The organism is Rhodoferax antarcticus ANT.BR, assembly GCF_001938565.1.
GTDB lineage: Bacteria > Pseudomonadota > Gammaproteobacteria > Burkholderiales > Burkholderiaceae_C > Rhodoferax > Rhodoferax antarcticus.
This window is the reverse complement of record NZ_MSYM01000020.1, coordinates 1-53,813: the sequence shown is the minus strand read 5'-3', so window position 1 is coordinate 53,813 and position 53,813 is coordinate 1. Positions and strand designations below refer to the sequence as shown.

Genomic DNA, 53,813 nt, shown 5'->3' with positions numbered 1-53,813 from the left:
CGAGCGTCTGATGGCGAAGTATGAAATTCAGGCCGAAGACATTGAGCTTTCCAGTGTTGTCGAATTGGATATTGACGCAAAAGGCGTTAATTTGTCCAGTATGGAAAAGCGCCTTGCATCAGTGGTAGGTGCAGCGTTTGGTGTTGGACTGATGGCCAGTAGTTGCATTCCGGTGAAAGGCAACAAAAGACCTAAAGGCAAGGTAGTTTTTGTGGGTGACTCCCGCCGTGTGGTGGGTGCAAAGTACATCTTCATCACCCTGCGTCGGCAACTGATCAAGGGCGTTCGAGAAACCTTCTCTGAAATCTTGGTGTCTGCTGGATTAGACAAGAAGGCATTGAGGCTCGACGCAAAGCGCCGTGACGCATATTGCGAAGGGTGGTGTGCGGCTGTGATGAAACAGATTGAAGACTTTGTGCCAGAAGTCTCACCTCACGTTGACACCTACATTCAGAACCGCACAAAAGGCGCTATAGCCAAAGCGCCGGTCAAAGCGAAGCTGGATGCCGAGGTCGATGCGCTTACCGTCTACATGACTCACAGAGGGGTGAAGGATGGCATGGAAGTTCGATTGCATCGTGGCGTGTCAAACAGTGGTTCGGCAACAGCATTGCCACGTTTGGAGTGATTAAGGAGAAACCTGATGAGTGAGACACTTGGCAGCAAAATCAAACAATTGGCCGACACATACTGCAACGTCAGTTTGCTTCGGGGTGCAAAAAGTGATGCGCGAAGCAGACTTCACGAGGCTGTGGATGATCTGGTGACGCTGGCCGGAACCGCCAATGAGCAACACGACATCGCAGGGAAAGCGCACCAAGAGTCGGTGCAGCGCGAGATCGCACTGGCCGAAGAAAATGAACGACTGCGACAGGTGATTGTCAACATCCAGACCTCGCTTGACGATGCCAATTGCACGCCCGGTGCCCAATCAGCGACACGATTTGGCAGGGGACAGAAGGAGCTAACAACAGTTGTTGATTAACTATTCAAATGTAGTTATACTATATCGTAATGAACAGCAATTACCGCATCAACGAATTCGCCAAGCGTGTCGGACGCTCGGTTCAGACCGTGCGTCGCTGGGAGAAAGAAGGAAAATTAACAGCCAAGCGCCTGCCCTCCGGTCATCGGTACTTCGATGAGTCTGATGTACGAGCGCTGTTGGGAGTCGCGCCTGAGAAGAAGGACATCGTTGTCTATTGCCGCGTAAGTAACGCAGGCCAGAAAGATGATCTTGCCTCTCAGGTTCGTGCGATGGAAGAATATTGCCGAGGTGCAGGCGTGCCGGTTGATGTCTGGATGCAAGAAGTTGGCGGCGGTATGAATTTCAAGCGCAAACACTTTTTACATCTCGTTGATCGCATTCAGCGCGGGGAAGTGCAAAAGCTACTCATCGCGCACAAAGACAGGTTGATGCGATTTGGCTTCGATCTATTCAGCCACATCGCCACAGAAAACGGTTGCGAGATTGTGGTGATGAACCAGGTGTCCCACTCACCTCAGCAAGAGATGGTTGAAGACCTGATGGCTATCGTTCATACCTTTAGCTGCCGCCTGTATGGCATGCGCAAGTACAAAAAGCAGATACAAGAGGATTTCGTTGAGTACAAAATTAGCGCCGTGAAGGATGAGCAGCTTCAATGAAAGTCACCTACGGCAACCAGCTTTGGCTTTCCCAGGATTTTGGTGAGGCAACGCCTGACTTTTGGATGCCCTTTCCGGTATTCCAACCCCAAAATTCAGAAGGCTAACCATGTACAGAATCTATCTGCGCGACGAACAAATGCAGGTTCACAACAAGACTGCCACTCACCACCGAGATGCCGCTGCTGTGGCGTTTGACGAGTTGGTGAATCGTTCTGACCTGGATGGATCGCACATGTTCGCGGTGATCAGCTATGACGGCGCTCCTGTGGCACATCATGACTTCAGACTGCGGCCAGATGGTTCACCCCATGATCCAAACAGGTACTGGCGCGGGAGACTAGATCAGATCGCCTGGAAAAAGACGTAAACAAGGATTCCTTGTGCCTGGACGCTTGGAATTACCCAATGAGAAGCCTGTTAAGCATGGCGGCAGTAGGGTGGGTGCTGGTAGGCCACAAAAACCAGCTACCAAACCGTATTCGATTCGCTTGACAGATGATCAGTACCACCACTATCAGCAATTGGGTGGTGCGGCGTGGATCAAACGATTGATAGATGCGTCATTAGCCGCTAGTGAGAAGGTTCTGGAAAAAAGACTGTTTGACTAGCTCGTTCAGGTGTTCACTTCGCAGGAAAGGTCAAGTTCTTTTCCGCGTCGGGTCCAGACGGTCAGCCTGCAAAGACGTTGCAGCATGGCTCGATCCACTTGTTGCTTATCGACCGCAACAAAAAAAGGCGCGTCGGAGCCATCGTTAAAAACAACGTCCCAGCACCGGCCCGGCTCATGCAGTGATGGCTCAATACTCACCGATCTACCCGTTTTCATTTCGGCCAACATCACTTCGCCCTCGGGCGGCACCAGCAATCTCCAAACGCCAGCGTTTGCGCTGAGATAACAAAACCCACATCTGGCGTGCTCTGAATCCCAATAGTTCGTATAGGTGATCTCGCTGCCGTTGTTTCCAATCTCAATCATTGCTTCTCCATTCCACTGAATTTGCTTGCGGCTTTTGCCTTTGATCGTCACAGAACCCAATCAAATTCGACAGTCTTTTTGTACTTTTTGAGAAGCCGTTTCACCGGCCCGGTGAATTGTGGAAGCCAATTCTGTGACCAGATGCGGCCATCGAGCACCCAAATGTGGCGATCCTTCACCTGGTCGCGTCGGATCAAGCGGCCCAACCCCTGTTTGAAGATCAACAGACCTTCTTTAGCGATGGCAGACGTGTTGGTCAACTCGATTCTTCTCTGCATGGTGGGCGATTGGTTTAACCCGATTGGGCAGCAAGCGATCACGAGGTTGGTGAGCAGTTTGTCCACTGATGCTTTGGCGTCGTTATCCGACAGATCCAATCCCGTCCATGCCGGGCCGAGGCTTAACAGAATTGGGTTTTTCCCTTCTCTGTGAGCTGCTTTGAAGGCATCAATTGATTTTGCAAATTTGGCATCGCGCTTTTGCACGATCAGCCTTGGAATCAAATCAGGGTGTTCCTCGCTGATGAGGGCTTCAATGGCTTGAATCTGGTTGTATGAGCTTGTTAAAACCAGCGTGCCGCCGCTGGCTTTTGTCACGATATGAGCAATAGACTTACCAATTGATTTCATCCATGCCATTTCCTCACCGTTAGCCTTTTCTTTGCTTTTGTGGGCTGGGCGTGACAGTGGTTCCAACATATTTTTTGCAGGTATGTGCAAGGTCGGGATGCTGTAGATGTGCTTGGATTCAATGGGGGGGAAGGTCGCCAAGCGGCTCAAAGGAATGGCCAGGTTTTTGACCACGTAATCGCATTTGCTGTTGCCGTAGCTGTCAGTGAGATACATCGTGGCAGAAGCCATTACCACACCACCTTCAGCGGCTTTCCAGATGGCTCCAGCTTCCAAACCAATGTGGTCAGCTCCCACGCTGATTGATGGGTATCGCTTGTCTGGCGAAAACTCCAAGTACGTTGATGTCCGATTTTGCTTTTTCTGCATTTCGCTGGCGGCGAGATTGAGTGTTGACGCAAGCTGTTTTTGAATTGATACATCCGATGCAAACGCAATGCTTGTCAGGAGTTTCCCAATTTCAATGAGTTGATTGCATATTTTTTGATGGCCGTCTGAGTTCTGCGTGATCTGCTGTCTATTTCCCTCTTCAAACATTGACTGGCAGTCCTTCATAAATAAACTTGCAGCTTCGAGGGTTTTGCGCGGAACAGATCCCTTTTTGGCTTTTTTGGATTTGCAAAACTTGGCAAGTTTGTATCGCAGTGCAAAGAGTGACATTTGGTGGCTGTTTATCCTGGACAGTGTTTCCTCAAACGAATGTGCCTCGTCAATGATGAGTGCTGCTGGTTTTGCGAGCGCAGCCCACTTTGTTATTTGCCCGATTGCAAGCATGGCATGTGTGCAAATAATGATGTCAGCTCCGGTGTGTGGGCCGGGTTTATCACCATTCTTTTCAGATTTTTTGTTTGCAGCTTGTCGCAGTGCAGAAAGCAATGATCGAGCTTGCGACCCTTTTGTTTTGTCAATACTGCTGGTTTTGAGGACAAAATCTTGAACCGGCATGTTTTCAGCGAGATTCATTAAGTCGCTTACAAGCCATCCGAGGGTGATTCCTTGTTCCAATGCCACTTGATAGATGGCGTCGTCTTTTGTGTGTGGGGCGTCGGCCTTTACCCATTCAAAGACCGCTTTATCAGCGACCTGGTGCTTTTCGTCTTCAAACCAGTCAATGAGTTTGATGTCATCAACAAAATCGGCAGCACCTGGCAGGATTGTGGCGTTGATGTTCTCGCCAAAGCCGTCTGATCGCAGTGTTTGAAGTTCACCCCAAAGTTGATTGACGATCAACACGGTGGGGGCGGCGACTACCACTGGTTTTTTGCCATCTAAGACGCTCTGAATGGCTGCAGCCATCAGCGCACGACCCTTGCCAACACCGGTCGAGGCTTCTGCAACAACAATTTTCGACTTTCCCATACCGTCCATGATGGATTTGAAGAACGTGGCCTGGTCGGGTCGGGACTTGAAGGGCACATCTGATGGTGTGGAATTGCTGTTTTGTGTGTTTTTTTGGTTGATTCGATCATGGCCAGCTTGGGCCAATCCCGCTGCTGTCTCAGAAAACGTCAGAGAACGCTTGTCGGCTTCTTCTTGCACGATTGCAGAGAGTGACGGTGGCAAAAAGAATGTGGATTTTGTAAGCACCGACAAGTCGATTTCGGTGTTGGGCTCCAGCTTTTGATTGATCGCATGGCGAATGAAGCTGCGGTATGCGTCTGCCATGTTTGCTCCCGCATGATCTTTGACGACATCGAGCACGGGGAGCAGGTAGTTGCGGGCAGTGGCGTTCATGGTTTTCGTCTTGTGTTGAAGAGGTTGAATTCTAAAGCCAAAATTATGACAAGTGCATTTGCATATTTTCAACAAATTTACACTTGCCTTAATTTTTATTGAGATTGTGCTACAGTGACTTAACTTCACTTCAAAAGGGCGACTGTGTACAACGAAATACTGTTCTTTCCTGAGTCACTGCGGGGTCAGCAGATCTACCCCGATGTGGCCCGCAAAATGCTTGCGGCAGCGTGCGATGGACTGGCAATTCATCCGGGGATATTCAACCGGGATGAAGCGGGTAAACTGATTACCAGTCATTACGGTCATCAGAATGACGGAGAAGGTTTTGGCGTTCCGCCGAAAATCGTCTTTGACGGTGGCACAGGATTTATCCGAATCTTTGGCCTTGGCAAATCCGGCGTTGATTTGCTCAACGACAACTCGCACATTTTGATGGCCGCTATGCGAAAACATTGTGGTGGGGCGTTTCGCATGGAAATGAAACACGGCGATATGACTTTGGCCGCGAGCGAACCCATCATGTACGGTATCCGTCGATTGGTGGTTGAAAAAAATGCCAAGGCTGCGGGTCATTACTTTCATGTCCAGGCAGTTGAGCGTGAAGAAGAAATCAAAAAAGTCATTCTGACCGGCTTGATTTCATGTGCCCGGTATCTCGATGACGAATCAAAGGGCGAATCCCACTTTGAGTCTCATATTCCAAGCGAGGACAGCTTGATCCTTGACATCTTGGAAGGCGATGCAACTCCCATCGACATCAAACCCGGCATCCGTGCTGCGGGCTTCAAAAACGTCACTTTCTGCACCAATCTCGATCTCAGTGGGCCTTGGTGTACGGGCAAGCTGCGTTCGCGGGGCTACGGGATCATTCGAAAAAGGATTGCATGATGAGCGGCACATCTATTTCTTCGTCTGTCATCGTGTCCAGTGGCCTGGGTTACAAGCCGGAAGGTGTGGCTTCAAAAGTGGAGGGTGTTTGCAGCTTCTGCGGCCTGCACATCGCCAAGGGTGATTTGGCAAGTCCTTTTTCTGTTTCATCGGCTTTCATGGACGACATCAGTTTGGCCGCACGCGGCAGCGGTTTGACGTGCGGCCACTGCGCTCCCTTGATGACAGCCACGGCATTGCGCGAGTCTGGCTACGGCGTTTTCACCAAAGGTGGCACACAGCCCTTCAGAAAGTGGGTTGACATCGCCAACGCCATCAGGAACCCGCCCAATGAGCCGTTTGTGATGGCTTATGCGACTGCAAATAATCAACACATGGGGTGGAGAGCCCCGGTTAACTTTTCGAGCGCTCTCTTCTATGTTCGCGTAGGGTTGAGGAATCTCAAAATTCGTCACAAGTACCTGATGGAAGCGGTTGATGTCTCTCAGGTGGTTGGGCTCGCTTTTGGCCGGGAATCGTCGGCAAAAACGTTGGCCCATCCGTTTGTTCGCCTTAGCTCTGACCTGAAAGAGATCGGTCACGCTGGTTTGATCGTCAATTACAAGCCAAAGGAGCTTGAAGACGAGGCATATCGAAAGCTTTTGGCAGAGCACCAAGACAATATTGATTTCTTGATGGATCTGACTCTCGGAGAAACCTGGGCGCTGAGATTTCTGCTTACGCCGGGTGCCGGTTCTCTTTGACTCTTTTCTTTGATCCTTTTTATTCTCTATTTTTACTGAAAGTTCGTATGAAAAAAACTGTTTCCATCCACGCCATCCTCACTACCTTGTCTCCCTTGCATATTGCATCGCCTGAATCGTTCCGCTATGACATTAACAATTCGACGGGCTACGGGCGTGTCAAGAACGGCACCAAAGGCGGTATCGCTTGTGCAGGTATTCAACGCCGACACTTCAGTGGTGTTGACGGTGTTCCTTTTGGTCTGCCAGTCATTGCCGCGAACAACGTTGCCGGTCGTCTTCGCCGCCAGGCCTCTAAAATTGTGCTTGATCTCCTGCGCAAAAAAAACCAACGCATCACGCTTGCCACTTACGCAGCACTGACTTGCGGCGCGATCACCGGTATTCCTGACTCGCGTGATTTGACTTTTGCGGAATACAAAGACAGCTCCAATCACCCGCTGATCGGTTTGCTCGGCGGCGGTCCACGCATGTTGCGTCGTCGGATGCAAGTTCTCGATGCATTGCCGGTGATGCAAGTCTTGCGCGAAGGTGGTTATTCGGTGGCACACCCCAATAGCACGGGCCGTGAAACCAATGCCAGCAACATAACCTACGGAACTGCATTCAAGAGGGGCGATGACATTTCGTCATTGCTTGATGTTGATCGCATGGCCGACACCGTTGAAGATTTCGAAAATGCATTTTTTGCTCGTCAAAAGCTGATCCTGGAAGACAAGGCTAAAAAGGATGCAGATGACGCGGCAAAGAAGGAGCCAAAGACTGTTGAGCCAGACGATAAAAACAAGGAATTGGAAGAAAAATCCAGTCGCTACAGCACAAAGGCTTGGTCAGCTTTCGAGTTTGTCGCGCCTGGTGTTGATTTTGATTTCACGATCAATCTGGTCGATGTGACAGACGCTCAGATTGGCTTGTTTTTGCTGGCATTGAATGGCCTGAGCAAAACACATTTGGGGGGTCAATCGCGCAATGGCTTGGGCCGGTTCAAGTTCAACGATGTGATCATTGTGGACAAAACCAATGGGGACAACAATGCATCGGAACCCATTTTCAACAACAACGATTTGATGTCAAACCATGAAGCGATTGCAGCCTACATTGCAGCGTGGAAAACTGCGACTGAAGGCATCACCGCGAGCAAGATGGACGAAATCATGCGGCCACCAGTGGGTGAGTCTGATGATGAAAAGAAAGCCAAGGCCGATGCAAAAGCGGCAAAGGCTGCTGAGAAAAAAGCTGGCAAGTCAACGGCAACGGCTTGAGGTTTGACATGCAAGCATTGAAGGTGACATTCAAACTCGCCTCTCCCATTTTTATTGACTCTGAGTACCCCATCCACCTGGATGCACTGCTGGCATACGCCTGCGCTCAAGAGCTTGAGAAATCGGGCGAGGATGACTGCTGGAACAAAATCGATGGTCACATGGCCTCGATTTTGGCAAAGACCGACGGCGATGATTGGGTGTGGAAGGCATCGAAGCTGTTTGTCAAAGCCAAAAGCGAACTGATGTTTTCGAACCAAATTCGCAAATCCGATCCTGATATGTACTTCGATGACATTCACACTGAAGATCAAAATGGTGTGTTTGTCACCGGGTTCATGAAGGACGGTTCAGCGCGAAAAATCAATCCAGAAACATTCAAAATCGATACGGCAAGCGGCCAGCAACGCGGCTACCAATGGCTGACTGCAAGCCGGTGGGTGAAGGACGTTACGGCCTACGCTGTTGGCGACCTGGATGCTGTTGACTACTATTTGCGCGAGCACATCCGGTTCATTGGCAAGGTCGGTCGAAATGGGTATGGACGGATCACCGCCATTGAGGTCAGCTCGCATGACTGCGAAGACGACTGGATGCAAAGGGTTTTGCCTTTGAATCACCCAGGAAAGTCCGGCTGTCAGTACGCGCCTGTGCAAGCCTGCATTCGGGCACCGTATTGGCGAAAAACCGATATGGTGCTGGCTAAAGAAATGGTTTGAGCGCCAAATCTCTTCTCTCGAACCCCATTCCGGTGTCAGACCGCATATCGATCCTGTATGCGGAGCATGGGGTTCTAGAGGTTGACGGCCATGCTGTTGTTTTAAGACAAGGCGAGTCAAAAACACACTTTCCCGTTGGTTCAACTACGGTTCTGTGTATTGAGCCTGGGACTGTCGTAACTCACGCAGCAATCAAAGCCTGTGCTGAATCAGGTTGCCTGTTAATTTGGACTGGAGAGGCTGGTGTGCGTTGTTAGCTCTATGCCCGCATAGGTAGTAAGGTGCGAGAGGCAGCACGATGCCTCGGAATCGCGTTAGCTCTATGCCCGCATAGGTAGTAAGGTGCGAGAGGCAGCACGATGCCTCGGAATCGCGTTAGCTCTATGCCCGCATAGGTAGTAAGGTGCGAGAGGCAGCACGATGCCTCGGAATCGCGTTAGCTCTATGCCCGCATAGGTAGTAAGCAATCATCCATTTGCGTTCATCAACCTGAATCGTTAGCACTATGCCCGTGCATAGGTAGCAAGAGTTCAGATGGAGTTTTTAAGTCGCGGTTCTAGTTAACCCTAAGCGGTTGCTATGATTGGTTACGGGTCAGTCCTATGCCAGCATAGGTAGCAAGATAATGAGGTATCAGATATGCCAATTTTGAGAGTTAGCCCTATGCACACATAGGTAACAAATGGGATCAAAAGCAACTTGGTGAGATCGCGGAGTTAGCCCTATGCCAACATAGGTAGTAAATATACTATTTCTTTGTGAATAAATGAAACTAGGTTAGCCCTATGCCAACATAGGTATCAGTGTAGTTGATTTTCAGTATAGTGGTGCGCCTGTAGCCCTATGCCAGCATAGGTATCAATTTGGAACGCAATGCGTACCAAATTGAACTGAAGTTATTTCTATATTTATCCGAATCCGGCGTAAATATCTTTAATCCCAACAAATCTAAACATCAAAACCAGCAACGCTACTGATAGCGGCCACACGCGAAGTCATGTCAGCCTTGGTGTATAGACCAGTTGTCCCAATGTCGGCATGCCCCAAAATCTGCTGCACGGCTGCAACATCACGATTTGATCCCTTCAGCGCCTGGTGAGCAAAAGTGTGTCTGAGCCAGTGGGTTGAAGCCTTCAAGAAGTCTACGTGGCCAGAAGATTCGACGTTCTTTTGGACTTCTTTAAAAAACAATTTCAAGATCATGTAGATCCTGGCGGAAGAAAGTGCGCCGTTGACATTGCCATCGCGGGGTGCGTCGGTCGGATTGTCGCTGCTGCCCGCCTTTCGTTCGGTCAATCGGTAGTCCAGAATACTCAGTACAGGAACATCCTCTTTTTTCATGTTTTGATACGGTAGAACACCTTGGGCCACAAGCGCCATGCGGTCATCGTAGTGATCCTGCAGCGCCTGCATCGTGCCTGCTTGCAATGGGACTATGCGTTGTTTGTTTCCTTTCCCAATGAATGTTGCGGCCCACATATCCGATATTTTGTTGTCCAGGCGCAATTGAGAAAGCTGTCCCCAGGTGAGGTTTGCGACTTCACTTCGGCGCATGCCGGTTGTTTGAAAGAGCAGAATGATTGCACGCAGGCGTGTGGCGCTGATTCTGCGCTTCAGCCTGTAGGCTTCCATGCGCTTTTTGTGTTCGATTGTCTGATCCTGGCCTGATTCCATATCTGCATTTCCCTCTGCGCTTATGGCTAAAAAGGTGCGCTTGATGACTGCCAGGTCGTCTTCTGAAAAACTTCGCATGACATCCATCTTTGTGACTGTGCGCTTGGGTGATCCACTGTCACCGGCAGCATTGGCGCTGATGTAGCCACATCTCATAAGAGCAATAAACATTGTTGACACAGCACTCATGGTGGCCTGGATGCTTGCGTCACCCATGGGGCCGCGCAGAGGTCGCCAATCGTCCGAAAACTTCATGGCCGGGAACTTTGAACACCAGTGAGCCGGTGGGTCGCGCAGAAATTTTCGGAAGGCAACAAAGTCATTGGTGGTAAGTGATGACAAACTGCAACCTCGCTCGACCACAGCCCACAATATCAACCGCTCGATAGAACGGCGGTAACTATCCTGAGTGGCCGGTGACATCTCACCAAGCGTTTTGAACCATTCGTGGATCGCCATGCGGTCGTTTTCCGCGCCGTAAGTGTTGGGATTGTGGTTGCGAAAGGTGCCGTCGTGCCCCAGCAAGGCGGGTGGCCACGCGAGAGATTCGATTGGAACAATGCCAAACACTTGGGCCTGGCCCGAATTCTGGCTGGAAGCAATGTCTATCAAACCCTTTTCTTGCCTGGTGGGTGTTTTGACTTCAGCATCGGTGATGGCCTGTTCGTCCAGCTTGTACTTTTCTTCCAGGCGAAATCGAATTTGATTGGAAAGACCTTTGGTGAACAGAGCTTCGTTTTGCAAGAAGAAGATCAAGATCCTTTTTGCTCTGTTATGACCGAGGCCGGGAACCTTTTCATACCAGCGTATGCCCGTCATATTGATCCAGGTGATGAGATCACCGAGCGTCAGAATGCCAATCGGCAGTTTTTTTACAATTTTCTGGTCGATCCACATACCAATTGGCTGATCTGACGATGGTGATGTTGACAGACGAAGGATGAGCCATTCAAGGGCATCCCTTTTCATTTTGATCGTCACAGAGGCTTGTGAAGACTCTGTTGTAGGAACTGATCCATATTCGTCCTGGTATAACTCGATCAATTCTTGTTCGGTGTACATGTCTTCTGGAAAACGACGACTGAATACGTCAAGCGTGGGTCCAAATGTCACAGTCGCAGTTTTGGCCATCAGAGAATCCATTTGCGCTTGTGCTTTGTCGCGTTCGTCAATGAGGGTGATGGCCCGTTGAATTCGACCTCTCAGCTCTCGCTCATAGACAACGGCAGTTCGTGGGTCGGTGATCCCAAGGTGGCCGAGATACCTTTTTGCGGCCTCACCGATGCCGATTTCCTCAATGCACGCTCGAAAGAAATAGAAGTCCGATGAGAGCAGCGGCTGTGGGTTGGTAGTCTGTCCCAGAGACTTTTTGGGACGACCGCGACCACGTTTTGGTTTGACTTCATTTATGACGGACTCAATTTTTGGTTCTAAGTCATTTGGCTCGTCAGCCTGGTCGTCATCAAAAACGACAACTTGGTGGTGCTTTGTGTTCAAGCTGTTGCTCCTAGATTTTCTGGCTGTAGGGTGAATTGATCTTGACACCAAGGCGCTGTCCAACGAATTTTTGGCTGGGTGGTTGTCTTGTCAACTCGCTGACGTGTCTTGCGGTTCCAAGAACCACCGCTTGTCTTTAGTTCGGGCACCCATCCTGCGGCTCGTAGAGTGGTGCCGGATTCGGATTCAAGAACGTAGGTGATGATTTTTTTGAAACCTCTTTGCCTGGCTTGTTTAGAGGCCCATCCATACAGGAGGGAGCAAGCATTCCAAACAAGTCCTTGCGGGATGTCATCACGCACACAAAGTCGATTGACTTCGAGAATTTCATTTTGGTTGAGTGTCCGTGCGACAGGCCGGCCAACCATGATCACGCCAATCAAGTTCCCATTGCCGTTTGAAACACCTGCACCAAAGCGCCAACCGGCTGGCGGTGGACAGTGCCTGTGGTGTCGCTTTACAAATTCCTTGGCCGTTCTTTGTTCAACAGGAACGAGGGTCAAATTCCAATCCAACATCAGGGAACCAAGACCATCATCAATCACTCGACGCAACTTGGGTTGCTGCATTTGAAGCAAGATTCCATCGGATAAACCCATTAACCATTTAGCAGCCGTTTTTGGGTCTTTGTTGAGAAAATCGACAACATCCTTATGGAAGGATTCACAACAGGTGTCCAACAGAAAGTCACGGTAGCCATAAACCTCGTGGATCTCAACGGATTCATCGTCGCCACAGTGAATGCATTTAGCCATTGGCCATCTCTTTGTCAGCATAGTGCAAATGCGACAGTGCGAACCGTGCTTGTTTTTGTTTTGGCCTGGTGCTTATGCTGTGGCCAGCGTCGGTGCTGTTCCAGGGGCAAGGGTAGGGCGACTTTTCAGTTTTGATGTGTGGCATTGGATTGAGTGTGCTTTCTACAAGCGTGGCAGGTTGGGTCGGCAGCGATGGTCTTTGCGTCTGTTGAGCAAGTCAGCAGAGTGGTGTTTTCGTGAACGGTCGTTGAACAAGAAGGGCATGCCCATGACAATCTGAGTGTGTTGTGACTTCGTTCAAGCGCGTAACCCAACTCAGCCACACCCATATCGCCGCAACGGTCTTCACAGCCAGGGCAATCGATACAGCTTTTACCGACGCTGTGCGACTGACCGTGTTGATCAAATTCACGCGAGCGAAGCACGTTGGTCGTGCAGCTCACGCGACGGTGGAAACTTGCAAAAAAGGCGGCGGCTGTCATGGTCTTGTTTTTTTCAATTTTGTTTATGATTTAGGCTCAACTCAACACTGAGTTGCTTGATTGCGCCTCGATGGGGACTCCCAGGGGGAACTTCCTACACCGTGCAGGCTGGCTGTAGCCAGAGCAAGCGTCGCAATCACCAAATCCACCAACATAGCTTGAAAACGATTCCTTTTAATTTATGCATCGGGTTTGCTACGCATCTTAACAATGATTAAGATGTGTGTCAATTAAATGCCTGAAGTCGCACCCCTCTGAAATCAATGGTATAGCAAACTATACATTGCACCACAAAGCGTGTATAGTGAGCGATACATCTCCCAATGAAAGTCGCTCATGGAAAAGTTAAGCAGTCACGTCTTCAGAAAGCGGCTTGGCGAGCGTTTGCGGGCGGAGCGACAGAAGCTCGGTGAAAACCAGACGCAATTCGCAGAGCGCCTTGGCGTGACCAAACTCTCTCTTTTGAAATACGAAGCCGGAGCCTGGTGCCCCACGACGGAGCAGCTTTATGGTCTGGAGGCCAAAGGGATTGACCCGGCCTACATTGCCTTTGGCGTGCCGCGAGGCGTGCAGCACTCATTGGCCAACCCGGTCAACAGAAAACGCTTCTCAACTGTCTTCGCCAAGGTCTACAAAGCCAGCCTGACGCTGGCCGCTGAAGCATCAGAAGCTGATTTGATCGACCTGACCTGGAATGTGTTTTCCAGTGAAGGTAATTTAAGTGACGAAATTTTGACGGCGAACGTGAATCGCGTATTGGATGAGTTGTCGAAGAAAAACTCTGATAATATGCAAAACTTTAAATCATAATACTAAAATTGGCACAAGTAAATATGGTGATATTATTCAATCAAATCAATGATTTACGGTGAGAGGTAGCCCTATGCCTGCATAGGTATCAAATGGTCGCAAGAGCCAAAATAACAACGGTTGGCGGTAGCCCTATGCCTGCATAGGTATCAATGGTTTCAAAACTCCATAACGCGCGTATGGCCGGGTAGCCCTATGCCTGCATAGGTATCAAATCGTTTCAAAGCTCCATAACGCGCGTATGGCCGGGTAGCCCTATGCCTGCATAGGTATCAAGTACGAAATTGGATGAGCGCAGGGAAATTCCCTGGTAGCCCTATGCCTGCATAGGTATCAAGAGTGATGACTGAGCTTGAAATCCGCCGTGATCGGTAGCCCTATGCCTGCATAGGTATCAAACACATGGCCGGGTAGGCATGGCCCGCAGCCCTGGTAGCCCTATGTGGACTTGCAATGTCTGTGGATCAGTTCATGACCGCGACGTGAACGCTGCAAGAAACATTCTCGCGCTCGGACATGAGCGTCTATTACGTTGATCCGACATCTCCAGACAGTCTCAGCATTTCGCTGAACACAACTGGAGATTATTTTGAAATCAAACCCTTCTCTTTCTGATTTCCCCGCCGCGATGGTTCTCGCCTGTGAAGCTGCAATCGCGGCGAAATTGTTTTACGAAGATGAGTTCAAGGCATTTGTCTTTAAGCACATGGGCGGCTTCGGTTGCGAGTCAGTTCTGATCGTGACTTTGACTCTCGACGAACAAGTCGCAGCAAAGGATCTTTGGCAATCAAACCGTGTCTTGTCCAAGCAGCTCGCGGCCAAGGTTGTTGCTTCTCCACGGGGACACTATGCCCTCGTTCGCATGATCTTGGAAGGCGGTCGCGTTTCCACCAAGGCTTATGTCTCTGATGGTTGCGGCGAAGGACTCGCCACGGGCGGCTCCTTTGATAGTCATGACAGCGATCCACTTGGCCAAAAGGTGCTTGAACGGATGATCGGTTACGAAATCTATCAGTGCCGAAAAGCTGTAGAAGCACGCAACTTCCAGGCGCTTTGTGTGGATGCAATTGACCGGTTCAAGCTGGCTGTTGGATTTGTTCACAAAGGCGCGTTTTCATGCGGCAGTGGCATCTTTAGCACCGTTGTAATCAGTGAGGTTTTTTCCGAAAGTGGCTCAGTCAAACTGCACATGACGAAAAGAGGTAGCGCCAAACGCTATGAATTAACGCTTGGCGCTCACGTTTTTGCTGAACGGGCCAACCTTTTTGCACCCGTGTAATCATCCCACCCAGAAAGCCCATCACACAATTTGTGGTGGGTTTTTTCTTTTGGTCGAGCCATTTTTTGTTGAGCGACATAACCAGTGCAGTGCTGTACCAATTCCGGTCAGACTTAACCAAGGATGAAAAATGAACGCTACTATTTTGATTGAAGCCGTGAAGACTTATGCATTGGCCAATTACACCCAAGGCTGGGATACTGTTGTGGAGTGCCTGGCTGACTCAGACATTGCAGAAATGGTTGAAGGGTGTCAAACACCGCAGGACGCGATTGAAGCGGTCGCCCGTGAGTTCAGTCTTGAGGCCAATCGTTTGACTGGCTACATCGTGACCACCCGTGACACCGATGGCACTGGTCGTCAGTCTTTTGCCACCAGCGACCTCGCTGTGGCCCATTTCACTGAGATGGCCGGCAAATCACCAACTCGTTGTACTGATGAGCTTCTTTTGTCTGGAAAGACGTTTGAAGCCGTTTCAGACTTCGGATCTGTAATTACGCTCGCATACGCGGCCTGATGATGTATCAATTTTTTTAATAGGTGCTTTTATGAATCTAATTTTTTCAAACTCTGAAGTTGAAGACAAGTCCCTCGCATCTCATGGGAAGCGGTTTCTTGGAGCCGCCGAGGATGAAAACGGTAATGAGGTTCACGTTTTTGAAAGTCATGCGCTCACGCCTCAGCATGGGTTGAACAATGATGATTTGCACACAACATTCAAGAAAATGAATGAAGACAGCAGCGCCTTTGCTTCAGGGTTGGCGGATTTGTGGTTCAAGGCCGATCTCGACAATCGCCGTCGCATTGAATCGGCTTTCCCGGCGATGATTGATGCGTTCAAACCTGATGTTCTTCCGTTCAAGTTTGGTGCTTAACCTGATCTGCCAGGCGACGACCCCTTTCCTGTTGAGTACACAGTAACCATGCGCGGCAAAACCACTTTCAAGACGGACACTTTGAAAGTCAAAATTTACCGAGGGCAAAGTATTGATGAGGTCGCGCCCCGTGTCGCTGAAAGTTACGGTGCTACGGTTGATTCTTGTGTACCTGTCGATCCGGTTATTGCGTTACTACGCGCACTACGGGAAACTATCGGGTTCCTTGAAGCTTGGAAGTGTCATTTAAGTGATTCGGGTTCTGATCGTGCTGCCGAAACTGTTTCGGGCGTTATGATTCATGTTCGCTCGGTTTACAACTCAATTGCACCTTCTGCTGCGGCACCAGAAAATTGAGTTAATCTTTTGCAACTTGCCTAACGGCAATTGATTACAACCATTGACCCCTAAGCCATCACTTTTATAGTGGTGGCTTTTTTTGGGTTATATAGTAGTATTCTTCATGCAGAAGTGATTGCTAAATTTAATATTTTTCGTATATGAATGACTTTTTATGTGTTTTATGAATTTAAAGTTGCAACGTCAACTGACCTGGATGATCCTGAATACAAGATTTTGTCGTTCCGAATTGGCGATGTTTGCACAATTCCCAATTGGCCTGAAAACAACCTCAGCGGGCTTTTTAAGGCACTTGAAATGTGGCAACTCGATCCACGTATGGATTACAGCAAAGACACTTGTGGTGATCCTGCTGATGAGTTTATAGCTCCATACCGCAGTCGCGCATGGTGTAGTGTGTATGGACGGTACAACGTCAAACTCGGAAAGACGATCTACTACGTTACCAAACCGATCTATGAAGCAGCGCCCGATGCAGTGCGCTTTTGTGGCAACTTTAAAGGCTATAGCTTTGGTTTTTGGCTTGATCCAATGACCCGGCATTGATTGCCAAATTGGATGCGGCGATTGAACGGAACAAGTTATTGTTCGCCTGAAATCGTTATTCAACCACCCTAAAACTCCATCGCCTCGCGCTTTGGAGTTTTTTTTATTTCAAAATTTCTTGTGTCTTGTTAGACAACCAACCTTTGGTTACAATCTTTGCAACATGAAAAGGAGTCAGCAACATGAATGAGCTGAAGTGTCCATACTGCTTTTCTGACATTGAATATTTTCCCGCTGAGAGGGTTTATAAACGCGCTGGGTATGGTTTTTTGTTTGTTTGCAAAGGCTATCCCGCATGTGACAGTTATGTCAGCGCCAGTGACGACGCGAAGCCGATGGGCACGCTTGCCAACCGCTATTTGAGGGAGCAACGTAAGCGCGTTGTTCATTTGATCAGCGAGATCAGTGATCGGAACAAAACACCCCGGCAGGAAGTGATGCGCTTGATCGGCAAGGTTCGCGGCGTGAAGCTGTTCCGGGTAGGCGATTTGCGGGAGCCACAGACCGAAGAAATTCTGGCAAACCCCAATGTTTTTGCCGCGAGTGTTGAAAAGCTTTTGGTGCCTGCCGTCAATCAGGAAACTCTCGTATTGAAATTGCCCTTGCGCTACCTGTACATCGAAAGCCATACGAGGCCAGCCGGTGCCCTGCCCTACCAGCAATATCGTGGCCATCTCAAGGTTCTCAATGAAGCCGCAAAAAACGGGCTTGTGAACAAGGTGACGAAGCGTGGAAGTCGGCAAATATTTTGGGTGCTCACCCAAGCTGGCAAGACGTTGATTGACTATGACACGAATCCACATCGCACCCTTTACAATGCCTAGTCTCAAGACGCGATTCAAACTTCTTTTGCTTAGTACCCTGCTGGTGATGGGGCATACGGCTCACGCAGGCCTGTTTGATGCCACCTATGGGCGATGGAATGGTGACATCAAGCTCACGGCCACAAATCGAGGCACGACCGGCAAAGACAGTGTGTTGTCCGGAACAACCTACGGGCAAGTTAACAGAGAGGGAGTGCTTCGGTTTTCATTGCCCAACGGATGCCAGCTCCACGGCACGTCACAACCGGACAACTTCAATGTGTCTCGATTTCCAGTTGCGGTGAAAGTCAGTGATTGCGACTCAAAGGTTTTCAATGACTCTTACAAAGGCGCAATTACGATGGATGGGCGCACCATGTCACTCACGATGACCACAACCAGAGTGTTCATGGTAGGGTCGGATGCTTTGTTGGTTACGTCGAAGATGTCGCGGTATTGACCAATGAAGCAACACCACCAAACCCTACTCGCGGCTACCATTCTTTTTTGCGGCATCGCAGCTCAGGCAGCACCAGGGCCTTTTGATGCCATTACGGGGAAGTGGACGAATGATGTGAAGATGTCAGCAACTCAAAGCAACACAGGTAAGGCAAATACCTTTTGGGTAGGACTGATGTACGGACAAATTAGTTCAACAGGAAAATTCGTTTTTCGGGTTGCAAACGGATGTCAGATTGAAGGAATTGTTGCCCCTTCTTCAAGCATATTTCAACACACTGGAAACATGACCGGCTGTGCTGATAAAGACTTGGAAGGTGTTTATAGCGGGTACCTTTCCCTCTCTGGAACGACGCTAAATTTCAGTGGAAGTTCTTCAAAAATATTTTCAGGTGCATCCACTAGCTACTCCATTTCTTCTACTTTGGTTAGGTATTAAACATGGGCGTCCAAGACCGGGATTAGTATTACGAGGCACAGCGCAAGCGCGAACAGATTGAATCAGCCAGAACGATGCATGCCGCGTACAGTGGGGAAGGTGCCGGTGGTGTGCTCCAACCACCCCAAAGGCGAGAGGCAGGCCTGCTGAAAATGCTGGCATTCTGGCTCGGTGTGATGGGTCTGGCCTATTGGGGCATGAAGACGTACATGGCTCCATGCCCAGCAACTCAAATAGCTGTTGGCCAGTGGTCAATTCCAAGGGACTTAGACAGTCACTTTTACGTCGAGGGTGCCGTGAATGGGGTTAGAACGGTATTTCTGGTGGACACCGGGGCGAGCCTAGTGGGAGTGAGTGAGTCTTTGGCTGCTAAGGCTGGCATCTTTGGCGGCAACGTGGTGACTTTTCAAACGGCGAATGGCAATGTGCCTGGTCGCTTGGTGCGCAATGTGATGGTTTCCATTGGGGACAACCTTGGCGTTCCTGTCACGGTTGGCACCGGCCTACAAATAAGCAGCATGCGTGCCAACGCTCTTTTGGGGCAGTCCTTTTTGTCCAAGTTCGACGTGACCATAACCAAAGACCAATTGGTCCTGAAATCGCGCTAGAGCGCCCTACCCTGCCCTGCTTTCTGTGCGCCGACGGCACAACGAGGTTTGACTGCGCCCGGCATCTCCATCACAAGTACCTTGCAATCCCGCAAGACTTCACATGGAGTTTTCATGACTACAAATTTCCCTGGCGAACCACCTTCGTCTGTTGCTTTGGTTCAGGCTGAACGTGATGCCTTCAAATGGGCTTACGGCTACCTTCAAGACCGGATGCGCTCAATTGCACGCTTTGGATGGGCACAAGATTGTGATAGCGAGATTGAGGCTCGCATTCAGCAGGCCACAGCACCAGCCAAGGCCGCAACGATGACCTTCAAAACGACCTTGTTTCAGGCTTTGTCTTCGGCTGGAACGGTCTTCTGTGATGGCTATCAAGTCACCACTCAAATTGACGGAGCATTGTTGGGAAAATCTAACCAGGTGATGCTTGAGTGCGATGACGAATTGACTGTCATTTTTTCTGATCAAGACATTGAGATTGATGAGGTTGGTGAAAACTTACCGAAAGTCGTTGTTTCGTTTTTGGTTACAGCTCCTTTGACTGAGGGGGCGATGCTAAAAATCTGATTTGTGAAAATTAAATTGAAGCTTAGAAATCTGACAACCTGATGACCTTGAGGTCGTCAAATCAGTGGTTTCCAAGACTTTTCACGAAGCTCACATCTCCAGTCTAAGTCCCTAGCAATTTCGCCGGATTTTTTGGAGATACACCATGCGCTCTACCTTTTTTGCTTCTTCTTCTGCTACTGTTTCTGCTTTTCCAGCTCAATTCATTTGCCAGCAATCTGGTCTTGAATTACTGAAAACCGTCAATGCTGATGTGATTGGCCCGCAAGGAATTAACTTCGATGGTGCCATCATTGCCCGTGGCGACACTGGCGTTTCTGTGCTTTGGTTTATCAAGGCGTCTCAAGAAATTGAGGTTTTTTGTGCCGAACCGCTTCAATGCAGTTCTCACGCTAAAGCGATTGTTGAAACTTATCTTCAATAATTATTGTCAAACCCTAAAGACCGTGAAGCACTGCTTCATGGTCTTTTTCATTATGTGTCAGTTGCAAACAATATTGGTATGTGTTAAATTTACATAAACACGGAACCCGAAGCGTGTATAAAGGTAGCATTTGAATAGAGGGCGGGATTAGAGCGATGACCCCGTTAGCGTCATTCTGGAGGCGTAACCAGCTTATTTTTTTAATCTGATCTAGCGTGTGTAGCTACACCTGAAAGCCTGCCCCTGTGCAGGCTTTTTTTTGGTATGACATTTCCATCTAGTGACACTGCAATCCCGCAGTCACATTGATGGAGAATTTTATGACTTTAAATGACATTGGCGTTTCATCGCTATTTTCTCTCTTGCAAGCAGCCTACAAATCCGCTTGCGTTTTTTTCCAAGATCGTATGCGGTTTCTTAGGCGGTATGGTTGGGCTGTTGCATTCGATCCTGAAGTTGAAGAATCAGGTGGTTTTATTGGTGATTTGTTGGAGTATTCTGATAAATCGATTAAAACAACGCTGTCGTCCGCATTGAAATCTGCTGGAACGGTGGTGGTTGATGGTTTTATGATTGACACTCAAATCGACGGCAACATGATCGGCAAACCCGGTCAAATCATGCTGACTTGCAGTGCGTTTTGCGGCGTTCATTACACGGTCATTTTGCACGATGAGGAAATCGAGATTGACGCCTTTGGCACTGCCATGGTTACGAGGCTTGCGAGTGAAGGTGATGGCGATGAGATACCAAAAGTTGCTGTAACTTTTATGAATCTTGACCAGCTTGAAGAATCGTTCTTTCTGCGGTCTGAAGGAGTGCCAGCATGAAAGAATTCAGCATCATCTACTCTAACCTGACCGGGCAACTGTTCGCATGGGAAGGTAATCGTGAATACCAGCGCAAGTATTTGGGCAACCGGGTCGTGCTTGGTGTCGTGACTGCTTGCAATGGTGATACCGCTCTTACGGCCTGGAAAGCCAGGAACCTGTGAGGCCGCTATGAAACTTACATCCTTGGACGTGAACGAGATCCGCGACTACATCAAGCGTGCCCCACCACGGCACAAGTTTGTTGACGGTCGTATTGTTTGGTACACAGCAGTTCGATTGGTGTGGTTGGCTGATCTTGCAAAAGGCAGCATTGATGATCGTATCAACCGTCGCTCTGGTGTCGTTGATGTGTATGAGCCTTGGAAACCCAGCCCGGTTTACAAGGCCTGTCAGCGTCACCGTGTGAACGAATGGCGAAAAGCTGGTGTGAGAGTGGTTAACCGCCGCCTCTAGCACCCTATCACATCCCCCCGAAAGGCCGCAGACTCGTTCTGTGGCCTTTTTTTTACGCCCGTGCCTCCCTACCCCTCGTCTTTGTGTTTGCCGCGTAGAAACTGACGCAGGCTCTTCTTGATGAATGGGTCTTTGTAGAGCTGATCCAGGCCGTCTTGCAATTGTTCTTGCATGGCCAAAGTCTCCATCTCATCCAATCCAGCGTTGACCCAATTGTGGAATTCCTCAACTTCACGCACCAAGCCTGCCAGATCTGTGTTGTCTGGATCTATTGGGGTGCAATCACGTAAAAGGGTCAGCCAGGCGGCAGAAGTCGCCTTGAAGTTGACTAGGTTATGGCCCCGTCGATTCATGATGTGAGTAAGCAGGCCTTCGTGAATTGGTGCTTTCATATCCAAAATATCCCGCCAAAGTTTCATGCAAGTACGCAGTGCTTGAGGGTCAAGATTGAGGTTCATGGATGAATTGTGATCCTTTTTTTTTCAGCGACATAACTACATCAGTCAAGGCAATCCTGCTTGTGACTTTTGGCTTAAAGGAGCTGTGATATGAAAAATAAAAACTATAAGGCGTTGGAAGTGCTGGGCGAATTCGTGGGACACATGCTCGTGGGAGCGGCCATGTTCGTATCTCTGGCATTAGTTGGCGGAGGTTTGAGTGTCTTTGTACACTGGTATGGAGGCATCGTAGGTACTGAGTTCGGTGATTTGCTAAAAGTCGTTGAAACTGGTATCCTTTATGCTGACATTGTGTTCTTAGCTTGGTGGGTTGTTTTTTCCACCTACAAGGCAATGAAGGATTTGTAAACAAATGAAGTCTTTTTTAACTGGCTTAATCAAAGGAGCAACTGATACACCAGTAGGATTTTTTGCGCCCGCAATTGTTCTGTGGAGAGTGCTCATTGATGGTTCGGGGGAATTGATCCAACATAAGAGTCGGTTTTAACCCCTCTCTAATTTTCAACCCAACCCTCGATTCGTCGAGGGTTTTCTTTATGGTGTTGTTGTTTTTTAATCAACAATTCTGCAATTTAAATAGATTATTCTTCATATTAATCTTTTTCTTTATTGTTTTTATACTAAAATTTCATCATCATCATCATCATCATCAACTTCTAACATGGATAACATGGAAAACGAAAACCTTCAGACCCTCAATGAAATCGAGTTGCAAATTGAAGCACTCAAAGAACGCGCCAATCAGATTCGTGCGACGGAACTGGCCTCGGTGATTTCCGATGTGAACCAGAAGATTGCGGCCTATGCGCTTCGTCCTGGTGATTTGAAATTCAAGTCTGACGCAATTCGGATCGAGTCGAACAAGGTTGGGAAGAAAGCCGAAGTGAAATACCGCGACAGCGAAGGCCAAACATGGTCGGGTCGTGGGTTGAAACCACGTTGGCTAACTGCTGCCATTGAAGGCGGCAAAGTTGTGGAAGACTTCTTGGTCTAACTCAGCCAATGCAAATCGGCCACCTATATGGTGGCTTTTTTTTATCTGAATCCAAGAACAATCCAGAGCCAAGCCAATCACAGGTGTTTTTGATTGAAAAAATGACCCACCAGGATCATCGTGGCTGCGTTATTTGGCTATTGCCCTGCCTAGCATATGCAAAACGGTTGAAAACGGCTCTGGAGTCGTCCTGGCGATGATTTTTTGGTGTTTGGGCGATAGAGATCGATGCCAGTGGCTAATTGCAGATAAATTTGCTGGGTCGCTGAATTGAATAGCTGATGAGATCATGGACGGGCCAAATTCTGGAAATCCAAGAGGGGATGCTGTTGTGTAAGTTTGGAGTCAGCGTAGATTAAGAGATCAGGCCAATCCAGATTCTTGGCTCATGTGCTGTGTGCGTAAACGTCGTCTGCGGTGCCAACAACCTTTTTCTGCCCGGTGAAATGCGCAAGACACTCACAAATTTGTTGCCGTGTGGTGTCTGAAATTTGTTTTCTTGAAGCTGGCATCTCTAACCAGTTTTCATAATCTCGTGAAGACGTTTATTTTTTAAGGACATTCAAAATGGATTCTCAACTGAAACTTCTGGAAAAAGACTTCGACAAGGTACTGGTGCCCGGTTCTATCAAGATTGCTATGAAGGACACCGGATCTGGTTCGCGTGATCTTTGGCAGGTACCAATCAACGAGATCCAAGTCATTGAAGATTTGAATCCCCGTGTCATGAACGATGCGTACAAGGCTCACATTCGCAGCCTGGCTGACTCAATTCTCTCTGAGGGATTTTTCCAAGAATGCCCTCTGGCTGGATACGTCAACAAAAACGATGATGGCACTCAGACAATTTTCATCTACTCAGGACACACCAGATTGGCTGCTGCAAAGATCGCCATTTTGGAAGGTGCCAAGTTGGAGAAGTTGCCTGTGGTTGTCAGTACCCATGGCTTGAACATGGACGACATCACGGTTTCATTGATCCGTGGCAATGGTGGTAAGTCGTTGTCTTACTACGAGAGCGCGATTGTCTGCAAGCGTTTGGTTCGCCTGGGTTGGGATCTCGATGTGATTTCAAAACGCACCGGCATCACAGTTCCGCTGATCAAGAATCGGCTTGACCTTATGGCAGCTCCAGCGAAGTTGCGCGAAATGGTGGCCATGTCTGAGATGTCGGCAACTTTGGCAATTGAACTCTTGAACACTCATGGCTCCAAAGTCATGGATGCGGTCCAGAATGCCGTTGATGTTGCGACTACTGAAGGTAAAACCAAGGTCAAAAAAGCACAGACGGTTTCAAAGCCTTTTGTGTTCAATCAGGCCAAGTTTGTCAAGCAGGCTGCACCGAAGCTCTATGAGGCCGCAACTCAGGTTCATAAAGATCCGGGTTTTGCAGGCTTGAGTCAGGATACCCGTGATCTGCTTGAAAAGCTGCTTACTGAGATCCAGAGCGGCGATGGCAAAGGTCAACCTGAAGTTGATCCTCGCCAAACTGATATTGAAGAAGGCCAAAGCTGATTTATTCATCCTGGTCTACTCCGTCACCCCGAACCCACTGCTTTTTGCGGTGGGTTTTTTTGGTGCGCCCAGCATGGGCGCTCTCCTGCGGGTGCAAGTCCCGCCGCAAGTTGATCACAACGAACGAAGCGCAAGCGCAACTGCATAAGGGTGACCGAATGTGGAAAGGAAGCGCGGAGCATAAATTGCGAGCCGATGAACAAGAACCGGATAGAAGGCGCTGCCAAGCAGGTGCGTGCTGCAGCGGGCGCAGGACAGAAGCCGACGAGCCATGAATCATCCGAGTGGATCGCACGCAAAGTAGGTTTGTACGAGGTCATGGTCGTACTGCTGTGATCGCAAGACGAGCGCCTGAAGCCCCGCTATGTGCGTCTTCATAACCCCGACGGGGATGGTTTGGTTTACGTTGCGGTACTGAACTCACCAAGCACCCAGGCTGATGGAATCGCCCTGCCCTGCCCTGGATTGACAGAATTCACGGGGCCGATGACAAGGATCGTGACCGGCTCTATTCCTGTTGCGTGGCGAAATGAGAAGGGCGAGATCGTGAAATTTCGGTCGATTTAATTTGCGCTAATTAAATACAATTAGCGCCAATTGTTTTACGACTATTTGGCTCTTCATTGTGGTGTGGCGGCTGATTTTGAACCAAAAAGAGGGTGGACTTATCCACCCTCTTGATTGAATCCGTGAAACTGAATCATTCTGCCGCGACCGCAGACCCCGCCGGCACTCAGGAAAGGAACTCTTTAATCAGCCTCTCAAGCTCCTGAATGCGGCTCTCGGGCACGCCGGACAGATTGATTTCAATGGCCTGCTTCTTTGGATTGAATAGGATTTGCCCGGCCTGGTTGTCCTTGCCGGTGATGGGGATGGGGGTCAATGGTGGGGTGATTGTCGAACAATCACCCGTCGTTGCAATCAATGTCTTGAAGACTTCGACTGCTTTTGGGCGAGGTGATTGTCCGACAATCACCCTAACCTTTTCCATTAAAGAATCCGGGTTTTGCTGAAACGTTTGAGTTAAAGGCCCACCCCACTTCTGTTGTACGTCCAATGGGGATTCGAACGCAAGCAGGACTTCTTTGGGTAAACGAGCCAATGCAGTGTATTGACTCGCGCTACTTTGAGGGATTCCTAAAGCGTCAGCCATCTTTCGCATTGAAGGAAACAGCCCGCCGTCCAACGCTTTGGCGTACATCACACCTTGTTCGTATGGCCGCAGATCAGCACGCAAGCGGTTCTCACGATCCATTTGCGAAAACAACTCTTGTTCAGAGAGGTCTTCAATCATGGCGAGCACCGGCAGGCCCAGCTCAAGGCAAGCCTGGTGGCGACGGTGGCCAAAGACAATTTGAAACTTGCCTTGTTCGCCAGCTAGAGGCCGAACCTTGATCGGCTGAACGTTGCCGCCCGCTCCGTCAATTTCAGCTTTGAGTTTCAGGAATTCCTTGTCGGCAAACGATTGTTCGTGCCGGTTGGCCCATTTGCTGCGGACGATGGATGCTGGGTCTAGCTTGCGAGTCAGATTGGCAGTCTTGTAGTCGTTAAGTTCGCTTCGAAGTTGTTGATTTTCGATGAACGTAGCTGATTCACGTTTCATGAATGCCATCATTGAACCTGGGCCAGTCACGGGCTTTTCCAGAGGGTTCATTTCACCGACTTGCGCATCGGTCAACTGCAACGGGACAAGCGGCATCATCGCCCGATCTTTCACGGCACTTTTCTTCATTTTAAATTTCCTTGTTTGTTAGAAATTGAATCGTTTGACCAAATGCCGATCATCTGCATTTCAATATAGTCAACAAACAGATCGTAGGCATCTCTTGCGCGAATCAAGGTTGACGACTTGGTGCTTGATGGATCAAGGTCATAGACCGTTCCGAATTCAGCCGATGCAGTTGCCGCAATCGAAGTCTTTGGTATTTCAATTGGTAACACGTTTCCACCATATGCGGCGATGATCCAATTACGCACTGCAGCACTTACAACATCTGCTTTATCCACACGCGAAAGCAAGATGTCGATAAAGTAATACTTTTTAGCGGCATCCTGGTCTTTGTACAACCCTTCAAAAAGTTCAGTGAACAGATTCCAGAATTGAGCGCTAGAGGCGAAGTCAAGGGCGTTAGGGGGAAGTGGCATAACCAGCCCATTCGCGGCCAGCAACGTATTGATGGTGATGTAGCTCAAACTTGGTGGTGAATCGATGATGATTGCGTCATAAATATCCAAGGCTTCCACCAATGAGTTTTCAAGCACCTTCCAAAATTCAAAACCCTTCTCTGTTTTCTGACGGCTTGGCAGAATAAATTCGGCGTTGTAAAGTGCTGGCCCAGCCGCAACGATGTCCACACCCGACCAATATGTTGTTTGCAACACATCAAGAATAGATGTCTTTTCACCAGTGAAAATAGGAAGTAGGGTTTGATCCTCAGTCACATCCGTAGGGTCAAGCCCCATCATTGTTGATATGGAGCCTTGCGCGTCTGCATCGATGATGAGAACTTTATGGCCTCGTAGGTTTAAGCCTTGAGCAAGAACTGCAGCGGTACTCGTCTTGCCGACGCCGCCTTTGAAATTCGCAACGGTGATGACAACTCCGGCGCTTGTCTTCGCATCACGCAATTTGTCAGCCCTAAATTTTTTGATCCACTGTTGAGCATCATCCAGACTAAATTCCAGTCGTGCACCATCTTTGGTTCCACCAGGAAGAGTCTGCTTCTTCAAGTGATAGGCCATCTTTGACTTTTCAATTCCACAGAGGCCGGCAAGTCGGGAACTTGTGAATAGTGGTGATGCTTTGTGAGAGTTAGGCGCAAACATGTTGGAGCGAACCTGGTTCACAATATCCAAAGCATTCGCCGCTGTTTTCATCAAAGAAGCGAGATTTATTGTTGGTTTCAGTGGAATAGTGGTTTTCATATAAAAGTTCTCCTTTTTCGTAATTTTATGCAAAAAACGAGTTGTAAAGTTTTTTCTGCAATGTTTTATGCTCATTACGGCTGTTTTGCTGCTTTGTCTGGTGTCTAAGTGGTGTCGATCTAACAAATCTAGGTCTTTAAGAAGGTTCTTTAGAGAAGTCATTTAATACACTTTAGCTTGTGGATAACTATAAATTATCTATATAAATCAAAGGGTTGTGAACTTGATGTGTCCGGTGCTTAGAAGCAACTGTCCATTATTTAGAAGCAACTGTCCGGTGTTTAGAAATAACTGTCCACCAGATAGAACTACGTCATCCCGTTATCCACAATTTCGTAAAAGTTTCTAAAAAGAGCGAAAAAGCGCTGAATTCCCACTGAGTCTCTATCGGTGTTCATTGGGGAAAAGTCCAAATGTCCACTACTTAGAAGTGACTGCAAGCGCGGCTAAAAGCCTTTACTGTCTCTGCTATATGAGATTGGAGACAGTTGGTGTACCATTGAAAAATTCCAAAAGGGAACACCCGATGACAATACCCGAAGAGCCGATGCCAACAACCTATCAGCCAAGTGCGCTAGAGTTACTGAAAAAACCAAACGATTTTTTGGTAATGATCCCTAAAGCCGGGAAGTTACCGATGCTTGCGCGAAAGATGTACAACTCTATGCTGCATTCGACGCAAATTCAAATTCTGGAAATTAGGAATAAATGTTTGAAATTGGATGCGGGTACTTTTTTTAGTGCTCGGCTAACTGATTTATCGGCATCAGTTACAGCCAATAAATCCAACACCATTGACCTCGTGAAAGATTACCTGAGCGATATGCGAAAACTGGAGGTTGACTGGCGTGCTCCAGATGCAAATTCTCCTGTGGTTTGGAAGTCGATGGGCATGTTGTCCGAGGTGGATCTTCTAAAGCGTGACGGCGCGTATTGGGTTTCATGGTCGTACCCGCCAACTTTATTTGAGGCAATTCTTGACATGAGGGTCTACACGCAGATTGATCAGACAGTTATTGCACAACTGACATCCTACGCGGCTATTGCGCTGTATGAAATTTGTGCAAGGTACAAACACAATCCAAGCGGTCTTACTGCAAAACAAAGTCCCGAATGGTGGGTGGATGCACTTACGGGAACTGCACCGAAAATTGATAAGAAGACAGGAGTGCCAATGAAGCGGCGTGAGTGGCGAAAATTTAAGGAGTCGTCATTGCCTGGCGCACGCGACGAAATAAATAGGGTTTCAGACATTGAAATTGAACTCATTGAAACTAAAACCGGGAAAGCTGTCACATCAGTCCAATTTCAAGTGACTTTTAAAAGGATAAAAACACAAAAAGCGGTGCGAAACATGAGTAGCGAAATTCTGGAGCAAGCGGGAAAATCTGATATACCGCTTTCAATGATCAGTTCTTTTTTAAACAATGGTCAAAGTGAAGAGGTAATGCTTTATGGACTTAGGGCACTGGAAAATCGCACCAATGCACCACACCTACCAACCATTGCAAACAAGGCGGCATATCTCAAAACCGTTCTTTTTGACGCAGACGCAAGAGTCAAACATGACGATCAAAACCAACCGTCGAACAAATTGGGTTTGCCAAAAGAAAAGCCGGTGAAGAGTTGGGAAGAGACACGCAGAGCTGAAGTCATTGAAGAGTTTTTGGCGCTAGCCAAGAATATTCAAAAACCGTATGTTTTAGGCGCAGTGGATCGATTGAGAGACAAGGGACTGCTGACACCATCGACTCAACGAAAACTTGACGAGGAAAGTTGGGAGCAAGGTCTATTGCTGCATGAGGCCGTAATATTTTACGCAATCTCAACCTATGGATCTAACTGGCTCAATGACGTAACTACGACCCACTAGCTTATCTCTGCAAGGTGTTGTCTGAATTCGGAAAGGCATAGCTTGTAGCGCCAGTTAGACGAGTGATCAGATCAGAAAAAAATTCTGGATCAAGCCTGGTGAACCCCGTAAGGGGCCGTGTTCAGGGAGGTGAAACGCGGAGCCTCGCGGCTGTTTGTAGTGTAGTGTTTACTTTACGAAATTCCGACATAACCAGTGCAGTGCTGATGTTTTATCAACACATAACTGAACTAAAAGGATTTTTTTACCATGACTACTACAACCATTCACACCATGATTGGTCAGCTTGCACTTCAATACTGCAAAAAACGCTTGCCACTGATGGTCATGCGTTCTGCTGCTGGCTACTACATAGGAACATGCAGCGACGAAGGCCCGTGTTCTCGTGAATCTACTGGTTATTACAGGCACCAGGCCGACGCTCAACACGCACTTGATGCTGGCGAATGGAACCAACGGGATCACCCGTGATTGGATGCGTCATGATTCAGGTAAACACAAATTGTTTGAATGCAGATGCCTTAAATTGGGCGGTGGCAAAAAGCATTGGTTTCTTACCAGCAAAGCTTGACAAATGGAAGATGGCCAACCCTGACAGTGCGATGAACCATTCAAAGCACTACGTTGATCAAAACGGTTATCACACAAGGTTTGATAAATTGAATTTTTTAGACTGGTCAATTGGTGGACCGCTTTGCGAGCGCCAGAAGATTTCAGCTTGTTTTGAGCCTCATTTTGATGAAACTGGCGTTGGCTTTAAACCGGGTGTCTGGAAAGCGACCATTCTTAAAAGTGACGGCGCTGTTTTGACCGCCATTGGTGCGACTGAGTTAGAGGCCAAATTGAGGTGTTTGGTTCTTTTTAATTTCGGAGATTTTGTTAGGGTTCCAAAAGAACTTGTTTGAGTGCTTCAACCAAGCTGTTTGTTCAATCCCCAAGCCCATTACGCTTTCCGCGTTTTGGGCTTTTTTCATGCTTTTCGTTCGGTCGGCATTACCAGTGCAGGTACAACATTTCGTTGGCCATTTCTGAAAGGATCGAATATGAAAACGCAATCTGTAAATCCCGCTGAAGCCTTCAACCTCGCTGAGGTTCTTTTTGCAAGCATGGTCGCCGGTGTCGCGCCTTGGCAAAAGACGTGGAAAGGTGGTGCAGCCCCAGGTCGTCCAGCCAACGTGATCACAGGTAAATCCTACCGCAGTGGAAACAGTCTGTATCTGCAAATGATCTCGATGAGGCAGGGCTGGTCAAATCGTTGGATTTCGTTTCTCGAATCCAGCAAGATGGGCGGCAATTTGGCTGGTGAACGCGGTGTAAAGATCGAAGTGCCTCTGATCAAAAAGGAACTTGACAAGAAAACCGGTGTAGAAAAGGAATTTCTAAAAGGATTTCGTGCGGCAACCGTCTTCAACATCGATCAGGTCAAGGGCATCAAACTTGATGGCAAAACACCGACGAATCCGATTGAGTCTGTTGATGCTGTGGAGCGAATGCTTGACGCTCTCAAGTCGCAAGGCTTGAGCTACGTTGAACCATCGCAAAACGGCGGCTGCTGGTATCTCCCGCCTGAAGACAAAATCGGCATGCCTCTACGCGGATCATTTGATGACACGTATGAGTTTTACAGCTCGCTTGTTCATGAAATGAGTCACGCGACCATGAAGGAAGGCCGTGTAGAACGTGAGCGCATCAGCTACAGCTACGAAGAAATTCGGGCTGAAATTGCAGCGACCATGATTTGCAGCTCGTTAAATTTGCCGCGCACACAGGCGCAAATTGACAACCATGCTGCCTACTTGCAGCCTTGGCTTGATGAGTTTTCCGACAAAAAGCCAACGCTTTTGAAAGCTGCGTCCGAAGCGCAGTTGATCAGTGACTACCTATTGCAACTCGCTGGGTAATCTATTATCAAATCCCTGAACCAGAATTCCGCATCTTGCGGTTTTCTGGTTTTTTCTTTTTTTGGGCATACCTACTTAGTGACCAACAATTTCGTTGGCGCAAACTGGAGATTATTTATGGAAAATGATTCAACCGTTGTGATCGCCATCAGCGATTTGTCTGGCCCATCACTGGAGGATGTTCAACATGGGATTGCATAAACATGGTGGCACAATGGATGGTGCATTGACTCCGATTTGTGAATCCTGTGGCGTAGCTCTGTGCTGGAACATCGAAGAAAGCCAAGGGCTTGCTGAAAAGGACTTTTGGGATCAGTGGATGTGCGAGGACTGCAATGATGGAGAGCGCATGTCGCTTGAAAAATGGCGTCTTGAACACACTAAACCGACGATCTAACTTTGACACCCTAAAGCTCCACTCATTGAGATGGGGCTTTTTTCATGGCGTTTTCGTAAAAGCCCCATTACCAGCTTAGTTGATGCCTTTTGCATTGACACAATTGGAGTTTTTATGAAACGATTTGATCTGAAAAACACGAAGACAATTGTTGAAACGTTCGAGGCATCACACTTTACAGAGGCTGTGATATTTGCCGAATTTGACTTGAAAATGGGTAATCTGGATTGTGCTTTTTCCAAGGCTGATGCTGACATTTGTGATGTCAATGTCAATTCTTTGATTGATGAATCGTTCGGTTTGACCGTTGATGCATCTCCGGTATCACCCGGTCCCTGGCAAATCGATGTTGGGTACATTGACGGTTGCGATCATATCGCTGTCTGCTGCAATCCCAATAATTCTGAAATCGTTGCCGTGCTTGGGCGTGTTGGTGCGGTTGATGAGGCTGTAAGTCTTGCGAACGCAAATTTGATATGTGCCTCAAAAGACCTCCTGCGAGCTGCAAAAATTGCTTTGCAATTGGTGAAAGACCATTGGCCCGAAGAACATGGACAACGGGACGTTGGTGTTGCTTGGGGCTCTCTGGAAGATGTAATTAAAAAAGCTGAAGGTGTTGCCAAGATTTCATCTTGCGTAATTTAGTGATTTTTTGAGTGTTCACGTCACTCCTTTGTGCTTCAATTGTTGGCTTTAGCTTGCATTGACGTTCTCTTTCCCCTAAGCCTGGCACCTTGTGTCAGGCTTTTTCTTTTTCAAGCATTTCAAACCAAGTCTCTTGCAATTTCGCAAGGTCTTTTCAGGAGTTTTTATGGATTTGCTTACTGCTTTTGATACGGTTAAATCGGATCAATTTTTTGGCCTTTCTGAATTGCAAAACGTCAGACCAATGACCGAAGATCCTGCTTTGGTTCATGCCTTTCGTTTTGATGACATGGCTATTTTTAAAGATGGTGATGGTAAGGACCGTTGGATGCTCATTTGTCCCGACATGTCGAACAACCAGCATTGGCGCACTCAATCGTTCGATTTGGATGGTTTCAGCGGTCACATGGTCTTCAATACCAAAGATGATGCGCTTGAGTCTGTGGTTCGTTGCGGGTTTTATGTGCGTGATGATCAGGCGCTTGACCGCTTGCATGACTTACCGAGCTTTTTGCTTGGCAATTATTGTTGTGATTTGATTTCCAAGGTAAATGACCGTGAAATCACATACAAGCAATATCTTCAACTTGTAAGTGAGTACAAGGTTCTTCACAGTTTGACCGACTCTTTAAGGTTGGTTGTTTAAAGATGATTTTGATTTAATTCGTCATCACCAGTTGCTCCAAGCAACCTTTGTCTCTCCCAAGCCCAGCACATTTCGTGTTTGGGCTTTTTTTTGTCTATTTTTTTGAATACAGCATTACTACTCAGTCTCGCAATTTCTGCGATACACAACTGGAGATCTTTATGTTTTCAAAATCGAATGAGTTGGCACCACAACAAGTAACGCTTGATGTGTTTGTCGAAAAATACTGCAAGACTGGCACCAATGATCGCACGATTCAAGATGTTCGTCACCGGGTTGCCAAAGCACTTGCAGTTGGTGATGTTGAATTGGAGTTGCGCTTCTACTCAGCAATGGATCAACTTGGGTTCATCCCGGCTGGTCGTATTCATTCCGCAGCAGGAACCGGGTTGCGCGCCACGTTGATGAACTGCTTTGTACAGCCTGTCGCTGATGCCATGAGTGGCGAGTTGAGTCCTGAAGATGGCCATGCTGGAATCATGACGGCGCTGACTCAAGCCGCTGAAACGATGCGTCGGGGCGGTGGTGTTGGCTACAACTTTTCACGGATTCGCCCCAAAGGTGCTCTCGTTAAAGGAACCATGTCAATGGCATCCGGGCCAGTGAGCTTTATGGCCGTGTTCGACTCAATGTGCAACACCGTAGAAAGCGCTGGTTCACGTCGTGGCGCTCAGATGGCAGTGCTCAACATTGAACATCCAGACATCGAAGAATTTATCACCGCCAAGCGCAAGCCTGGTGCCCTGACGAACTTCAACGTGAGTGTGGGTGTGACTGATGCCTTTATGCGCAAAGTGGAAAGCGATGGCTTTTGGGAACTTGCCCACATTTGCCAACCGTGTGACCTTCAGGTTGGTCAGTATCGCCGCCGTGATGGAATGTGGGTTTACCGAACGGTTCGGGCTCGCGCATTGTGGAACTTGATCATGCGGTCCACGTATGAGTTTGCAGAGCCGGGTGTACTGCAAATGGACACAATTAATCGTGAGAATAATTTGCGGTATTGTGAAGTCCTCGAATCCGTAAATCCTTGTGGTGAACAGCCACTTCCGGCCTACGGCGCATGCGATTTGGGATCAATCAACCTGACAGTTCATGTTCGTAATCCATTCGGACACCTGGCAGGAATAGATACGGGTTTCGGGTCTGACCTTGTTTTCGATTCGTATTTTGATTTTGAGTCGTTCAAAGAGGCGGTTCGATGCGGTGTGAGGATGCTTGACAGTGTGCTCGATGTCACCCAATGGCCGCTTGAGCAGCAACGTGAGTCAGCTCATTCGAAACGTCGTGTCGGCTTGGGTTTTCTTGGGCTGGGTGATGCTCTGGTGATGATGGGTTTGCGCTATGACAGTGAGGCCGGGCGAAAAATGGCGGCGATGATCTCTGAAGTGATGCGCGACACGGCTTACCTGGAGTCGGTTGAGCTTGCGAAAGAGAAGGGCGCTTTTCCGTTGTTCGATGCTGTGAAGTATCTTGACGAAGGTGGCGACTACATCAAGCGTTTGCCAGAGTCGATCCGGTCTGAGATCCGCAAGCACGGGATTCGCAACTCGCACCTGACATCGATTGCCCCCACGGGTACGATTTCATTGGCCTTTGCGGACAACGCCAGCAACGGCATCGAACCGGCGTTTGCGTGGTCTTACAACCGCAAAAAACGCATGCCCGATGGAAGTTCAAAAGATTACGTTGTCGAGGATCATGCTTATCGGGTGTTTGTTGCAATGGGTGGCAATACTGAAATGTTGCCAGAGTCGTTTGTGTCTGCTTTGTCGATGACGGCTACAGCGCATTGCGACATGGTTGCAGCAGTGGCCCCGTTCATTGACTCTGCCATCAGCAAGACGGTGAACGTCCCTGAAAATTACCCGTTTGAAGAGTTCCGCAATTTGTACATGCGCTCTTGGAAAGCTGGCTTGAAGGGAATCACGACGTACCGGCCTAGTGCTGCCCGTGGTGCCGTTCTGACTGTCAATCCGACTGTTGAACGTGTCGAGGTGAGTGAAGAGGTTGAAGCTGATGCCTACCAAGGCACTGGCGGGGATCTTTGCCCTGACTGCGGCCACCATTCCCTGCACTTGAGGGACGGCTGCACACATTGCGATCATTGTCATTACGTGGGTTCATGCTCCGTGTGACAACTGTTTATTCAAACCCCGAAAGGACTCAGGCATTTTGCTTGAGTCCTTTTTTTTATTTCATCATTACTAAGTCAGTTGCAACATTTCGTTGGAGCTTTACCTTTCTGGAGATTTTTATGAACTTTCAAAATTCTGATTTTGTGATTGCTGTTGTTGGACGCCCTGCGTTTGGAGAGCCTGGTCTTGTCCTGGTGCCAAAGTTGGAAAAGCAGGCAATGTGGTCGAACTTGGTGAAGCCTGGTTCGAGCCTCGTTGGATTCCGTACCCGTGACCTATTGGCAACCATTGTGTATTTTGAGGGGAATATGCACCACGCATCAAACCTGAAAACCTTTGAAGAACGGGCAGTGTGTGCTTATGGAAGGATGTCTACGTCGTACCCCACTGTCGCCATGTGTGCTGATCAGATTGACAGTCTGGAAGTCATCGGCACGCTCACGCAGCGAGGGATGACGATTGATGAAACCCCGGCGTTTAAAGCATGGGTTGCATTGGATAAGTCGTTACAAGGGGTTTGACGTGGCGCTGTTTATCTACAACATCTCAGGGGCTTTTGTTGCTCAGATTGTCAAGCAGTCCAAACTGGCTTTTGGTTATAGACCTCATGAGCCATGGCTACTTCTCTACAACAGCGGTCGAACCGAACGTTTTGCCCAGCAGAGTGAGGCTAAAACTGAAGCTCGTAAGAGTTGGAGCAAGTGCCGTTTTTCAAAACGTGTGGCAGTGATTGGCAATCCGATTGATGGGTTGACTTTTGCCGGACCTTTTGACTCTGTGGATGAGGTGGCGGTTTCACGGGGGAAATCTGGCGAGCCTTGGCATATTGCCCCATTGATTCCCCCTCACTGTGATGAGCAGCATATGGGAACGCTGGATCAACAGCCTGATCCAGAAATGAAACTTACTCAGATTGGCGTCATTGATAACGGGTGTGATGGCAGCGATGCTTACGCATTGGTCGAAAGGCTTGATGGTGAGTATCTGAGCGTGGAGGTTGCTGAAAAATTTGCTTTTGGTATTTTTGGGCGCTCATGTAAAGGGCCTGGATCTCGCTATTGCGATGTTGTGAGGGCATTCAAGGTGGGCTCGCAACTGGATGTCTGTCTGTGTGTCGCTGAAATACGCTACGACGTTTGATCTGATTCCCCCTAAGTCCACAACAGCAATGTTGTGGACTTTCCTATTTGTTGGCATTACCAAGTTAAGTGCAATCAGCAATTTCGCTGACACTTTTTTGGAGTTAATAATGACATTTACAAAATTGGTGAATTTTTCAAGTCTCGCCGTCTGTTCCGCTATTGAACCGTTTCTGAAGAAGGCCAGCATCAATGCGAAAATCCTTGACACGGCATTTGACGACTCGAACAGTGTTTACCTGGCCCGTTTGATTTCCGAAGAATATTGTGATGAGGGAAGCGAAGAAGCTATGCAGGTCACAACTTATCGAAAACGTTCTGAAGAAGACTATGCAGTTTACATCTCCCCACGTCGCAATTCAATTTTCAACGGTAGCACTGATGATGCGGTGGCTTTGTTCAAGGATGGTATGAAGGTTTACCCTGTTGAAGAATACCAACATGGCGACACAAATATCCGACTTGTTGGCGATGCTATCCGGTCAGCAAAGGCAATTCTTACGGGGTCTTTTCGTGAAGGTGTTAATTTGTCATGCCGTTGGGACAGCTCGTTTGCTTTCTTTGCCATTCCAAAATCATGGAAGAAACCTGGGACTCAATTCTTTGAAGAATTTTCGAATTGGCTCAACGGCGTTTCGTATTCTCTTGAAGTAGTCAAGGCAACGGCCAATGGTGTCAATGAAGACGGTAAAACTCGTTTTTCTATCGAACAACTTGAACAGTGTTATGGCTTTTACAGCACTGAATGTGCTGAATCCGACGCCATCATGACGCTCGAATCCATTTGCAAACAGGCTGAAACATCGCTCGCCTGATTTTTGTTCAACCCTAACCCGCCACATCACTGTGCGCGGGTTTTTTCACGCCCATGAAAAAGGCCACTCGCAAGGAGTGGCCTTTTGGGGAGACTAAAAATCACTCAAAAAGAGAGTGCTGCATTTCGATGTCGTCCTGCGGCTCGGGGCCGACAAGAAAACCACGGCGAAATTGCCGGAGTTACTGAGTTGTTATGTCAAAAACCTGAAAAGGCAAAGGTACTTTTTAAATTCCCGGCATTCCTAATCAGTTCATGCAATTTTGCTGAACCCAACTGGAGTACCCAATGGAATATGAAAACGTGATTCGCAAAATGGTGGAGAAATGTGCATTGGAGGGCGCTAAAAAGGCCAGTGGCTGCAGTTTGATGGGTGTTTTGATGCCCATGTACCTGTACTACAAAGAATCGACCGCGCAAGAGCACGGCGAGTTGAAGTTGATGAACGAGCTGGATATGCCTGTTCCTGCTGAATTTATTTTGGCTTGCAAAGAAGCTTTGCAATTGGATGTGCCTTACACAAGCTATTTCTGCTGGGTGAAATCTCGCGTCGGTCGCTTGCCGGTGCTTTGCAATAAATTGCTATGCGCTGTCTAAAGTTCAACTGTTTTGACTTGGGTGTTTGTGCTGAGATCAACCTGAGCCACGATGGTGGTCATTACGTTGTTACAGGTGATGGCGAAGAAGTTGATTTGTGTGACACGCTTGAAGATGCAAGGCGAGTGGTCAAAGAATGGTTCGAAGAGCTGATGACTTAGCCACATACCTGGCTCTTCTTTTTACAGTTTTAACCGACTGATTTTCAATCTACCCTAAGCCTTCATTCAACACTTTTTATGTTGATTGAAGGCTTGTTCTCGTTTCATAGGCTCCTTTTCCGCTTTTGAGCATTTCAAAGCCAGGTTTGGACAATTTTGCCCAACCATTTTTGGAGGTTTTATGAAAGCTGTGAAATGTCTATATTGCGGTGCTGCCGCTGAATTGAAGGATGCATTTGTGATTTATCGTCGCCTTGGCCTGGGTCATGTTTACATGTGCTCGGGTGATTGTGATGCGTATGTGGGTGTTCATGAAGGTACAACCAAGCCAAAAGGCTCTTTGGCAAACCGTGAGCTTCGTGAGCTTCGTCAACGGGTGCATGCTGTCTTTGATCCAATTTGGAAACAGGGCGGTTATGAACGATCTGAGCTTTACGAAGCCGCAGCAAAGGCTTTGGGAATCGCTGAGTTTCATGTTGGGGAAATGCGTGAGTCAGAAGCGAAATTGTTTCTTAGCCATGGTGATGCCCTGGTGAAAAACATGATGGCACAGGTTGATGCGAGTCGTGAAGCTGCTATCGCTTCAACTGCTGGAACCAACATTGTGAATGTGCTTCGGTATTTGTTTGTGACCTCTCAGCGCATGCCAGTGAAGGTGCTTTCGTACTCTCGCTACCGTGGCCATGCTGACACTTTTAGGTGTGCCTGTGCCGCTGGATTCATCAGGCGGTTTAAGGCCAAAGAAACCAATCGTGAATTTGTTGCACTGACCCCTTTGGGTGAGGTTGCATTGGACCTGCGTTCGGCTGTTCGGTGAGAGCTTGATTATGCTGAAGAGCCTTGATGACATTGCCCGTGCATTGATGGGCAAATCTGACCGTCGCTGTCGCATTGGCTGGATTGATTGGTCGAGTGGAAGTTGGGATTGGCGTCTTCACGAGGCTAGAGCTTGGCGCATCGTTTTAAGGCGAAGTGGCCAGCGGATCTCTCTTGCGTATGCCTTGCGCGGCAATTTTTAGCCGGGTCTTTTGACTTGATTTTTTCACCCCAAGCCAATCTCTCTGAGGTTGGCTTTTCTGTTTCCAAAAAATTGGCATAACCAGGTAGTGAGCGCAATTCCGCACTTGCTTTATTGGAGAACTATATGTCAGATGGAATTTTGAATGTCGCTGAGACATGCACCCTGTACTGCACCGAAGGAGCCTCGGACAAGGTGTATCAAGCATCACTTCGGGCGAGCGGTGATCTTTGGTTGGTGGATTTTGCATATGGCAAGCGAGGTACAGCCTTAAAAACTGGCACCAAGACGAATGCACCTGTCGATTTCAAGTCTGCAAAAACTGTTTTTGACAAGTTGGTCAAGTCAAAGATGTCCGGTGGTTATGTTCCAGTACAAGGGAATGTGGCCTACACCAGTGCAGAAGGTGCGCTTGAGTCCTCGGGCTACTTGCCAATGTTGCCGATTGCATTGGAAGAAGATGAAGTTGACTCTTACTTGCAAGATGATTCATGGTGGCTTCAGGAGAAAAAGGACGGCCAGAACAGAATGCTACTTATTCGTTCTGGTGTTGTTCGTGGCATTAACCGGAAAGGTCAATTTGTTAATGTTCCACAGGATTGGGCTGATTATTTGTCGATCTTGCCAGATTGTCTTATTGCCGGTGAAGCTGTTGGCAATGTGTTTTTTGCATTCGATATGCTTGAGATCAACCAAGATGACTTGCGAGGCTCAAACTACAGCTCTCGGTATTCGGCCCTGGTGCGTTTGGTTGGCCTGACTTTCAAGTGGTTTGTTGAAGAAAACAGTGCTTCTAAAAATCGTTGTGAGACTGAAAAGCGATTTCGTATCATTGAAATTCACACAAGGACGGAAACTAAGCGCCAAATTTTTGAGAGTATCAAACTTCATGGTGGCGAAGGCGTTGTTTTTAAATCCTGGTTATCGGTATTCGAGTCTGGAAAGACCAATGTAATTCGCAAGTCTAAATTTGTTGAATCAGCAACTTGCGTTGTGATCGCGGTTAATTCTCAGCGATCTGTGCAGATTGGTTGTTTTGCAAATTCTGGCCTTCTGGTGAACCTTGGCAATGTAACCATCCCAGCGAATCACAGCATTCCTGATGTAGATGAACTTGTGGAAATCCGGTATCTCTACCGTTTTTCCGATGGTTGTCTGGAGCAGCCTGTGTACCTTGGGGTCCGCACGGATCTTGAACTCAGTGACGCAGTGATCTCGCAGATCACTCGAATTAAGCGAAAGACAACTTCGGTTGCTTGAGCAATTTCACCCCTAAAGGCCTATTGCATTCTGCATGGGCCTTTTTTTATGGGTGAGAGCGCTTTTATTTTTTGATGGCATTTCTAGCCAGTCTCGCAATTTCTGCGAAACACAACAGAAGGAGCTTTTATGGAAATCAAAACTGTCTACACAGTGACAATTCGTGCTGAAGTGGTCAAACAAATCAGTGTTTTGGCAGTGAATCATCGTGATGCTGAACGTTTGGCACACGGCATGTTCATGTTGGACGATTGTGACTCCAAAAGTGTGCAACAAGAAACTTTGGGATCAATTGTTGCTTGTCACGACTTGTCTTCACGCAAGACTGCGGCGAAACCCTGGGTTGTTGTTGATAACCCAGGAGAAGATGATGAGAAGGTCGCTGCTGAGTTTGCTACCTTTGAACTGGCGCTCAAGTGCAAGTCAAAACGACGTGGTTCTGACATCATGAAGCGCAGCAATTTCAATTCATTAACTACTATGTACTGAAAGGTGGTGTGAAATGAGTGAATTGATTACGGGTAGTATTTTGTTGAACTGCAGTCTGGGAAATAGTGACAAGGACTATAGATTCGAGACATACCGCGAGCTTGGTGGATTGGATGTTTCTATAGAAAAAATGCGTGTTTTGTACGGTCGAGCCGGTCGTTCTCTGCAAAAGAAGGATTACGGCATTTTCTCCGTTGCTGCTGCCAGAAAACTGCTTGAAGGTAAAGTTGCCAAAGGGTATGAAATTCAGACCGTTAATGATAAACCGTTTAACTCAAATGACTTGTCTGATGCCCTGAGAGTAATTGCACTAGGTAATGGCTGGCAGGCGACCTCGACATCTCAGCCTGAGCGCAAAATTAAAGCCGTGGAAGTCACGGTAACGTTCGATCCAAGCAGTGCTTTTGCCCCTGTTTGGTGATTTTTGTGCAACCCGAACGACCTTTCATTTATTGAGGGTTCGTTTTTTTTCTTGGTTTTTGGTACAATCTTCGCAACATCGCTATTAGGAAACAATCATGGACAGCACTACTGAAGAACCAAACATTGAACCCACCGATATAAAGCCGATAAAACGGCCTTTTATCTCCGTATCGGCAAAAGACAATACGTTCTTGATGAAGGTTGGATCAGCCTTAGCTGGTGGTGTTGTTGTTGCTTTGTTGGTGGCTACAGGAGTGATGTGGTGGAAGGACAAAGTGGCCAAAGAAAATGTTCCGACAATGCCGCCTGTTGATGCGATTGTGCAGAAGATTGCGCCGCCTATTGCTGATGCCGTTGCGCTCCCAGCATTGGCTGCGGATGGCAAGAAGAATGTTGAGATTGGCGCATCTGGCGCAGCCTCTGCCGCGAGTGCACCTGAAACTGCAAGCTCAGATTCGCAGCCTGCCGTAGCTGCTGAAGTGGTTAATCCGATTGATCTTGGAGAGTTGAGCAAGCGCGTTGATGACATGCAGGCTCAATTTGAGGATGTGAACAAGACTATCGATGAACTTCAAAAACGTGTGAATTCTCAAGCTGTGCGCCTGCGTGCGGCAACGACTGAGAAGGCAACAAGTGGGACGGATATGAGGATTGTTCAAATTTCCCCAGCCAGTGTTGAAGTCATGGTTGGAGTAAAGAAATATATCGTCATGCCAGGTGGCCAACTGCCAGGTGGTGCAACTTACATCGGTTTCGATGCAGCTAAGTCAATGATGCGTACAGATCGAGGGGATTTCCAAATTAACTGAGTTTAATTTGTTACGGCATATCCAAAGGAAGTGAAGGCAATTTCGCCTTTCATTTTTTTTGGAGATCAAAATGAGTGTTGTTGATTTCGAGCGTGTTAAGAAAAAATACGGACTGATTCCATTTTTCGAAAACGAGATGGGTTCGGTTGCGAAGAAGGTGGCTGGTGAAGTTCGTTATTCGGTTTGTCCCGCTTGCGGTACATCAGGAAATCAGTCTGGCCGAGTAAGTATTCGTGGATTGCGCTGGCACTGTTTTTCTTGCAGTGACGGCGGCGATGTGATTGAGGCTGCTGCCCGGTTTTTCGGAAAATCATTAAGCGAGGCCGCTGACTACCTTTCAGGTGAGAGTGATAAGTTAGGACCAGTCGTTAGGCCGAAGCCAGTTGAGCCTATCAAGAAACGCAACATGGTTGCTGTGCGTGAAGTCATTGCCAAACTTTTGGCTTTGAACTTACCGATTGACAATGGTGTTGCAGCTTATCTTGAAGGTCGATGTATTAACCGTGAGTTGATACAGGAAGCCATTGATCGGAAAATTGTGGTGACTCTCCCAAGTGACCCCAACATTTGTTTGAGACTTCTTCTTGATGAACTAGGCCGTGATTTGTTGATTGAGTCAGGTGTCTGGAAAGAAGGATCTAAAGCACCTGCCATCATCTACCGACCGTTGCTGTTCATCAGTCATGATCAGTGTGGAATGGAGTTACGATTGATTGGCGAGTCAAAAATTGGTTCTCCGAAGGCCATACGCATCGGTGATCCATCGCCTGCACTGTGGAAGGGTAATGAGCATGTGATGATCACCGAGGGCTTTATAGATATGCTCTCGGCGGTTGTTATGGGAACGGAGAGGACCATTTTCGCCATCCCTGGTGCTGGCAACTGGAAGGCCAGTGATCAATGGCTGAAAGACTTGTCTGAAACGCACGTTTTGATCGCACTTGACAATGATGAGGGCAGTCGCCTGGCGAAACAGAATCTGCAGGGATTTCTTATTTCGGTGGGGGCTAAGCCGAAGATTTACGCGCCTCCAGAGGGCTTGAAAGATTTGAATGACCAGCTAAGGTCGTTTAATAGATAAACCCGAAATCCGTCTTAGATCAATGATCTTTGGCGGATTTTTTTTGTAGGATCAACAGTCAACGTTGCGCCGCGACAGTTAAGGCTTGGCACCTTTGCATGCACGCCGGTACTTCCAGGCATTTTGAATTTCCATGGGGTTGTCGATGCCGGGCCATGTGGCCTTGTTGAGTTCGAAAATTCGTTCCAACTTTTCTTCGAGGTGCGTGGCCAGCTCGGATTCCGTTTCGAACAGGCACGCGTCGATGTTCAGACCATTGAATTGGGTGAGTGCATTTTGTTGAAAATTGCTGGCCATTTTGGTGTTTGAACCAAGACTCTCCAATACAGCAGTCATCTTGGACGGGCTCTTGGCCCTGAGTTGGCAGTAACGCTGAAAATGCATTGTTGAAAAAAGCAGACCAAGAAGATCATGGTCAATAAAATCCCCGACAAGTTCAAAGATGTGTGTGCTGCCAATTGCAACATGAGCATGGAACATTAAATCGGCCATTGGATCAGTTTTTTCTACAAGCGCCATCTGTTCCGCTTCATCAAAAAGTTCCAGCATTTTCAACCCTTTCATCTTGTTGTTGCATCTTAGCGCATCGTCACCGGTTTGTCACAAAATGTTTTCTATTTGCAAAAATGTCACAAATAGAGCAATTTGTGTCAATCTGTTTTTATGCAACGTGGCACAATTCTTGTTGTTTTGCATTCCAAAAACTACCTCACAACAGCGACGATTCGCACATGACAAAAGACGCACAGGACTCAGGCTTTGGAGTGGAAAAAACAAAATCCGTTTTCGGTTTTGCAGAAGGCCTTAGCAGTGAGCTTGACCAGTTGGGTTTTCCAGATGGTTCAAAAAGAACGGCTGCTCTGGCTGCTGCTGCCAACTTGGATCGAACACAGGTTTACAGACTGTTTAAAGCAGAGGGTGGGCCATCACTGTCTACGTTGCTGTCACTGAGATCTGTTGGCGTTTCAATAGACCGGATACTTGATTCAATCCGGGGAACACATGGGGTCGGCATTCGATTGAATGTTGAAAATACAATTGTGAATGCCACTGTGCATGCCAGTCAAACACAAGATTGCCCGGTTGTACTGGTGCCTGACTTGTCTGGAAATTATGAGCTGAAGGCGCTTGACATTTGGGAGGTGCCCCCGCCAGAGTCTGTTTCTGTCAACTGCATTTCATTTCCCTTCTTAAAGAAAATTGCCATTGTTGACGACGACAAGGATGTGCTAGCTTTGTTGCGCGATGAGTTGTCAGGACATTTTCGGGTTGGCATATTTGATCAATCGAAGACGCTTTTGGGGATGGGCGAAAAGATCAAGTCATTCGATATTTTCATGATCGACTGGCGACTTCCCGACATAGAAGGGGAGTCGTTCATTACTGCGATTCGTGAAAGGAGTGCTGCCCCAATTTTCATTTTTACGGGCGACACCAGTGCAAGTGATTCGATAGCAAGATCGCTTGATCTGCCAGATGTGCACCATGTATCCAAACCCGCAAGCATATCAATTCTGATTAAAAGACTCAATCAATCAATGGCACGCAAATCATCCCTGAATTAAGGGTTTTATTGCGAGTTGGCGTTCGACAAGAATACTATGATTCTAAATTCGCCATGTCGATAACATCTAAAATTTGATTTAGTCTTACTGGTTTGTAAAGAACGGCATCGAATTTGAATTGTTTTTGATCCAAATTTGTAGTATGCCCGGTCATGGCTACTATAAATATATTTGGCAAAATATCCTTTGCCAACTTGCCTAATTGAAATCCGTTCATTTTCGGCATTTCAATGTCCGTTATCAGCATTCGGCAATTCTCAGCCTTTATCGTACTGATAACGAGATCGACATCTTTTGTTGCCAAAACACCAAATCCGGCATCAATGAGAACCGCTGACATCGACTCGATGATGCTTTCATCGTCGTCAACCAAGATGATTTCTACATTTTTGTCGCCGGTTTTAGGCGGCTTTAATGAGATTTTCGATGGTATTTTTGCGCTCTCTACTTCGTTATTTTCGCATAGTTGCTTAAAACGCACTGGAATATCAATTTTAAATGTACTGCCTACGTTAACTTTCGAATCAACAATTTTGACCGTTCCGCCCATCTCGTTAACAATGTGCTTGACAATGGACAGGCCTAATCCTTTGCCTTGCTTTCTGGCCACTGTAGTAGCGCGTTCAAATGGGTCAAAGATTCTTTCGTAGTCTTCTTGCGCAATACCAATACCCGTATCCGCCACCGTAATCGTCAATAGCTGGTGGTCATAATCATTTTTGATTGGATTAATATTAATTTTTAGTGAAATGCTTCCGTTTTCTGTGTACCTGAACGAATTATCAAGCATATTGGTTATGCATTGAGTAAGCATACTTTCGTCAACTTCGATTTGCATAGGCTGAACATTAACTAAAGATTTAAATTTCAGTTTGCTATTTTGGTCTATTTTTATTTTATAGCTTTGGACGTACAAGGAAAACCATTTTTCTGCATTGACGTATTTTTGCACCAGAGAGATCTCTTCGTATCTGACAACCATAAGCATGTCGTTAACTAAACGTGACAAGTTAAGCAGGGCTGAACTAATCATGCTACCGTACCTCACCTTGTCATTTGTGATTGTGCTTTTTGTAAGCATGTGACTGGCACTCTCAAGTGTTTGTAATGGCCCTCGTAAGTCATGACCTATCGAGGCCACCAACCACTCAAATCTTTTAAAACGCCGCTGCTGTCCACGCCATAGAGCTGCAACACCAAAAGCAAAAGAGATGATTGCCACCAAACACATAAAAAACAGAACAACAACACGAGTAGCAACAACAGCAATCACATCCTGGAATGTCTTAACCGTATTTGCAATTTGATCTATTGTTGTAAATTCAATTTGAACGGCATCTCCTTTTAACAATACAAGAGAATCGATAGCACCTTCCCCTGCATAATATACTTTATCTATTGTTGTTCTGTTGTTCTCGAAACTAATTACTTTCTCAATAAATATATTGGTTGCTTCAATCCCATCGCGGTAAGATTCAATTTCCTCCAAAGATTTTGCAAGCTTGGTTTCGCCTTTAAAGGCATTAAGCATGCTTGCTGTAACCATTCTGTGGTTCTCTAGGTCGTCAACGTCAATAATTTTTCTCTCGTAGAGAAAGCAGATTGTTTGCAGGCGATGAATTGCAAAGACTAAATCATAAATATCAAGCGCTCGACTGTTTAGACGATCCTTCAGCCAGTTATTTATTGAAGAACTCTGACCAAGTGTCTTTGAATAATTCGACCAAGCGCTGTAAAACTGTGTAGCCAATAAAACAAGTATCAAAACCATTGTCACTATTGAAACAATGGCAAGAATAAACCTTTTGGGGGCTTGTTTTTTTGAACTGTTGCGAGGTGTGCTTGGTATATTTTCCACGTATTGATGTTCACATTGAATGCGTTTTATTTAACGTCAATAGAAACTAACGCCCAAACCATTTTTGATGATGTCGTTACATCATTGAGTTCAGCTTTATATTTATCAATTGGATAGATTGTCCAGAAAGGGCCTTTTGTGTCAATTGTCATAGGCACACCACCTGCTGTATCAGCAATAATGACTTCGTATTTCTGAAAATCGGACATTGGTGCTCGTATTTTATAACCATCAAGTCCGGTAATGATAATATATTTGCTGTTTTTATCGGCTTCTACCAATTTCAATATATCACTCATTAATGGGCCGGTGTAGCTTGTGTCTTTGCTGTAGTCTGTGGTCGCTTTAATAGTTTGACGTGGAAGTTTTTTAAATTCAGCCTGTGTGATTACGTATGACTTTTTATCCGGTGTGTTTGTTTTATTGATTTTTCCTGTTATTGTTAACAATGGCTGCTTAGCTGCTTGTGCAAAACCGGCTGGTTGAAAAACTAAGGAGATTGCGATCATCGTGAACATAGAAATAGTTTTCAGCATAAAATATCCTACTTTCGTTTGCCTGTACTGGACATTTGCATTTTACTCGATGAAGTGATTTGCTTGGTACTTTATGTAACAAATCAACCTAAAGCTCGCCTATGGTTAAGTTAACGAGGCAATCATTATGGCTTTTGGGCTTTGGATGTCAAAAATATGGATGATGCAATTATTGTTGGAGGTGGGCCGGCTGGAGCTTCTGCAGCAACATGGCTCAAGCAACTTGGGTTCAGCCCTGTGCTGGTGGAAAAGCAAGCCAGTTGCGGCGGGTTGCAGCTCTCAAACCCAACACAAACACATGGGTAGTCACATCTCCAAATTCAACAGGCGCTGATGTCGCTTTAGCGATCCATCAAAGCGTACTTAATCACAATATCAAGCTGCACCTGGGGGTGACTGCGTTAAACGCAGATGTTGGAGCTTCTGGAGTCACGGTGCATTTGAGCGACGGACTGGTATTGCGGGCTAGATTTCTTGTGCTCGCAGGCGGGGTAACGCCTAAAAGTGGTGGTTTTGCAACTCGGCTCGGCATGATTGTTGGGCCTGGGCCGTCGGTAGCGAGAAGTGACTTTGCAGGCAAGAAAGTGGCAATTCTCGGTGGTGGAGATTCCGCTGTAGAAAATTTCACAATGGCGTGCGACCGAGGGGCCGCAGATGTTCGCATCTTTGCCCGATCAATCAAGGCTCGCGCTGACATGATTTCAACAGTTGCGCCTGAGAAAGTCGTGTTGGGTAGCTACACCGTGGATGAAAAATCAAATTCAGTTAACGGAGAGGTGTTCGATCAAATTTTGGTTCTTTATGGTTATGAGGCAAGTTCAGAGTCCTTATTGGGGCTTGACCTGGCGATGCGTCCTGATGGATTTGTTATGACCGACACTGATTGCCTGACTAGCAAAAACAACGTGTACGCCATTGGCGAATTGGCGCGTCGTGGGCACCCTTGTTGTGTCACATCAATGGCTGATGGTGTCGCTGTTGCCAAGGCGATACAACGAAGAATTGAAAGCACCGCGATCTCGCGTTTTGCGGGTCTGACTAAACGCGCCATTGGACTAGGATTGGCCGTCCTGAAATGAAAGGCGGGGCGAGTCGTATCGGTCGAGAAATTTGCCTGGCGCTGTCATCTCAACATTACTCAGTCTTAATCCACTACCGAAGTGGTGCTGATCAGGCAGAGCGAACAAAGACAGATTGCCTGGGCGCTGGTGCTTCAATGGCAGAAACAATTTGCTGTGATTTCGATGTCCCCGGAGAGCGGGCTGGCTTCATTGGATCTGCAGCTTCTGTGTTTGGCCGGGTTGATTTGCTGGTCAACAATGCATCCACATTCAATTACGACGATGTACGGACATTCACTGAGGGTAAATGCTTTGGCACCGGGAATCACGCTTGCCAGTGCCACCGATGAAACATTTGCCAGTGCCCACAAGAGGTCGGCCTTGGACGCATCAAGCACCCCTCAAGATATTGCGTCTGCTGTCATCATGCTCGATCTGGCTTCTGCGATCACGGGTCAAACAATAGCCGTGGATGGTGGCCAGCATCTTGTTCCTCGCGCCCGCGATGTCGCTTTTGGAGATTGAATTGGAAAAATGGATTTGCCTAGATGGGTTGCACTTGAATGTTTCGATTGGAATTCATGATTTCGAACGCGCAGGGCCACAACCCTACAGCTTGGAAATCGCATTGCAGCTACAGAATGACTATCACACACTACGCGACGAGATCGCGGAAACGGTGGATTACGACAAGCTCAGAAACAACGTGATTGCACACCTTGCAAGCAAGCACTTCAACTTGCAGGAGACTTTGGTTCAAGATGTCATTTCATTGTGTTTTGCGCTTGATGATCGCGTCATAAAAGTTGACATCCACACGGCAAAGACATCGGTTTACGCTGACTGCAACGCAGTGGGTCTGCACTACATCGTAGAGCGCCACCAGTGGCCGGTTGCTACGCAGTAGGTGTTTAGCCTGGCTGGTGTTAAAAAAACCCGCCATGCGCCGTCCTGGTGCATCCAGAGTGGTGTTCGGTGATGTGCTTGGGCAACCTTCATCCCCTAGACCCAGGCCTGAAGGCCGGGTGCGCTCGCCAGTTGCTCATTTGCGAATTCCTTGGCAAGCACGCCGGTATTTCCAGGCGTTTTCAATTTCGTCGGTGACTTGGATTTCGTCAACAACTAAACCGTCATCAAAAAATTGTTTTAGCCGTTCATCGAGGTGCTTGGCCAGTTCGTAACGAGAGAGTTTGTAGTCCGCGATGTGTAGTGCACTGAACTCGCGGATTGCGTCGTGCTGGAACCTAGTGGCGGACTCCTTGTTTGAGGCTATTTCTCGTAGTGTTGAGGCGTACTGGTCATCATTGATTATTGTGACTCTGATCCGGCAAAACCGCTGAAGATGTCCGGTTGAAAGAAGCATTCCCAAGAGGTCGTTGTCAAGGAGATCCCCGACGATTTGAAAAAGAAACGGGGTTGACGAGATTTGCGTTTGAGAATTTTCCATTTGAGTGTCCTTGCGTGTTTGAGTTGAATCGACTTTCCTGTTGTCAAGCATCTCCAAGCCAAGTGACCAGCAATTTCGCTGGACTTGTTTTTGGAGAATCAAATGAGAAATTTGCTAATCTTGGCGAAATGGCTTGCAGCACAGGCAAACATCAATGTGCTTCTCTACAACGGGAGCACGGCTTGTATTGGGTTGGAAGGCCCATCAAAGCGCAAGGTGATCAAAATTCCTCGTGCTTGGAACTACAGCTCAGACCCGCAAGCGGCTGAAATACTGGAAGGGGTCATCGATCATGAAGCTCTAGGTCATGGGAGATTCACTAACTTAGAAGCAAAAGTGACAGCGGAATCGGCTGGCATCATCAAATGGTGCAATTTCAGTCTCGGCATACACAGCATCATTGAAGATGTTTGGATAGAGCGCATGGCAATTGAGACTTACCCAGGAACGAAGGGGAATCTTGCAAAATTGGTTGAAATTTTGTTAGGCCGTGACTTTTTTGGTACGCCTGAGCTGTTTCAGAAAGCTGGACCATCAAACCTTTTGATGGCTGGGCTTCTAAATGTTCTTCGAGGAACATTGATTCCTGGCCAAGAAACAATCTTGGCTAAGAATGTCGAGGCAATCAATGAGTTGATGCCGACCGTACTTGGAAAGGTGTGGATTGATGTTCTCGAAATTGCTCAAGAGGTTAAAACCTCAACATCAACTGAGTTCAACATCGCACTGACTGTACGCATTATGGCAGTTCTTGCAGCACATGCAGACAAAAAAACTCAGGATGAAAAACAAAGATACGTTCCAATTGATGAGCCTGATGGCCGTGAATCCGGTGAACCTGAAGCTGATAGTGAGCCTGGTGATACAGCCGGTGAAGGTCAAGCTGATCCAGACGGTTCGCAAGAACCAACTGATGAAGCTGATAGTGAGCCTGGTGATACAGCCGGTGAAGGTCAAGCTGATCCAGACGGTTCGCAAGAACCAACTGATGAAGCTGATAGTGAGCCTGGTGATACAGCCGGTGAAGGTCAAGCTGATCCAGACGGTTCGCAAGAACCAACTGATGAAGCTGATAGTGAGCCTGGTGATACAGCCGGTGAAGGTCAAGCTGATCCAGACGGTTCGCAAGAACCAACTGATGAAGCTGATAGTGAGCCTGGTGATACAGCCGGTGAAGGTCAAGCTGATCCAGACGGTTCGCAAGAACCAACTGATGAAGCTGATAGTGAGCCTGGTGATACAGCCGGTGAAGGTCAAGCTGATCCAGACGGTTCGCAAGAACCAACTGATGAAGCTGATAGTGAGCCTGGTGATACAGCCGGTGAAGGTCATGATGGCCAAACGACGCCTTCTTCCTGCAAAGGTGAACTAGGAGAGTCCTTTGAATTGCCCGACGATCACATCATGTCTGCAAGGCAAATTATTGATGACATGCATGAGGAAACCATTGACACTGAATTGGGCGACATCATCTCTAAAGTGATGGAAATCATTGCAAGTTCAATTGGTGCTGCGGAATTGTCTGAATCAACGGCTCATACCGATATTTCAGACGAGGCCAAGGTCATTGCATCGAAGGTTAAGCGGATCAGTGATGACTTGCAGGAGGTTTTAGAAACTCAAACGAAATGTGCAAAACGGACGAAGTTGAGTGGCAAACGCCTTAACAATCGCGTTTTAAACAGAGTACCAGTGGGTAACGGTCGAGTGTTTAGTTCAAAGACTGAAGCACCTGGTGTTTCAACTGCGGTGAGCATCTTGTTTGACATTTCTGGCTCGATGAAGGACTCGTTGATTGACGGAGTTTCCCGAGATGACGCCGCGATGGGTCTGGCTCTTGGGCTTGGTGATGTTCTTGATGAGTATGACGTGCCTTTTGATGTCAGTGCGTACAGTGATCGTTTCGTCGCCTTAAAAGGGTTCGATGATGAATGGTCTGAGTTCAGAAAAGCTGATAAGGGGCCTTCAACGTTTGGCGGGACTCATACAGGTGCTGCCATGCAGCGCGTGCTTGAAGGTCTTGTTTGTCGTACCGAAGATCGTCGCTTGGTGATCGCTGTTACCGATGGAGATACCTCAGATACGGAAATTCTGTTTTCAACTTACGCTGAAGCGCAGGCGATGGGAATTGAGATCGCTAGTGTGATGATCGGGCCGCGAATCCCGGCAATTGAAGCCTTGGCGAACAGGTTTGGTTTTACTGCCAAACACTTCAATAAGAGTGAAGGTCTAGGACGTTTCGCTGTTGAGCGCATCCTGGAAGCCATATAAAGCCCTAAAGCCCTTGTCTCGCGTATTGCGATTCAGGGGCTTTTTCTTTGTAGTGGCATATCTAGACAGTTGGCGGCACTTTCGCTGCAACATAACCTTGAAGGATTTCGCTATGTTGAATATTTCTGAAATGAGCAACCGGGATTTGCTGGTAATGGTTTGCGGTGATGTAGGCAATCAACTTGATAACATGAAGTTAACTGAATTATTTGGGATGGAAAAGCATATTTATCCTGATTCTCTTTTTTCCGAGGATATTTTGCCATATTCAATTCATCCTAAGATGTCAGCAGCAAAGGAGTTGTATTTGCGAGCAATGCAGGAAGCAATGACGGTCAAGGATTGTTTATCAAGTGCTGATCATGTTAAGCATTTCCTGAGAGGAAAATTGGGGCATTTGGAACATGAGGTTTTTGTTTGCTTATTTTTAGATTCGCAAAACCGTATCATTAAATACGATGAAGTTGCAAATGGAACAGTTACTCAATGTTCAATTTTTCCACGCGAAGTGCTGAAAAGAGGTATTTCAGTCAATGCTTGTTCTGTGATTGTTTGCCACAATCATCCGAGTGGCATAACAAAACCATCAAGGGCTGATGAGCTACTGACCCAGACATTAAAGACAACGCTTGCACTTGTTGATATTCGTGTTTTGGATCATATTATTGTTTCCGGCCAATCATCCACTTCGATGGCTGAAATTGGTTTGCTTTAACTTATCTTTTTAAAGGTGAATATCATGAGTAATATTGAACACTACACTGGCTACATCATTGTTAAAGGTGTTCGTATCCAGGCTGATTTTGAGCTTCCCAAAGGCTCTACAAAGGAGCAGCAAGATTCTGCGTTTGTTGGTGCTTTGGCTCAGGAAATTGAGTTGAACTACCTTGTGCTTGGCGAATATGAGAAGGAGTAGTGATCATGGCTAAACTTCACTATCGCTATGCTTCAATGAACGCTGGCAAATCCACGCAGCTTCTTCAAGTGGCTTACAACTACACCGAAGGTGGTCACAAAGTTCGCCTGTTCACTGCGAAGATTGATGACCGGCTTGGCACTGGCGTGATTGGATCTCGACTTGGCGTTACACGCGAGGCCGAGGTTTATGATGAATCAACGGTCTTTGACAAGCTGCTTAAACGCGGTTCTGATTTGGCTTGTGTGTTGATCGATGAGGCGCAGTTTTTAACTCCGACACAGGTACATGAGCTTCATTTCTTGGTGCATGACCGGAATCTACCAATCATGTGTTTTGGCCTTCGAAGTGATTTCATGGGTATCCCCTTCCCTGGATCAATGCGATTGCTGTCACTGGCGGAAGACATTTCGGAACTGAAGGCGATATGTGCCTGTGGTCACAAATCGACGATGCAAATTCGTCTTGATGATGATGGTGTTCGAGTTCGCTCTGGCGACACCGTTCTTATTGGGGGAAACAACCGGTACCGTCAGGTATGTGCAGCGTGTTTCTATTCGACATAACCCTAAACCCAATACGTTCTACGTGTTGGGTTTTTCACTTTGGGAGAGGCGTTTTTTCTTCAGACATCTCAATGCTATGTGACTTTATAAAATTAAACAAGACCATCTCAACACGGATTTCACGGGAGTTCCATGGACATTAGTCAATCACTGACCGGGCTTAGCTTGGTCGCGCTTCTCAGTGCTTGCGGCGGAGGTGGGGGCAGTCCACCTACAACGACGCCACCTACAACAATTCAAGCGACAATTCTTGCGCTTGAATCATCCGGAAAGCTACCAACGTTAGATCGGTCAGCAAGTATCGCTGGGCCAGATGCAAACAATAATGGTGTCTGCGACGATGTTGATGCCTACATTGCCGGACAAGGTTACACCGCACCACAACTTAAATCAGTGCAACAGACAGCCAAAGCGCTGGCTGACATTTTGCGTGTTGATACCAGCAACCAGAATGCGCTGAGGGCATCTGATTTGAGTTTGCAGAAGTCACTCAATTGTGTGTTCTCGAAATTTCCAGACTCAAGTCAATCCGCAGCAGTAATAAAAAATATCGAGAAAATTAATGCAAATACTAAGGCGCGTGTAGAGGCTTACATTAAATATCAAATTGCAATGAATGGGAAAGTCTTGGCATCACCGCAGGGAGATACTTGTGAATAAAAACAAAATTAGGCAATGGGTTGCGTTGCTATTCTTCGCATGCTTTACGTCCTTTGTTAACGCTCAGAACGCTGGTGATCTTTGTGTATCCCAGGCGTTGTTGCTGGGTTCTATAACGGAGTTTGGAATACTACGAGTGATGCGGGCGTAGGTAAGAACGCGTTGGCGAGTGCCATAGG

General features: G+C 47.5%; 69 protein-coding genes, 1 pseudogene and 1 CRISPR repeat array (1 of these 71 running past the window's edge). Of the genes and pseudogenes, 59 read left to right on the top strand and 11 right to left on the bottom strand.

The genetic code is table 11. The annotated features are described in order from the left end of the window. The 5 genes from BLL52_RS18880 to BLL52_RS20550 all read left to right on the top strand — a co-directional run. A protein-coding gene (locus tag BLL52_RS18880; protein ID WP_139313480.1) for a DUF2786 domain-containing protein crosses the window boundary here: on the top strand, positions 1-628 show its 3' portion. The gene continues 119 nt to the left of window position 1, outside the view; 628 of the gene's 747 nt are visible here — the last part of the coding sequence; its start codon lies beyond the left edge, outside the window; its stop codon occupies positions 626-628. A 15-nt stretch (positions 629-643) separates the two neighbouring features. After that, positions 644-985 carry a hypothetical protein gene (locus BLL52_RS18875; protein ID WP_075588198.1) on the top strand — a complete coding sequence of 114 codons (342 nt, stop codon included), beginning with the start codon at positions 644-646 and terminating at the stop codon, positions 983-985. A 29-nt stretch (positions 986-1,014) separates the two neighbouring features. Beyond that, on the top strand, positions 1,015-1,647 hold the full coding sequence (locus tag BLL52_RS18870) for an IS607 family transposase (protein WP_075588197.1): 633 nt from the start codon (positions 1,015-1,017) through the stop codon (positions 1,645-1,647). A 109-nt stretch (positions 1,648-1,756) separates the two neighbouring features. Beyond that, on the top strand, positions 1,757-2,017 hold the full coding sequence (locus BLL52_RS18865; RefSeq protein WP_075588196.1) for a hypothetical protein: 261 nt from the start codon (positions 1,757-1,759) through the stop codon (positions 2,015-2,017). Positions 2,018-2,030: 13 nt separating this feature from the next. Next, complete coding sequence (locus BLL52_RS20550) at positions 2,031-2,258, top strand: hypothetical protein (RefSeq protein WP_139313479.1); 228 nt, start codon at positions 2,031-2,033, stop codon at positions 2,256-2,258. Positions 2,259-2,263: 5 nt separating this feature from the next. Here BLL52_RS20550 and BLL52_RS18860 read toward each other — a convergent pair whose 3' ends face one another. Next, positions 2,264-2,677 (bottom strand): hypothetical protein, encoded by a 414-nt coding sequence (locus BLL52_RS18860; RefSeq protein ID WP_075588195.1) that lies wholly within the window; start codon positions 2,675-2,677, stop codon positions 2,264-2,266. Beyond that, positions 2,674-4,989: a helicase C-terminal domain-containing protein gene (locus BLL52_RS18855; RefSeq protein WP_075588194.1), complete on the bottom strand. Its 2,316-nt coding sequence runs from the start codon at positions 4,987-4,989 to the stop codon at positions 2,674-2,676. Before BLL52_RS18855 ends, BLL52_RS18860 begins: the two co-directional genes overlap by 4 nt. A gap of 144 nt (positions 4,990-5,133) precedes the next feature. Between BLL52_RS18855 and BLL52_RS18850 the strand changes: the two genes are divergently transcribed. From BLL52_RS18850 to csf3, 4 genes are read left to right on the top strand one after another with little or no spacing between them, the layout of a single operon-like run. Further along, entirely contained in the window at positions 5,134-5,880 is a 747-nt protein-coding gene (locus BLL52_RS18850) for a hypothetical protein (protein ID WP_075588193.1), read from the top strand. Further along, positions 5,880-6,623 carry a type IV CRISPR-associated protein Csf1 gene (gene csf1, locus BLL52_RS18840; protein WP_139313478.1) on the top strand — a complete coding sequence of 248 codons (744 nt, stop codon included), beginning with the start codon at positions 5,880-5,882 and terminating at the stop codon, positions 6,621-6,623. Before BLL52_RS18850 ends, csf1 begins: the two co-directional genes overlap by 1 nt. 47 nt (positions 6,624-6,670) lie before the next feature. Further along, positions 6,671-7,885, top strand: a complete 1,215-nt coding sequence (gene csf2, locus BLL52_RS18835; RefSeq protein WP_075588190.1) for a type IV CRISPR-associated protein Csf2 — start codon at positions 6,671-6,673, stop codon at positions 7,883-7,885. Positions 7,886-7,893: 8 nt separating this feature from the next. Beyond that, positions 7,894-8,604 carry a type IV CRISPR-associated protein Csf3 gene (csf3, locus tag BLL52_RS18830; protein ID WP_075588189.1) on the top strand — a complete coding sequence of 237 codons (711 nt, stop codon included), beginning with the start codon at positions 7,894-7,896 and terminating at the stop codon, positions 8,602-8,604. A 948-nt stretch (positions 8,605-9,552) separates the two neighbouring features. Here the strand turns inward: csf3 and BLL52_RS18825 are convergent. Next, positions 9,553-11,775 carry a tyrosine-type recombinase/integrase gene (locus BLL52_RS18825; RefSeq protein WP_075588188.1) on the bottom strand — a complete coding sequence of 741 codons (2,223 nt, stop codon included), beginning with the start codon at positions 11,773-11,775 and terminating at the stop codon, positions 9,553-9,555. Further along, entirely contained in the window at positions 11,772-12,530 is a 759-nt protein-coding gene (locus tag BLL52_RS18820; protein ID WP_083634082.1) for an XF1762 family protein, read from the bottom strand. Before BLL52_RS18820 ends, BLL52_RS18825 begins: the two co-directional genes overlap by 4 nt. Positions 12,531-12,817: 287 nt before the next feature. On the opposite strand from BLL52_RS18820, the gene BLL52_RS20545 reads away from it, so the two are divergent. The 17 genes from BLL52_RS20545 to BLL52_RS18755 all read left to right on the top strand — a co-directional run bounded on the left by BLL52_RS20545 (position 12,818) and on the right by BLL52_RS18755 (position 21,471). Then, entirely contained in the window at positions 12,818-13,063 is a 246-nt protein-coding gene (locus tag BLL52_RS20545; RefSeq protein ID WP_139313477.1) for a hypothetical protein, read from the top strand. A 285-nt stretch (positions 13,064-13,348) separates the two neighbouring features. Then, entirely contained in the window at positions 13,349-13,822 is a 474-nt protein-coding gene (locus BLL52_RS18815; RefSeq protein ID WP_075588187.1) for a helix-turn-helix domain-containing protein, read from the top strand. Positions 13,823-13,886: 64 nt separating this feature from the next. Continuing rightward, positions 13,887-14,220: a CRISPR direct-repeat array (repeat unit 28 nt; unit sequence GGTAGCCCTATGCCTGCATAGGTATCAA). An 18-nt stretch (positions 14,221-14,238) separates the two neighbouring features. Further along, positions 14,239-14,358, top strand: a complete 120-nt coding sequence (locus tag BLL52_RS18810; protein ID WP_139313476.1) for a zinc ribbon domain-containing protein — start codon at positions 14,239-14,241, stop codon at positions 14,356-14,358. 53 nt (positions 14,359-14,411) lie between these two features. Continuing rightward, entirely contained in the window at positions 14,412-15,101 is a 690-nt protein-coding gene (locus BLL52_RS18805; protein WP_139313475.1) for a hypothetical protein, read from the top strand. A gap of 130 nt (positions 15,102-15,231) precedes the next feature. Continuing rightward, entirely contained in the window at positions 15,232-15,618 is a 387-nt protein-coding gene (locus tag BLL52_RS18800; protein WP_075588185.1) for a hypothetical protein, read from the top strand. A gap of 31 nt (positions 15,619-15,649) precedes the next feature. Further along, positions 15,650-15,976 (top strand): hypothetical protein, encoded by a 327-nt coding sequence (locus tag BLL52_RS20540; protein WP_139313474.1) that lies wholly within the window; start codon positions 15,650-15,652, stop codon positions 15,974-15,976. Positions 15,977-16,024: 48 nt separating this feature from the next. Then, positions 16,025-16,333: a hypothetical protein gene (locus BLL52_RS20535; RefSeq protein ID WP_139313473.1), complete on the top strand. Its 309-nt coding sequence runs from the start codon at positions 16,025-16,027 to the stop codon at positions 16,331-16,333. A 147-nt stretch (positions 16,334-16,480) separates the two neighbouring features. Next, positions 16,481-16,882: a hypothetical protein gene (locus BLL52_RS18790; RefSeq protein ID WP_075588183.1), complete on the top strand. Its 402-nt coding sequence runs from the start codon at positions 16,481-16,483 to the stop codon at positions 16,880-16,882. 182 nt (positions 16,883-17,064) lie between these two features. Beyond that, positions 17,065-17,706, top strand: coding sequence for a zinc-finger-containing protein (locus tag BLL52_RS18785; protein ID WP_075588182.1), 642 nt, complete (start codon positions 17,065-17,067; stop codon positions 17,704-17,706). Beyond that, positions 17,669-18,145, top strand: a complete 477-nt coding sequence (locus BLL52_RS21140; protein ID WP_139313472.1) for a hypothetical protein — start codon at positions 17,669-17,671, stop codon at positions 18,143-18,145. The genes BLL52_RS18785 and BLL52_RS21140 overlap by 38 nt, the downstream gene beginning before the upstream one ends. A gap of 3 nt (positions 18,146-18,148) precedes the next feature. After that, entirely contained in the window at positions 18,149-18,583 is a 435-nt protein-coding gene (locus BLL52_RS20530; RefSeq protein WP_139313471.1) for a hypothetical protein, read from the top strand. A gap of 152 nt (positions 18,584-18,735) precedes the next feature. Then, positions 18,736-19,191: a retropepsin-like aspartic protease family protein gene (locus tag BLL52_RS18775; RefSeq protein ID WP_158025712.1), complete on the top strand. Its 456-nt coding sequence runs from the start codon at positions 18,736-18,738 to the stop codon at positions 19,189-19,191. Positions 19,192-19,305: 114 nt separating this feature from the next. After that, positions 19,306-19,761 carry a hypothetical protein gene (locus BLL52_RS18770; RefSeq protein ID WP_139313470.1) on the top strand — a complete coding sequence of 152 codons (456 nt, stop codon included), beginning with the start codon at positions 19,306-19,308 and terminating at the stop codon, positions 19,759-19,761. A gap of 145 nt (positions 19,762-19,906) precedes the next feature. Continuing rightward, complete coding sequence (locus tag BLL52_RS18765; protein ID WP_075588179.1) at positions 19,907-20,185, top strand: hypothetical protein; 279 nt, start codon at positions 19,907-19,909, stop codon at positions 20,183-20,185. A gap of 320 nt (positions 20,186-20,505) precedes the next feature. After that, positions 20,506-21,015: a hypothetical protein gene (locus BLL52_RS18760; protein ID WP_139313469.1), complete on the top strand. Its 510-nt coding sequence runs from the start codon at positions 20,506-20,508 to the stop codon at positions 21,013-21,015. Further along, positions 21,012-21,179 carry a hypothetical protein gene (locus BLL52_RS20855; protein WP_158025711.1) on the top strand — a complete coding sequence of 56 codons (168 nt, stop codon included), beginning with the start codon at positions 21,012-21,014 and terminating at the stop codon, positions 21,177-21,179. The genes BLL52_RS18760 and BLL52_RS20855 overlap by 4 nt, the downstream gene beginning before the upstream one ends. Before the next feature lie 28 nt (positions 21,180-21,207). After that, positions 21,208-21,471 (top strand): hypothetical protein, encoded by a 264-nt coding sequence (locus BLL52_RS18755; protein WP_139313468.1) that lies wholly within the window; start codon positions 21,208-21,210, stop codon positions 21,469-21,471. A 68-nt stretch (positions 21,472-21,539) separates the two neighbouring features. Here the strand turns inward: BLL52_RS18755 and BLL52_RS18750 are convergent, their stop codons facing one another. After that, a complete protein-coding gene (locus tag BLL52_RS18750; RefSeq protein WP_075588176.1) occupies positions 21,540-21,929 on the bottom strand; it encodes a hypothetical protein in 390 nt (129 codons plus the stop codon). Between the two features lie 90 nt (positions 21,930-22,019). Here BLL52_RS18750 and BLL52_RS18745 point away from each other — a divergent pair, with 90 nt between their 5' ends. The 4 genes from BLL52_RS18745 to BLL52_RS21650 all read left to right on the top strand — a co-directional run bounded on the left by BLL52_RS18745 (position 22,020) and on the right by BLL52_RS21650 (position 24,774). Continuing rightward, positions 22,020-22,277: a hypothetical protein gene (locus tag BLL52_RS18745; RefSeq protein ID WP_075588175.1), complete on the top strand. Its 258-nt coding sequence runs from the start codon at positions 22,020-22,022 to the stop codon at positions 22,275-22,277. Positions 22,278-22,599: 322 nt separating this feature from the next. Continuing rightward, the gene (locus BLL52_RS18740) at positions 22,600-22,923 is read left to right on the top strand and encodes an H-NS histone family protein (RefSeq protein WP_075588347.1); all 324 of its coding nucleotides are present in this window, start codon (positions 22,600-22,602) and stop codon (positions 22,921-22,923) included. A gap of 567 nt (positions 22,924-23,490) precedes the next feature. Further along, positions 23,491-24,438, top strand: coding sequence for a ParB/RepB/Spo0J family partition protein (locus tag BLL52_RS18735; RefSeq protein WP_075588174.1), 948 nt, complete (start codon positions 23,491-23,493; stop codon positions 24,436-24,438). Positions 24,439-24,633: 195 nt separating this feature from the next. Beyond that, a complete protein-coding gene (locus BLL52_RS21650) occupies positions 24,634-24,774 on the top strand; it encodes a hypothetical protein (RefSeq protein WP_241839290.1) in 141 nt (46 codons plus the stop codon). A 397-nt stretch (positions 24,775-25,171) separates the two neighbouring features. Here the strand turns inward: BLL52_RS21650 and BLL52_RS18725 are convergent, their stop codons facing one another. Continuing rightward, positions 25,172-26,170, bottom strand: coding sequence for a ParB/RepB/Spo0J family partition protein (locus BLL52_RS18725; protein ID WP_083634079.1), 999 nt, complete (start codon positions 26,168-26,170; stop codon positions 25,172-25,174). Continuing rightward, complete coding sequence (locus BLL52_RS18720) at positions 26,167-27,363, bottom strand: ParA family protein (protein ID WP_075588172.1); 1,197 nt, start codon at positions 27,361-27,363, stop codon at positions 26,167-26,169. Before BLL52_RS18720 ends, BLL52_RS18725 begins: the two co-directional genes overlap by 4 nt. A gap of 526 nt (positions 27,364-27,889) precedes the next feature. On the opposite strand from BLL52_RS18720, the gene BLL52_RS18715 reads away from it, so the two are divergent. The 18 genes and pseudogenes from BLL52_RS18715 to BLL52_RS18630 all read left to right on the top strand — a co-directional run bounded on the left by BLL52_RS18715 (position 27,890) and on the right by BLL52_RS18630 (position 42,754). After that, complete coding sequence (locus BLL52_RS18715; protein ID WP_158025710.1) at positions 27,890-29,236, top strand: replication initiation protein; 1,347 nt, start codon at positions 27,890-27,892, stop codon at positions 29,234-29,236. A gap of 249 nt (positions 29,237-29,485) precedes the next feature. After that, on the top strand, positions 29,486-29,707 hold the full coding sequence (locus BLL52_RS18710) for a hypothetical protein (RefSeq protein ID WP_075588170.1): 222 nt from the start codon (positions 29,486-29,488) through the stop codon (positions 29,705-29,707). An 11-nt stretch (positions 29,708-29,718) separates the two neighbouring features. Then, positions 29,719-30,141 carry a phage protein NinX family protein gene (locus tag BLL52_RS18705; RefSeq protein WP_158025709.1) on the top strand — a complete coding sequence of 141 codons (423 nt, stop codon included), beginning with the start codon at positions 29,719-29,721 and terminating at the stop codon, positions 30,139-30,141. 138 nt (positions 30,142-30,279) lie between these two features. Then, complete coding sequence (locus BLL52_RS18700; protein WP_075588168.1) at positions 30,280-31,137, top strand: zincin-like metallopeptidase domain-containing protein; 858 nt, start codon at positions 30,280-30,282, stop codon at positions 31,135-31,137. Between the two features lie 187 nt (positions 31,138-31,324). Next, a complete protein-coding gene (locus BLL52_RS18695) occupies positions 31,325-31,534 on the top strand; it encodes a hypothetical protein (RefSeq protein ID WP_139313467.1) in 210 nt (69 codons plus the stop codon). A gap of 114 nt (positions 31,535-31,648) precedes the next feature. Beyond that, entirely contained in the window at positions 31,649-32,179 is a 531-nt protein-coding gene (locus BLL52_RS18690; RefSeq protein ID WP_075588166.1) for a hypothetical protein, read from the top strand. 166 nt (positions 32,180-32,345) lie between these two features. Continuing rightward, the gene (locus BLL52_RS18685) at positions 32,346-32,825 is read left to right on the top strand and encodes a hypothetical protein (RefSeq protein WP_139313466.1); all 480 of its coding nucleotides are present in this window, start codon (positions 32,346-32,348) and stop codon (positions 32,823-32,825) included. A 161-nt stretch (positions 32,826-32,986) separates the two neighbouring features. Then, positions 32,987-34,801: pseudogene (locus BLL52_RS18680) on the top strand (adenosylcobalamin-dependent ribonucleoside-diphosphate reductase); the annotation flags it as partial. A 281-nt stretch (positions 34,802-35,082) separates the two neighbouring features. Next, on the top strand, positions 35,083-35,484 hold the full coding sequence (locus BLL52_RS18675; RefSeq protein WP_158025708.1) for a hypothetical protein: 402 nt from the start codon (positions 35,083-35,085) through the stop codon (positions 35,482-35,484). Between the two features lies 1 nt (position 35,485). Continuing rightward, complete coding sequence (locus BLL52_RS18670) at positions 35,486-36,103, top strand: hypothetical protein (RefSeq protein ID WP_075588162.1); 618 nt, start codon at positions 35,486-35,488, stop codon at positions 36,101-36,103. 109 nt (positions 36,104-36,212) lie between these two features. After that, a complete protein-coding gene (locus BLL52_RS18665) occupies positions 36,213-36,917 on the top strand; it encodes a hypothetical protein (RefSeq protein ID WP_139313464.1) in 705 nt (234 codons plus the stop codon). A gap of 287 nt (positions 36,918-37,204) precedes the next feature. Then, the gene (locus BLL52_RS21645; RefSeq protein WP_075588160.1) at positions 37,205-37,513 is read left to right on the top strand and encodes a hypothetical protein; all 309 of its coding nucleotides are present in this window, start codon (positions 37,205-37,207) and stop codon (positions 37,511-37,513) included. A gap of 342 nt (positions 37,514-37,855) precedes the next feature. After that, entirely contained in the window at positions 37,856-38,491 is a 636-nt protein-coding gene (locus tag BLL52_RS18655) for a zinc-finger-containing protein (protein WP_075588159.1), read from the top strand. 327 nt (positions 38,492-38,818) lie between these two features. Continuing rightward, positions 38,819-39,952, top strand: a complete 1,134-nt coding sequence (locus BLL52_RS18650) for a hypothetical protein (protein WP_075588158.1) — start codon at positions 38,819-38,821, stop codon at positions 39,950-39,952. 129 nt (positions 39,953-40,081) lie between these two features. Further along, positions 40,082-40,441 (top strand): hypothetical protein, encoded by a 360-nt coding sequence (locus BLL52_RS18645; RefSeq protein ID WP_075588157.1) that lies wholly within the window; start codon positions 40,082-40,084, stop codon positions 40,439-40,441. A 13-nt stretch (positions 40,442-40,454) separates the two neighbouring features. Further along, positions 40,455-40,862, top strand: a complete 408-nt coding sequence (locus BLL52_RS18640; RefSeq protein ID WP_075588156.1) for a hypothetical protein — start codon at positions 40,455-40,457, stop codon at positions 40,860-40,862. A 97-nt stretch (positions 40,863-40,959) separates the two neighbouring features. Then, on the top strand, positions 40,960-41,673 hold the full coding sequence (locus BLL52_RS18635) for a hypothetical protein (protein WP_075588155.1): 714 nt from the start codon (positions 40,960-40,962) through the stop codon (positions 41,671-41,673). 70 nt (positions 41,674-41,743) lie between these two features. Continuing rightward, entirely contained in the window at positions 41,744-42,754 is a 1,011-nt protein-coding gene (locus tag BLL52_RS18630; RefSeq protein WP_139313463.1) for a toprim domain-containing protein, read from the top strand. A gap of 78 nt (positions 42,755-42,832) precedes the next feature. Here the strand turns inward: BLL52_RS18630 and BLL52_RS18625 are convergent, their stop codons facing one another. Continuing rightward, positions 42,833-43,318, bottom strand: coding sequence for a hypothetical protein (locus tag BLL52_RS18625; RefSeq protein ID WP_075588153.1), 486 nt, complete (start codon positions 43,316-43,318; stop codon positions 42,833-42,835). Positions 43,319-43,485: 167 nt separating this feature from the next. Between BLL52_RS18625 and BLL52_RS20105 the strand changes: the two genes are divergently transcribed. Next, on the top strand, positions 43,486-44,319 hold the full coding sequence (locus BLL52_RS20105; protein ID WP_158025707.1) for a response regulator: 834 nt from the start codon (positions 43,486-43,488) through the stop codon (positions 44,317-44,319). Positions 44,320-44,353: 34 nt separating this feature from the next. On the opposite strand, the gene BLL52_RS18615 is transcribed toward BLL52_RS20105, so the two are convergent. After that, positions 44,354-46,177, bottom strand: coding sequence for a hybrid sensor histidine kinase/response regulator (locus BLL52_RS18615; protein ID WP_139313462.1), 1,824 nt, complete (start codon positions 46,175-46,177; stop codon positions 44,354-44,356). Positions 46,178-46,203: 26 nt separating this feature from the next. Further along, on the bottom strand, positions 46,204-46,713 hold the full coding sequence (locus BLL52_RS18610; protein WP_075588150.1) for a putative pterin-binding protein: 510 nt from the start codon (positions 46,711-46,713) through the stop codon (positions 46,204-46,206). A 156-nt stretch (positions 46,714-46,869) separates the two neighbouring features. On the opposite strand from BLL52_RS18610, the gene BLL52_RS22095 reads away from it, so the two are divergent. From BLL52_RS22095 to BLL52_RS18585, 5 genes are all read left to right on the top strand, one after another. Continuing rightward, positions 46,870-47,019 carry an NAD(P)-binding protein gene (locus tag BLL52_RS22095; RefSeq protein ID WP_083634074.1) on the top strand — a complete coding sequence of 50 codons (150 nt, stop codon included), beginning with the start codon at positions 46,870-46,872 and terminating at the stop codon, positions 47,017-47,019. Positions 47,020-47,243: 224 nt separating this feature from the next. Further along, positions 47,244-47,792: an FAD-dependent oxidoreductase gene (locus BLL52_RS22090; protein ID WP_075588149.1), complete on the top strand. Its 549-nt coding sequence runs from the start codon at positions 47,244-47,246 to the stop codon at positions 47,790-47,792. Beyond that, positions 47,789-48,124 (top strand): SDR family NAD(P)-dependent oxidoreductase, encoded by a 336-nt coding sequence (locus tag BLL52_RS22085; RefSeq protein WP_075588148.1) that lies wholly within the window; start codon positions 47,789-47,791, stop codon positions 48,122-48,124. Before BLL52_RS22090 ends, BLL52_RS22085 begins: the two co-directional genes overlap by 4 nt. Continuing rightward, positions 48,033-48,299: an SDR family oxidoreductase gene (locus BLL52_RS22080; protein ID WP_420852639.1), complete on the top strand. Its 267-nt coding sequence runs from the start codon at positions 48,033-48,035 to the stop codon at positions 48,297-48,299. The genes BLL52_RS22085 and BLL52_RS22080 overlap by 92 nt, the downstream gene beginning before the upstream one ends. Then, a complete protein-coding gene (locus tag BLL52_RS18585; RefSeq protein WP_206744497.1) occupies positions 48,262-48,681 on the top strand; it encodes a dihydroneopterin aldolase in 420 nt (139 codons plus the stop codon). The genes BLL52_RS22080 and BLL52_RS18585 overlap by 38 nt, the downstream gene beginning before the upstream one ends. Before the next feature lie 135 nt (positions 48,682-48,816). On the opposite strand, the gene BLL52_RS18580 is transcribed toward BLL52_RS18585, so the two are convergent. Continuing rightward, complete coding sequence (locus BLL52_RS18580; RefSeq protein ID WP_139313459.1) at positions 48,817-49,221, bottom strand: hypothetical protein; 405 nt, start codon at positions 49,219-49,221, stop codon at positions 48,817-48,819. Positions 49,222-49,323: 102 nt separating this feature from the next. Between BLL52_RS18580 and BLL52_RS20510 the strand changes: the two genes are divergently transcribed. The 5 genes from BLL52_RS20510 (at position 49,324) to BLL52_RS20505 (ending at position 53,634) form a co-directional block, all read left to right on the top strand. Then, positions 49,324-51,492 (top strand): hypothetical protein, encoded by a 2,169-nt coding sequence (locus BLL52_RS20510; RefSeq protein WP_139313458.1) that lies wholly within the window; start codon positions 49,324-49,326, stop codon positions 51,490-51,492. A gap of 112 nt (positions 51,493-51,604) precedes the next feature. Beyond that, the gene (locus BLL52_RS18565; RefSeq protein WP_075588142.1) at positions 51,605-52,207 is read left to right on the top strand and encodes a JAB domain-containing protein; all 603 of its coding nucleotides are present in this window, start codon (positions 51,605-51,607) and stop codon (positions 52,205-52,207) included. A gap of 24 nt (positions 52,208-52,231) precedes the next feature. Continuing rightward, complete coding sequence (locus BLL52_RS20845; protein ID WP_158025704.1) at positions 52,232-52,408, top strand: hypothetical protein; 177 nt, start codon at positions 52,232-52,234, stop codon at positions 52,406-52,408. Positions 52,409-52,413: 5 nt separating this feature from the next. Continuing rightward, positions 52,414-52,974 (top strand): thymidine kinase, encoded by a 561-nt coding sequence (locus BLL52_RS18560; RefSeq protein WP_075588345.1) that lies wholly within the window; start codon positions 52,414-52,416, stop codon positions 52,972-52,974. Between the two features lie 132 nt (positions 52,975-53,106). After that, positions 53,107-53,634 (top strand): hypothetical protein, encoded by a 528-nt coding sequence (locus BLL52_RS20505; RefSeq protein ID WP_139313457.1) that lies wholly within the window; start codon positions 53,107-53,109, stop codon positions 53,632-53,634. The last annotated feature ends 179 nt before the right edge of the window (positions 53,635-53,813 follow it).

Bases quoted from the DNA above. Each gene is read 5' to 3' on its own strand.
- BLL52_RS18875 (WP_075588198.1), top strand. From the start codon at position 644: ATGAGTGAGACACTTGGCAGCAAAATCAAACAATTGGCCGACACATAC.
- BLL52_RS18870 (WP_075588197.1), top strand. From the start codon at position 1,015: ATGAACAGCAATTACCGCATCAACGAATTCGCCAAGCGTGTCGGACGC.
- BLL52_RS18865 (WP_075588196.1), top strand. From the start codon at position 1,757: ATGTACAGAATCTATCTGCGCGACGAACAAATGCAGGTTCACAACAAG.
- BLL52_RS18855 (WP_075588194.1), bottom strand. From the start codon at position 4,989: ATGAACGCCACTGCCCGCAACTACCTGCTCCCCGTGCTCGATGTCGTC.
- csf1 (WP_139313478.1), top strand. From the start codon at position 5,880: ATGAGCGGCACATCTATTTCTTCGTCTGTCATCGTGTCCAGTGGCCTG.
- csf2 (WP_075588190.1), top strand. From the start codon at position 6,671: ATGAAAAAAACTGTTTCCATCCACGCCATCCTCACTACCTTGTCTCCC.
- csf3 (WP_075588189.1), top strand. From the start codon at position 7,894: ATGCAAGCATTGAAGGTGACATTCAAACTCGCCTCTCCCATTTTTATT.
- BLL52_RS18820 (WP_083634082.1), bottom strand. From the start codon at position 12,530: ATGGCTAAATGCATTCACTGTGGCGACGATGAATCCGTTGAGATCCAC.
- BLL52_RS18815 (WP_075588187.1), top strand. From the start codon at position 13,349: ATGGAAAAGTTAAGCAGTCACGTCTTCAGAAAGCGGCTTGGCGAGCGT.
- BLL52_RS18810 (WP_139313476.1), top strand. From the start codon at position 14,239: ATGGCCCGCAGCCCTGGTAGCCCTATGTGGACTTGCAATGTCTGTGGA.
- BLL52_RS18800 (WP_075588185.1), top strand. From the start codon at position 15,232: ATGAACGCTACTATTTTGATTGAAGCCGTGAAGACTTATGCATTGGCC.
- BLL52_RS20540 (WP_139313474.1), top strand. From the start codon at position 15,650: ATGAATCTAATTTTTTCAAACTCTGAAGTTGAAGACAAGTCCCTCGCA.
- BLL52_RS20535 (WP_139313473.1), top strand. From the start codon at position 16,025: ATGCGCGGCAAAACCACTTTCAAGACGGACACTTTGAAAGTCAAAATT.
- BLL52_RS18790 (WP_075588183.1), top strand. From the start codon at position 16,481: ATGACTTTTTATGTGTTTTATGAATTTAAAGTTGCAACGTCAACTGAC.
- BLL52_RS18785 (WP_075588182.1), top strand. From the start codon at position 17,065: ATGAATGAGCTGAAGTGTCCATACTGCTTTTCTGACATTGAATATTTT.
- BLL52_RS21140 (WP_139313472.1), top strand. From the start codon at position 17,669: ATGACACGAATCCACATCGCACCCTTTACAATGCCTAGTCTCAAGACG.
- BLL52_RS20530 (WP_139313471.1), top strand. From the start codon at position 18,149: ATGAAGCAACACCACCAAACCCTACTCGCGGCTACCATTCTTTTTTGC.
- BLL52_RS18775 (WP_158025712.1), top strand. From the start codon at position 18,736: ATGCTGGCATTCTGGCTCGGTGTGATGGGTCTGGCCTATTGGGGCATG.
- BLL52_RS18770 (WP_139313470.1), top strand. From the start codon at position 19,306: ATGACTACAAATTTCCCTGGCGAACCACCTTCGTCTGTTGCTTTGGTT.
- BLL52_RS18765 (WP_075588179.1), top strand. From the start codon at position 19,907: ATGCGCTCTACCTTTTTTGCTTCTTCTTCTGCTACTGTTTCTGCTTTT.
- BLL52_RS18760 (WP_139313469.1), top strand. From the start codon at position 20,506: ATGACTTTAAATGACATTGGCGTTTCATCGCTATTTTCTCTCTTGCAA.
- BLL52_RS20855 (WP_158025711.1), top strand. From the start codon at position 21,012: ATGAAAGAATTCAGCATCATCTACTCTAACCTGACCGGGCAACTGTTC.
- BLL52_RS18750 (WP_075588176.1), bottom strand. From the start codon at position 21,929: ATGAACCTCAATCTTGACCCTCAAGCACTGCGTACTTGCATGAAACTT.
- BLL52_RS18745 (WP_075588175.1), top strand. From the start codon at position 22,020: ATGAAAAATAAAAACTATAAGGCGTTGGAAGTGCTGGGCGAATTCGTG.
- BLL52_RS18740 (WP_075588347.1), top strand. From the start codon at position 22,600: ATGGAAAACGAAAACCTTCAGACCCTCAATGAAATCGAGTTGCAAATT.
- BLL52_RS18735 (WP_075588174.1), top strand. From the start codon at position 23,491: ATGGATTCTCAACTGAAACTTCTGGAAAAAGACTTCGACAAGGTACTG.
- BLL52_RS21650 (WP_241839290.1), top strand. From the start codon at position 24,634: ATGAACAAGAACCGGATAGAAGGCGCTGCCAAGCAGGTGCGTGCTGCA.
- BLL52_RS18725 (WP_083634079.1), bottom strand. From the start codon at position 26,170: ATGAAGAAAAGTGCCGTGAAAGATCGGGCGATGATGCCGCTTGTCCCG.
- BLL52_RS18720 (WP_075588172.1), bottom strand. From the start codon at position 27,363: ATGAAAACCACTATTCCACTGAAACCAACAATAAATCTCGCTTCTTTG.
- BLL52_RS18715 (WP_158025710.1), top strand. From the start codon at position 27,890: ATGACAATACCCGAAGAGCCGATGCCAACAACCTATCAGCCAAGTGCG.
- BLL52_RS18710 (WP_075588170.1), top strand. From the start codon at position 29,486: ATGACTACTACAACCATTCACACCATGATTGGTCAGCTTGCACTTCAA.
- BLL52_RS18705 (WP_158025709.1), top strand. From the start codon at position 29,719: ATGATTCAGGTAAACACAAATTGTTTGAATGCAGATGCCTTAAATTGG.
- BLL52_RS18700 (WP_075588168.1), top strand. From the start codon at position 30,280: ATGAAAACGCAATCTGTAAATCCCGCTGAAGCCTTCAACCTCGCTGAG.
- BLL52_RS18695 (WP_139313467.1), top strand. From the start codon at position 31,325: ATGGGATTGCATAAACATGGTGGCACAATGGATGGTGCATTGACTCCG.
- BLL52_RS18690 (WP_075588166.1), top strand. From the start codon at position 31,649: ATGAAACGATTTGATCTGAAAAACACGAAGACAATTGTTGAAACGTTC.
- BLL52_RS18685 (WP_139313466.1), top strand. From the start codon at position 32,346: ATGGATTTGCTTACTGCTTTTGATACGGTTAAATCGGATCAATTTTTT.
- BLL52_RS18675 (WP_158025708.1), top strand. From the start codon at position 35,083: ATGAACTTTCAAAATTCTGATTTTGTGATTGCTGTTGTTGGACGCCCT.
- BLL52_RS18665 (WP_139313464.1), top strand. From the start codon at position 36,213: ATGACATTTACAAAATTGGTGAATTTTTCAAGTCTCGCCGTCTGTTCC.
- BLL52_RS21645 (WP_075588160.1), top strand. From the start codon at position 37,205: ATGGAATATGAAAACGTGATTCGCAAAATGGTGGAGAAATGTGCATTG.
- BLL52_RS18655 (WP_075588159.1), top strand. From the start codon at position 37,856: ATGAAAGCTGTGAAATGTCTATATTGCGGTGCTGCCGCTGAATTGAAG.
- BLL52_RS18650 (WP_075588158.1), top strand. From the start codon at position 38,819: ATGTCAGATGGAATTTTGAATGTCGCTGAGACATGCACCCTGTACTGC.
- BLL52_RS18645 (WP_075588157.1), top strand. From the start codon at position 40,082: ATGGAAATCAAAACTGTCTACACAGTGACAATTCGTGCTGAAGTGGTC.
- BLL52_RS18640 (WP_075588156.1), top strand. From the start codon at position 40,455: ATGAGTGAATTGATTACGGGTAGTATTTTGTTGAACTGCAGTCTGGGA.
- BLL52_RS18635 (WP_075588155.1), top strand. From the start codon at position 40,960: ATGGACAGCACTACTGAAGAACCAAACATTGAACCCACCGATATAAAG.
- BLL52_RS18630 (WP_139313463.1), top strand. From the start codon at position 41,744: ATGAGTGTTGTTGATTTCGAGCGTGTTAAGAAAAAATACGGACTGATT.
- BLL52_RS18625 (WP_075588153.1), bottom strand. From the start codon at position 43,318: ATGAAAGGGTTGAAAATGCTGGAACTTTTTGATGAAGCGGAACAGATG.
- BLL52_RS20105 (WP_158025707.1), top strand. From the start codon at position 43,486: ATGACAAAAGACGCACAGGACTCAGGCTTTGGAGTGGAAAAAACAAAA.
- BLL52_RS18610 (WP_075588150.1), bottom strand. From the start codon at position 46,713: ATGCTGAAAACTATTTCTATGTTCACGATGATCGCAATCTCCTTAGTT.
- BLL52_RS22095 (WP_083634074.1), top strand. From the start codon at position 46,870: ATGGATGATGCAATTATTGTTGGAGGTGGGCCGGCTGGAGCTTCTGCA.
- BLL52_RS22090 (WP_075588149.1), top strand. From the start codon at position 47,244: ATGATTGTTGGGCCTGGGCCGTCGGTAGCGAGAAGTGACTTTGCAGGC.
- BLL52_RS22085 (WP_075588148.1), top strand. From the start codon at position 47,789: ATGAAAGGCGGGGCGAGTCGTATCGGTCGAGAAATTTGCCTGGCGCTG.
- BLL52_RS22080 (WP_420852639.1), top strand. From the start codon at position 48,033: ATGCATCCACATTCAATTACGACGATGTACGGACATTCACTGAGGGTA.
- BLL52_RS18580 (WP_139313459.1), bottom strand. From the start codon at position 49,221: ATGGAAAATTCTCAAACGCAAATCTCGTCAACCCCGTTTCTTTTTCAA.
- BLL52_RS20510 (WP_139313458.1), top strand. From the start codon at position 49,324: ATGAGAAATTTGCTAATCTTGGCGAAATGGCTTGCAGCACAGGCAAAC.
- BLL52_RS18565 (WP_075588142.1), top strand. From the start codon at position 51,605: ATGTTGAATATTTCTGAAATGAGCAACCGGGATTTGCTGGTAATGGTT.
- BLL52_RS20845 (WP_158025704.1), top strand. From the start codon at position 52,232: ATGAGTAATATTGAACACTACACTGGCTACATCATTGTTAAAGGTGTT.
- BLL52_RS18560 (WP_075588345.1), top strand. From the start codon at position 52,414: ATGGCTAAACTTCACTATCGCTATGCTTCAATGAACGCTGGCAAATCC.
- BLL52_RS20505 (WP_139313457.1), top strand. From the start codon at position 53,107: ATGGACATTAGTCAATCACTGACCGGGCTTAGCTTGGTCGCGCTTCTC.